This window comes from Yersinia sp. 1652 StPb PI (assembly GCF_041538345.1).
Lineage (GTDB): Bacteria > Pseudomonadota > Gammaproteobacteria > Enterobacterales > Enterobacteriaceae > Yersinia > Yersinia enterocolitica_E.
In genome coordinates this window covers 3569524-3624150 of record NZ_JAULSM010000001.1, presented here as the reverse complement: position 1 = coordinate 3624150, position 54627 = coordinate 3569524, and the positions used below count along the sequence as shown (strand labels likewise).

Genomic DNA, 54627 nt, shown 5'->3' with positions numbered 1-54627 from the left:
AGCTGGTGATATCTCTGGGAATAAACGCAGCTCCTTATCCCGCAGACGGCGTAATTCACGGTATACCGTGACCGGCGCACCACCTATTTGCTGGAACTGGCGAATACGCCAACGAGACGCCCAGGCACTGACGCGCTTTGCTGTTTCCTTCAGTGGTTTTCCACTTTCGTCGTCCAGCTCATCGTCAAGCGCGTAACCGTCGATATTCTTTGATATATATTTGGCGATGTAGCCGGTGGCGCTACCCAGTTCTTTATCAATGGGGACCACATGAAAACGGGCTTTAAGCGCTTCTTGTGATTGCAACTCTTCTGAATCTTCCCAACGGGCATAGGTGCAAAAAATATCACGAGCCGGTTCGATATCAGCAGGCAGCATAAATAGCAGCATATGCCAGTGGGGTGTTTCGTCATGGTGAGGTTCCGCCACTCGAAAACCGAATACCCGGATACCCGCGCGTTTCCACGCTGCACGAACCTGTGACCAGATACGACATAAATACTTCTGTGTTTGCCGTGGACTGGCACCATGCCATTTGTGGTTGCGCTTGCCACTGTTGTGCATGGAATGGAATTTCGACGGCGCTGTTAAGGTGTAGAAATCACCGGCTAAATTCTCTTGTTCCGCGATATCCTCAAACCCGCGCATTCGGGTCATTAATTCGCAACGGCGGATCGCAGGATTGGCTATGCTGCCATCGTATTTATCAACCAGCGAAATCCGGTTTCCGTCTTCATCTTCCAGCTCAAACGCCTGTAAGAATTCACGGTTAGACCTCTTCTGTGCTTGCCATTCCTTGAGGGCGGGATCACTGCAATAGGGTGCTGATTTGGCGTGCACATAACCCGCCGCAATCATCAGGTGTTCACGCCATTGATCATGGATATGCTTCAGACGGCGTAACCACCATGAAGGGGACTCAATACGGGCAGTGGCGCGTAATGCTTCGTCCGCTGTCATCGTTTGGCTTTCGTATAATCCCCAGCCTGGTGCGTTAGTATTTAGCTGACGAGTTAAAAAACCGATATAACCATAGCCGGACACAATTGCGGTTTCAATATCACCATCAGGTAATCCCATTTGATGGTCATATTCGCGGATAAACTCGCCAGTCATGCAATCTGACAGACGATAGGCCAACCGTTTGATCTCTCGCTTACCATAGTAAGGAATACGGCGGAAATCATCGTAGAAAGGGATGAGCACATGGGATCGAATATCAATCTGATATTGCTCTGTTACGCACTCCACACGCGGCAATAGGTACTTTTCAATTGAATTGATTAAGTAGCTATTGGCTCGTTTGGCTCCACTGTTTTGCTTAATGTTCTCCACCCGTAGGGTGTAGTAGCGGCGGATATAGTGAGGCAAAGATTCAAGGCGGCGCATAACACGCCGCGCACGAGGAATGGGTTCATTGATTTGACCAAAGCGTCTGAATAAATCCTCGCTGATTGGCTTCTCACTGGCAGCGGTAGCAATCGCTGGCCGAGGCACGTTCCATGAATAAGCCCCGGTGAACGTTTCAGTGTTACCGGGGTAAGGTTTAGGTGGGGTTGGGGTACTGCGGCCGCATGAATGGTTGGTCATTCATTGTGCCTAAGAGTCGCGATGATTTCCCCGGTACTTTTTCGGCCGTCGGCCTTACAACTGATAGAGCGGGAAGCCGTAATCGAGTGGAGGGTGAAACGGCTATAGAGATCGCGACTGGTAGGGGTATCACTATTGGACGCCACAACGTGACAGCCATTTTCAGCGGCCCTTGCCAGTAGGCGAGCTAAACGGAATTGCTGTTCAGCGCTGAAACCATCGGTGTGATAATGGGTAAAATCAGCAGTGCTGGATACTGGGATATAAGGCGGATCGCAATAAATCACATCACCCGCAACAGCCATTTCCAGTGCTTCGGAAAAATCACAACATAAGAAGGTCGCTTTGTTGGCTTTTTCAGCAAAGAAACGGATCTCGGCTTCGGGGAAATAGGGCGCTTTGTACTTGCCATAGGGGACGTTAAATTGCCCTTGTTGGTTATAGCGACAAATACCATTAAAACAGTGGCGATTTAGGTAAAGGAAGATTGCTGCTCTGGATATATCATCACGGTTTCGTGCATTAAATATTTTGCGGAAAATATAATATTGTTCGTGGGAATTAGCCGTAAGAAACAGTGCGGAAGCCACATTGATTAAGTCGCTCGTTTCTCTTTTAGCGATTTCATAGAAGTTAATCAGATCATCATTGATATCCGTTATCAGATATTCTTCATAATCCGTATTCAGCATGACAGAGCAGGAGCCAGCGAACGGCTCAACCAGCCGTTTACCCGTTGGCAAATGCTGAAGCAAAGTTGGCATAATACGAGCCTTTGAACCGGCCCATTTCAGCGGGGAGCGATTCATAATGCACCCCGATAGTGTTTCTGTTTCTCTTCATGGATTTGCTGGCAAGTCACACAATAAATTACCCCTGGAACACTGATACGCCGTTGCTCTGGAATTTCAGCCTCGCAGGACTCACAGATAAAAGCAGAGGGGGCGGCTGGCTTACTGCGGGCATTGGCGATCTGAGCGGCTAATACCATCTCTTGCCGTTCTTGGGCGATATCGATTAAGTCAGCCATTAGCGTTGTCCCTCAGATACCGCCTTGAGACTTTCAGCAACCTGGCGGATTAACTCAATAGCTTCAATGCTATTAAGGTCACGCTGAGATATATGATCGGAAAGGGCAGTCAATTTTTCTGACAGATTAAGCGCAAAGTCTTTGCGTTCTTCTATTCGGGCATTATTTAAATGTTGATGCATGGCTTCAGTTGAAGCGGATATTGCGGCAAGTCTGCGATTCATCATTTTGTTGTTCCTCGTTTTCAGGCAATAGGAATCCCGGCGCGGTATAAAACGCCTGTGATTTTCTGATAATTAATTACGGGTCTTGATTGATTACAGCATCAGCATCGGGTAGTTCTTTCGGGAATGTGGCGGTTAATTCCGATAGTTCCCTCATCGCCTTAATAACAGCCAACCGATCCGATTTATCCAACTCGTGAAACTTCAATTTATGTTTATCTCTGTGCAGTCCAGCAGTGAAGTAAATCAATCCTCTGTGGCGAAATGACACACCTGACAAAAATGCAGCAACTCTATTCGTTCTCCTTAATGCTTTATTAAGCATTAGCCGGACATTAGCTGTTTGAATGAGGCCGATTTTTATTTGCTCCGCTGTGAGTTCAATTGCTCTTGCAGACTTTTGCATAGCAATACCTCCGGCAAAGATGAGTTAAGCGAATATCCCCATAAGGCGGGCAAACCAGCGACGTGATGCTCTGGGTTTCGCCATATAAGGTGTTCTTAGTCCTGGGATAAACTGCACTTCGCTAGCTTTCGGTTGAAAGTGTCTGCCGTCTGGCGTTTCTAACCAGCCATGTTGGTGACGGTAATGCGTGACTTGTTGACCGTTTACCAATAATGCGGCAAGAGATGGGCACTGTGGGGCTTGAGTCATGACGCATTCCTCATCTGATGCAGTTGATCTACGTAAGCCGTTGCCTGTGCTTGCGCGTCAAACTTGCCGTAAGACTGATCGCCTTGGCTCACCTGATAGCGAGTAATTGGGTTTATTTTGTTACGTTTCAGGCGGGTAATAGAGAATCCACGATAAACGCAGGTATGTTCGCTGACTTTTACCAGTACATTACGTGGGCTATAAACCAATTGGCGCGCAGCAGCAGATAGTTGCAGTTGGCTAATCAATTCATCATCTCCACATAGCGCTCGGCTTTATAACGGGCGTTTAAGTAAATCGCATACAGATTCACTTCACGTTTTGCGCCTTTCTTTTGCTGGATGATAGGTAAACGTCCTGTATCAGCCTGAGTGCGAATTGTGTCCTGATTGATACCTTGGCGCTTTGCATAGTCAGCGATCGACTCGGATAGCTTGTTGCCAAAGGGATAATCAGGCGGCAACTCCCTGATAATTGACGTATTCACACTTTTATTCAGTTTCTTTGGCATAAGTGCTACCCTCTAAGATCACGCAGTTTTAAGTAATTTAAGGTTCATTAAGATGAACCATGCAAAGATAGTTCATTGGAGTGAACCATGTCAAGTGATCTGGGTGAAAAAGTAAAAGCTATCCGTAAGGCGGAAGGGTTAAGCCAAGTTCAATTTTGCGAGGCGACAGGAATATCAATTAGTACCGTTAAGAAATATGAAACTGGTTTGTTAGAACCGGGTGGCGGAACTTTGATGAAAATCACCACACATTCCCAATTCAAGAAATACACGATGTGGTTAATGACAGGGGATGTCGCACCGGAAATAGGCCAGATCTCACCTGATCTCTCCCCTGATGGGCCAGAAAGCACATCAGCGAACCAAAAAGGCCAGAAGGTTGGTTAATTGCCTACAAAATAAAGAATTTTTGGGGTAAAGGCGGGATTTGCTACGAAAGGAACTTCTTTGATGAGTATTAAATCACTTGGCGCAGAAGGCTATATGGTCGATGTGCGGCCACAAGGCCGTGAAGGGAAGCGGATCAGGAAGAAGTTTAAAACCAAGTCCGAGGCGCAGCAGTTTGAACGTTGGGCTATTGCTACTCAAAATGATAAAGATTGGCTGGAAAAGCCAGCAGACAACCGGCTTCTGGCAGAATTGATAGCGCTGTGGTGGAAATACCAAGGCCAAACAATGAAAGCCGGTAAAAGCATATTGCAAAAATTAGAGCGCATTGATGAAGCTATGGGATTTCCCAAAGCATCACAGGTTAACCGCGTCAGCTTTGCTAATTACCGAGCAGCACGTATTGAAAATGGAATAAAACCGGCCACAGTCAATCGCGAACAAGGGGCTTTGTCGTCGCTGTTCACTGTGTTGATTGATAACGGTAACTATCACAACGAACATCCAATTATCGGTATTAATTTGATGCGCATTAATGCGCGTGAGATGGGATTTTTATCCAAAGATGAGATTAGCGCCTTACTTGATTTACTAACAGGTAAAGAACAACTGGCCGTAAAACTATGTCTATCCACCGGTGCAAGGTGGGGCGAGGTTGTTAAACTGACGCAAAATGATGTTATTCAACAACGTGTGACTTTCGTAAATACCAAGAACGGCAAAAACAGAACAGTGCCGATTTCGGCGGAATTATTTAAAGAGCTGAAAGCAAAAGGTAACGGAAAGGTTTTTCCAGATGTTGATTATTTGCTGGTACGGCAGTCTCTTAAAGAGGTTGCCCCCGATTTACCAAAAGGTCAGGCAATCCATGCATTACGACATACCTTTGCCAGCCACTTTATGATGAACGGCGGCAATATTTTGACGCTGCAAAAGATACTCGGTCACTCCAATATTTTACAAACCATGACTTATGCGCATCTTGCACCAGACTACTTGCAGGATGCAGTTAGATTTAATCCTTTAAATGGTTTGGTTTAGACAGATCTTCTTCTGTTAACCAGGCAAGTCCCTTTCCTTCATGCATATCTTCTCTGGATGCAGGAGGAAAACTGATCGATAGCGCGCCACCTTTCAGCATTGAAAATGCACCAATTATGATTTGGAAAAAGAATTTAACCCTATGAAATAAAGGAATATTTTTACCTATGATAAATAATCGCATATATCAAATCCATTTTCGTGTCGATGGCTGGAATTCGAACTCCCTCATCAAGTCATTCACTGATGAGGGAATAGATACGCAACTTACGCTACGCAATTTTTCTACTGGTGGTTATGATTTATTCGATCTATTTCTTGCTCTTACGCCAACAACAATAACGGCGTTTGTCGGTGTACTCATCGCGTTTGTTAAGCGAGGTAAGCAAGTCAGTATTACTTATGATACTGGTCAGGTAAAACATCTTGAAGCTAAAAATTATAAAGTCGAAGAATTAATCAAATTGGTTGATGGCATTAAAAAAGTTGATGTCTCAAATTGATGATCCACAAATTGCCCAAATCACCTACGCGAGAGCAGGTTTCACCACGCAGCGGCACGCATATAAGTGACTGTTTTATATATAAGTGATTGATTTTAAAAAAGAGTTGTAGGCCGCATTAGCGGCCTTTTTGCTATTTAAACTCAACTGAATTTAAGGTGCAGGGAAGGTAAAGCGGGTGTGGATTTCTTCCAATGCATTAAGCACCTCCTGCTCCAGAACGACATTCTGGCTATCAATATTACTTTTCAGTTGTTCCAGTGTGGTTGCACCTAACAAGGTACTGGCCACAAACGGTTGCTGGCGAACGAAAGCCAGCGCCATCTGTGCGGGGTCCAGCCCATGACGTTTTGCCAGTGCCACATATTCCGCTACCGCTAACTCGGATTGTGGCCCGGTATAACGTGTAAAACGGCTGAACAATGTATTCCGTGCGCCGGTAGGTTTTGCGCCATTAAGGTATTTGCCGCTCAGGGTGCCAAAGGCCAGGCTGGAATAAGCCAATAGCTCAATGCCTTCATGTTGGCTTATCTCGGCCAAACCAACTTCAAAGCTGCGGTTAAGCAGGCTGTAGGGGTTCTGTATTGAGACAATACGCGGTAAATCATGTTTTTCTGCCAGTTGCAGATAGCGCATCACCCCCCATGGGGTCTCATTTGATACACCGATATAACGGATTTTCCCTGCCCGCACCTGCTCATTCAGGGCTTCCAGTGTTTCAAGCAAGGTGACCACAGCAGTATGTTCGCTGTAGCGATAATTCAATTTACCAAAACAGTTGGTTTCACGTTGTGGCCAATGTAACTGATAAATATCGAGATAATCAGTATTGAGGCGTCTAAGGCTATCTTCCAACGCGATGCGGATATTTTTCCGGTCCAGTGCCATATTGGGGCGAATCGGTTGATCGCTGCCGCGTGATGGCCCGGAGACTTTGCTGGCTAAAATGATTTTGTCACGCTCACCGCGTGCTTTTATCCAGTTACCAATGTATTGCTCAGTTAACCCTTGGGTTTCTGGCCTTGGGGGCACCGGGTACATTTCTGCGGTATCGATCAAGTTAATACCGGCCGCAACGGCGTAATCCAGTTGCGCATGGGCATCGGCTTCACTATTTTGTTCACCAAATGTCATGGTGCCCAGACCCAGCAGGCTGACTTCTAATGAACTGTGGGGGATACGATGATATTGCATTGCCGACCTTCCTTAATGTCTGAAATTATCAGGCCATACCTTTGGTAGTTGGTATTGCAGCGTCGTTAGCTACGCCCACGCACCCGAATTTTCTATTTGAATAACTGCTTCAGGATGTGTTCGTTTGGCCTTACTGAAACACCAATTTTTTGGGTATAAGTAAAACTTGCCTTATTCGACTATATCGAAGCACCGCAGTTGGGGGAAGCGTGTAAGGGAAAAGTACAGAAAAAAGTGGGAAACGGGGCCGTGAACTGCCCCTGGAAGGTGTTGAACCCGCTATCTTGCAAGTGTACTGCTCAGCCCATCCTTGGGCCTCTCTAGTGCAAGCAGCCTTCTCGCACCTTTAAATCTATTGAGTAGATATTTTTTTATCAGTCGGCTTACTCTTTTTTCCGCGCATCAAATTCAGGGTTTCAACCCCCATTGAGAAGAACATAGCGAAGTAAATGTAGCCTTTTGGAATGTGGATCTGGAAACTTTCTAACATCAGCGTGAAGCCGACCAATATCAGGAAAGAGAGCGCCAGCATTTTGACTGATGGATGGCGATTAACAAACTCACCAATTGGTCTGGCAGCAAACATCATCACCCCGACAGAAATAACCACGGCAGCCATCATAATAAACAGATGATCTGACAGCCCAACTGCTGTTATCACTGAATCCAGACTAAAGATGATATCCAACAGCATAATTTGCACGATAGCCGCAAAGAAAGAGCTGACATTACTGGTGTGTTCAGTATCGCTCCCCTCAATGGTTTCATGAATTTCCTTGCTGGCTTTCCAGATAAGGAATAGTCCCCCTAACAACAGGATCAAGTCCCGCATCGAGACACCGTGGCCTGCCACTGTAAACAGAGGTTCGGTCAGGCGGATAACCCAGGCAATAGAAGCAAGTAATGCGAGACGCATTAACATGGCCCCAGCCAAGCCAATACGGCGGGCTCTGTTTTGTTGCGCTTTAGGTAATTTTGCGACCACCAAAGAGAGGAAAATAATATTGTCTATCCCAAGAACAATCTCCAGGATAGTCAGCGTGCCTAGCGCCAACCAGGCATTTGGATCGGCAACCCATTCAAACATTGCGCCTATACACCTTACGGAAACACAAAAATACAATTATACGCTTTTATTTATTAATCGGAACAGAGTCAAAGTAATTGGTGTTGTAGTAGGGCGTCTAGCGCACCGGTTACAACAAGAAATGACGGGCCAGCATCGGGCCAGTAAAGGTCTTTTTCAGATAAAAACCACGGGGTAGTGTCATGATCGGTTGCCCTTTTTCACCGATGGCTTCAGTTAACGCACGGCTATTGGCGGCCTTCGGGCGCAATTGGAGTACCTCACCGTGGCGAGCGGTGATGGTTTCTACTTTGCCAAGAACGATAAGGTCCATTAACTCTTCCCAGTCACGCCGCAGTAGTTCTTCTTCTTGCGCATTCGGGCTCCATAATAAAGGCGCGCCGACTCTACGTTCCGCGAGCGGGATCTGCCGCTCACCTTCTACGGGTACCCACAATACTCGGGCCAGTTTATGCCGCACATGGCTGCTTTCCCAAGTGATGCCACTGTTGCCGGTCAGGGGGGCGACACAAACAAAGGTGGTCTCCAATGGTTTGCCCTGAGCGCTGATAGGTATGGTTTTCAGCTCAATGCCGATGTCGGCAAAGTCCTGTTCAGGTTTACTGCCAGCACTGGCCCCCAAATAAAACTCCAGCAACATACCAACCCAGCCTTTTACCCGCTTTAAGTCCGCCGGAATAACCCATTGAGCACGCGCTGCCAATTCGCCAAGGGTAAAACCTGACAAAGCTTGAGCACGTTGAAAAAGTTGATGTTCATCAGTGGGTGGTGCTGGTGGCAGTGAATAAACAGACATGGGGATAAACCTGCTAAAGTCGGTTAAAAAACAAGCTGAATTAAAAGTGACGGTAGATGTATTGTTATGCATTGTGGATGGAATGAATAATAGCATGATTTAACGGAAGTTTTCTTTCCTCCCACCGATGAAATACTTTTATTCTGATTATCTTGTGCACCTACTGACAGCGATAATGAACAGGATCTTACACCTATTTATCCACAGATTTATGGGATAACCCCAATAAATCCCGATCACTGGTTCAATTTACAGCCTTGACGACGGCTTTTTTTGCGAGTTTTACTCTTTTTTGCATAACTTTGACGCATTATCTGTGGATAAAAACCACATTGATGGATCTTTAGCCAGCTACAGATCCAAAACGGAGATAGATCACATATTACCGCCGTGGAAACCTGTGGGAAACCTGTTATTTTATTGAAATTAATCATTTATTTTTTTAGATATTTTTGTCGTATTATTCCGTTAAAATGAGTTGTACCTACTTTTCCCTAGAGTTCTACACACCTATATCCACAGAAAAAGTGAATAAAATGTCGTGCGTAGCCCTGGGGGTGTTCATAACTTTGCTTATATCTGTGAGTTATCCCCGAGTTATCAGGTTTAGCTGGCTGATAAGCAGTGGTTTACCGCCTGTTGCTAGTGTGAAACAATCAGAGCATCTTTGAGTTTTAAGCTTATCGAGGTAGTCCGGTGATCGATGATGATGGCTACCGCCCGAACGTGGGTATCGTAATTTGTAATCGGCAGGGAGAAGTGTTGTGGGCCAGGCGTTACGGTCAGCACTCTTGGCAGTTCCCACAAGGGGGGATAAACCCCGGTGAAACACCAGAGCAGGCAATGTATCGCGAACTTTTTGAAGAGGTCGGACTTAACAAAAAGGATGTCCGAATTCTGGCTTCAACCCGTAACTGGTTACGTTACAAATTACCAAAGCGTTTGGTGCGTTGGGATACAAAGCCGGTGTGCATCGGCCAAAAACAACGATGGTTTCTACTACAGTTAATGTGTAATGAAGCCGATATCAACATGCAACGTAGCAGTACCCCGGAGTTTGATGGCTGGCGCTGGGTCAGTTATTGGTATCCGGTGCGTCAGGTGGTCTCTTTTAAACGTGATGTTTATCGTCGTGTGATGAAAGAATTTGCTGCAACCGTAATGCCTGTGCAGGAGGTTATTCCACCACGGGTACCGCCCGCTTATCGCCGTAAAAGAGGTTAAGTTAAGCCGATCATGCTCATGCGTTTGCGAGAAATAGTTGAGAAAGTGGCGATGGCAACCAGCCTGACGGATGCGTTAGAGCTGTTGGTCAATGAAACCTGTCTGGCGATGGACACGGAAGTCTGCTCGATATATCTGGCAGATAATGACCGCCGTTGTTACTACCTGATGGCGACACGGGGTTTGAAAAAGCCCCGTGGTCGCACCATTACGCTGGCTTTTGACGAAGGTATCGTCGGGCTGGTGGGGCGCTTGGCCGAACCCATTAACCTGGCCGATGCTCAGAGTCATCCCAGTTTTAAATATGTACCACAAGTTAAAGAGGATCGCTTCCGGGCGTTTCTCGGGGTACCTATTATTTATCGTCGGCAGTTGTTGGGTGTGTTGGTGGTACAGCAGCGCGAGCATCGCCAGTTTGATGAGAGCGAAGAGTCGTTCATGGTTACGCTGGCCACGCAACTGGCGGGGATCCTCTCCCAATCGCAACTGAATGCGATTTTTGGCCAATATCGTCAAACACGAATCCGCGCGCTGGCGGCGGCTCCTGGCGTGGCAGTGGCAGAAGGTTGGCAGGATACTTCACAACCGTCCCTTGATTTGGTTTATGAGGCCTCAACGCTCGATACTGTTCAGGAGCGTGAACGCCTGACTCAGGCATTGGAAGAGGCTGCGGCAGAATTCCGTCGCTTCAGTAAGCGTTTTGCTGCCAGCTCACAAAAAGAGAGCGCGGCAATTTTCGATCTCTATTCGCATCTGTTAAATGATGCCCGCCTGAAGCGTGAGCTTTTTGCGCAAATTGACGCCGGTTCGGTGGCTGAATGGGCCGTTAAACAAGTGGTTGAACAATTTGCCGCCCAATTTGCCAGCCTGCAAGACACCTATATGCGTGAGCGAGCCAGTGACCTGCGGGCATTAGGTCAGCGCTTGTTGTTCCACCTCGATGATAGCACCTCTGGGGCCAGCCAATGGCCTGAGCGTTTTATCCTGGTTGCCGATGAGTTAACCGCCACTCTATTAGCCGAGGTGCCACAAGATCGTCTGGCGGGGGTGGTGGTGCGTGATGGTGCCGCTAACTCGCATGCCGCGATTTTAGTGCGCGCCATGGGCATCCCAACGGTGATGGGCGCTGATATCCAGCCGGCTTTGCTGAACCAGCGGCTATTGATTGTTGATGGCTACCGTGGTGAGGTGCTGGTTGATCCCGAACCGGTACTGGTCAAAGAGTATCAGCGGCTGGTTACTGAAGAGATTGAGCTCAGCAAGCTGGCTGAAGACGATGTCGAACAACCTGCGGCCCTGAAAAGTGGTGAGCGGATTCAGGTGATGCTGAATGCGGGTCTTAGCCCGGAACATGAACAATTGCTGGGTGGGCGGGTTGATGGTGTTGGTCTATACCGCACTGAAATCCCTTTTATGTTGCAAAGCGGCTTCCCGTCGGAAGAGGAACAAGTTGCGCAATATCAAGGCATGTTACAGCTTTATCCCAACAAACCCGTCACGTTACGTACCTTGGATATCGGTGCCGATAAACAGTTGCCCTACATGCCCATCAGCGAAGAAAACCCATGCCTGGGTTGGCGCGGGATCCGTGTAACGCTCGATCAGCCAGAGATCTTCTTGATCCAGGTTCGAGCGATGCTGCGTGCCAATGCCGGAACCGGTAATTTGGGTATTCTATTGCCAATGATCACCAGCCTGGAAGAAGTCGATGAAGCTAAACGCCTGATCGATCGTGCTGGGCGTGAGGTTCAAGAAGTCTTGGGCTATAAATTGCCACAGCCTAAATTGGGGGTAATGATAGAAGTACCCGCGATGATCTTTATGCTGCCCTACCTCAAGTCGCGAGTAGATTTTATCTCAGTTGGCACCAACGATCTGACCCAATATTTGCTGGCAGTAGATCGCAATAATACTCGCGTTGCATCGTTGTATGACAGCCTGCATCCGGCGATGCTACAGGTGCTTAGCCATATTTTGACGCAGGCGACACAAGCGGGTTTGCAGGTGAGCCTTTGTGGTGAAATGGCGGGTGACCCGATGGGCGCGTTGTTGCTGGTCGGGCTGGGTTATCGCAATCTCAGTATGAACGGTCGCAGTGTGGCACGAATTAAATACCTGCTGCGCAATATCGATTTAACGGATGCAGCAGCATTGGCCGAACGGGTATTGAGCGCCCAAATGACCACTGATGTGCGTCATTTAACAGCAGCGTTTATGGAACGCAGGGGCTTAGGCGGCTTGATCCGCGGCGGGAAGTAAGCGTATCCCGTTGGCCCTTGGCGCTATAGCGTTGTTAGTGTCAGTCACTGGCGACTATTCCAAGGCTTTTTGGTTTGTTTGCGAGTGACATTCACTTTCTGGGGTTGCGCTGTTTACAGAACTTTTCTGTTTGGTGCAGCCCAGACCGGCCTAAGCCTATGCTATTATGCGCAACCTGTAGCCCTAACCGGGCAAGAACATTAATTTTCTCAAAATATGAGACATTTCGTGGTGATAGATGAGCAATAGCTATCTGGCGTTTCCTAAATTTGATCCGGTCATTTTTTCCATTGGCCCCGTTTCCCTTCATTGGTACGGTTTAATGTATCTGGTGGGTTTTGTCTTCGCCATGTGGTTGGCGGTTCGTCGGGCAAATAAACCGGGTAGTGGCTGGACCAAAGAAGAAGTCGAAAACCTGCTGTATGCGGGATTCCTCGGGGTATTTGTCGGTGGTCGTGTCGGTTATGTGCTGTTTTATAACCTGCCGATGTTCCTCGATAATCCACTGTACCTGTTTAAGGTATGGGATGGCGGTATGTCATTCCATGGCGGTTTGATTGGTGTCATCTGCGTGATGTTGTGGTTTGCCCGCCGCACTAAACGCAATTTCTTCCAGGTTGCTGACTTTATTGCTCCCCTTATTCCATTTGGTTTAGGCGCAGGCCGGCTCGGTAATTTTATCAACGGCGAGTTGTGGGGCCGTGTGACTACCGATACCCCGTGGGCGATGTTATTCCCCACCTCTCGTGGCGAAGATATCGCCATCGTTGCTGCTGACCCGGCGAAATGGCAGGCGATATTCAATCAATACGGTGTACTGCCGCGTCATCCTTCGCAACTGTATGAAATGATTCTTGAAGGGGTGGTGTTATTTATCATCCTGAACCTATTTATCCGTAAGCCGCGTCCTATGGGCAGTGTTTCTGGCCTATTCCTGATTGGTTATGGTGCGTTCCGTATTATTGTGGAGTGTTTCCGCCAGCCAGATGCTCAGCTCGGCTTGTTCGATGGCGTGATCAGCATGGGGCAGATACTCTCTGTACCTATGATTCTGGCCGGTATCATTATGATGATTTGGGCGTATCGTCGTCCTGCGCAACAACTTTCGTGAGGTAACATGAAACAGTATCTGGATTTGATGAAAAAAGTGCTGGAAGAAGGCACTCCAAAAGCTGACCGTACCGGTACCGGTACTGTGTCGATTTTCGGGCATCAGATGCGTTTCAATTTACAAGACGGTTTCCCACTGGTAACCACTAAGCGCTGCCATTTGCGCTCCATCATCCATGAGCTGTTATGGTTCCTCAATGGCGATACTAATATTGGCTATTTGAAGGAAAATAATGTCTCAATCTGGGATGAATGGGCTGACGAAAACGGCGACCTTGGCCCGGTTTACGGCAAACAATGGCGGGCTTGGGGGGCTGCAGATGGTCGTAAGATTGACCAACTCAGCAACGTGGTAAAACAGCTTAAGCAGGATCCCGATTCACGCCGTATCATCGTCTCAGCATGGAATGTGGGTGAACTGGAGCAAATGGCACTGGCGCCGTGCCATGCTTTCTTCCAGTTCTACGTGGCAGATGGCAAGCTTTCTTGTCAACTGTATCAGCGTTCTTGTGATGTATTCCTCGGCTTGCCATTTAACATTGCCAGCTATGCTTTACTGGTGCATATGATGGCGCAGCAATGCGATTTGGAAGTGGGTGATTTTGTCTGGACAGGGGGGGATACACACTTGTACAGCAACCATATTGAGCAGACAAATCTGCAATTAAGCCGTGAGCCACGGGCATTGCCGAAACTGATTATCAAACGGAAACCTGACTCTTTGTTTGATTACCGTTTTGAGGATTTTGAAATTGAGGGGTACGATCCTCACCCAGGAATTAAAGCACCGATTGCTATCTAATCTTTAGACCGGAGTCGCAATGGCTCCGGTTTTATACCCGTCACCTTTCAAGTTTCAGGGTGGCTGCTCCTGTTTACTCGGTCCATCCCCATATCCAGCCCTCGCCTCTGCTTGTTGCCTCCCTGCATCTGGAAAGCTATTGGGTATATTTTCGTCAAACCCTTTTCTTTGCTACCAGCATCCTTCCTGCAATAAAAATGCGAGCTGTGCCGCACTCTTTTCTGCATTTATGTCGTCGTAGATAAAATTTTGCGCACCGTTTCCAGCCCTGATAATTCGTCACTCGACCTCAAATTTCAGCCACGTAAACTTACGCCATGGACACCAATATAAGATTAACGAAAACTTACCTGACTCGTAGAAATTATCTTAAAAAACAAAAAGGTATCAGCCTGATTGAATTGCTGCTGGTGATTGTATTAGTGGGTATAACAGCACTTTGGGGGGCGCAAAGTTGGCATCATTACCGGCAGCGGGAACGGCTCGCAGACAGTGCTCGTCAGTTACTCGCCTTCTTAACACACTTACAAGCACAGGCTAATCGTCGCAATGACACAGAATTGCTGTGGATACAGCAGAATGGCCAGGGGTGCCTGGGAAGTGGTGATAAACCTACGGCTCGCTGTTCAGCACTTACCGACGGCGTGTTTATTCCACCTTACCCAGATGTCGCTATTGCGACTTCATTGCAAAAAGAGATGGGCTTCTTTGGTGTGAGGAATACGGCACAGGCAGGAAATATCATGCTCAGTAACCCGGCAGGGTCTATCCGGTTAGTTATTTCCAGTAGAGGGCGCTTAAGACTGTGTAGTGAGGGCCAGCCAATGTCAGGTATTCATATATGCTAATAATGGTCAAAAATATGCCAGCATCGGTCTGTTCTGGGCTGAAACGTATAACAGGTTTTACGCTACCGGAAATGATGTTGGCATTGAGCATTGGTAGTTTGATTATGCTTGGTGCCGCAGAGGTTTTCCCTAAGCTACGCGAACAAATATCAACCTTGCAGCAGCGCTATTATCTGGAGTTGGCACTGAGTCAGGTTATGGTTGTGCTAGAAAAAGATCTGCGGCGTGCAGGATTTTGCCATGGCGAGTGTCAGGGAAAAGCGGTTACAACCCATCATTATCCCGCAGAAGCGACAAATTCGTGTCTGATAGTTGCTTACGATCTCAATCGAAATGGTCGATGGGAAGGGGAGAAACATCAGGAGTCCGAATACTTTGGCTACCGCCTGCGTAAAAAAGCATTAGAGGGCCAACGTGGTGAACTGAATTGCGCTGGCAGTGGGTGGGAAAAGCTGCTTGATCCACAAGAGATAACGATAACCCATTTTTCTATTAGTCGGTTACCTCAGCAAACATCAAATCAGGTTTATCGGGTGCAATTAGCGGGGCAAAAAACAGGTAATCCGGTCATCCATCATCAGCTTACTTATACGATACGCGGGAACAATCTATGAAGCTGAATCATCAACGGGGGACCAGCACATTGGCAGCCGTCGCTACACTTTTCGCTCTTGGTTTATTTCTGCTGTCAGCACTACACCGTCAATTGGATAATATTCAACAGATTACATCTGAAGAACAGCACTATTTACGTGCTTTTAATCAGGCAACATCATCACTGAACTGGGGGATAAGTCAGGATTGGTCATTCAGTTTGCCATGGCGGGCAGGTTCAACATGGTATTGCATTCAGCAGCAATATGGCTTAAAGGCCTGTGTTAAACCAGCATCACTAAGCGGTTTTTTTATTCTCAGAGGGGAGAGTTACCCCCTCGGTTCGCAGCCACCCTTGATGCTTTATCAACGGGTCATGCTGAATATTGGCAAAGGGTATATGGGTCACTATCAACTGGTTAAGGCAGCTCATGGCTGGTTGGATTTCTGTCCTGATAAGGATGCACAGTTTTGCGATTACTAAAATGCTGCAATGGGTGCTTGTTGATGAAACGGAGTGACCAATACCATCCTCGCAACCAACGAGGGTTTAGCCTGCCTGAAGCCTTAATTGCGGCACTGTTTTTCTCTGTCTCGTTACTGGGGTTGTTGCAATACCATCAGGCTCTTTTACAGGGTTTTTCTTCTGTGTGGCAACAGCGTCAGGCATGGTTTCTGCTTCATCAACATATTGATAGTGCAGGGGAGGATAGACCTGATAGGGGATTTATATCGGGAATGAAGCCTAACTGGTTATATCGTCAGTCTATTAGCCGAATTGAAGGGGAATGCACCGAGCTTAATTTCACTCTTGCGGTACGGAAAAACCTGTCAGCAGAGTTAACCCGATGGTTTTGCTCTACGAATGGAAGTGGCTAACGGCATAGTTATCCCCCATAGATGCGACGTTGCTGAGGCGACAAACAAGGGGATCCTGATTGATGAACCGCCGAGGTATACAGATGAGCAACTATATCGGTCTTATAATAGAGATAACCTATTGCGCTCATTCATTATCAAGTTAGAGTATTAAGCCTCAGGATTTACCCACAAGTGATAATAAACTGGTTTAATCACTTATGGCTATTTTCCATAGTGCCTTAAGGGAGTAATCATGTTCACGGTTTATCATTCTAATCAATTAGATTTACTCAAAGCGCTAACGACTGCGCTGATAGAACGAGAGCCGTTGGATAACCCTTTCCAGCAAGAAGTGGTGCTAGTTCAAAGCCCAGGAATGGCACAATGGTTACAAATGCAACTGGCACAACAATTTAGTATTGCAGCTAATATTGAGTTTCCGCTGCCCGCAACCTTTATCTGGGATATGTTTACCCGTGTTTTGCCCGGAATCCCAAAAGAAAGCGCATTTAGCAAAGACGCCATGACATGGAAACTTATGTGGTTGCTGCCAGATTTACTGGAAAGCCCGGTATTTTCTCCCATGAAACGCTATTTAAGTGACGATAATGATAAGCGCAAAATCCATCAACTTGCAGCACGGGTTGCTGACCTTTTCGACCAATATTTAGTATATCGTCCTGAATGGCTTGCCAGTTGGGAACAGGGCCAACTCATTGACAATCTGGACGATGCTCAACTGTGGCAAGCCAAGTTGTGGGTGGAACTGACCAATTATACCCGCCAATTGGAACAGCCCGAATGGCACCGTGCCAACCTCTACCAGCGGTTTATCCGCACCCTGCTTGAAGCGGATGTCTGCCCCGCTGGGTTACCCAAGCGGGTATTTATTTGCGGCATATCGGCATTACCTCCTATCTATTTACAAGCCCTGCAAGCGCTGGGTAAACATATTGATATTCATCTGATGTTTACGAATCCTTGCCGCTATTTTTGGGGCGATATTCAGGATTATGCTTTTTTGGCTAAATTACAAAGCCGCAAACGTAGACATTATCGCGAATCAATTGAAGTCAATCTGTTCCGCCAGCCAGAGCAGGCTGAACAGCTCTTTAATACGAATGGTGAACAAGAACTCAGTAACCCATTATTAGCCTCGTGGGGGCGGCTCGGGCGGGATCATATGTATTTATTATCTCAGGTTGATGATATTCAAGAGGTCCACGCTTTTGTCGATATTGACCCTGATAATCTACTACATGGTATTCAGCACGATATGTTGGAGCTGGAAGACCACGCAATTATTGGCACCACGGCAGAATCCTTAGCGCGTAGCGACCAAAAGCGTCGATTAGATCTCAGTGATCGATCTCTTAGCCTGCATGTTTGCCATAGTCCTCAGCGAGAAGTTGAGGTTTTGCAAGATAACCTATTGAATTTATTCTCAACTAATCCTGAACTTACTCCACGCGATGTCATTGTGATGGTTGCCGATATTGACAGCTATACCCCTTATATTCAGGCCACATTTGGTAATGCGACAGGGAACCGCTATCTGCCGTTTGCGATTTCTGACCGTAAAGCCAGTCAGGCCCATCCGGCGCTACAGGCTTTTATTACCTTACTTGACCTCCCTCAAAGCCGTTTCACCTCTGAGCAAGTGTTGGCGCTGTTGGAGGTCCCTGCTTTAGCCAGTAAGTTTGGTATTACTGAAGATGGCTTGCGCCGCTTACGGCAATGGGTGGGGGAATCGGGTATTCGTTGGGGGCTGGATGATGACAATGTACGGGAACTCTCCTTACCCGCGACGGGTCAGCATACCTGGCACTTTGGTATAACCCGCATGTTGCTGGGTTATGCCATGGATAGCACCGCCGGAGATTGGCAGGGTGTTCTGCCATATGATGAGTCGAGTGGCTTAGCTGCGGAACTCGCTGGGCAATTGGCAGATATGTTGATGCAACTAAGCCAATGGCGGCAGCAATTAAGTGAACCCCGAGCACTCAGCGAATGGTTACCCCTGTGCCGCCAATTATTGGATACCTTCTTTGAACCCGATAATGACACTGAAGCGGTGTTGGTGCTGATTGAACAACAGTGGCAGAAGGTTATCAGCTACGGTATTGCCGCCCAATATCCCGATGTGGTGCCACTTAATCTGTTACGGGATGAACTGGCTTCGCGCTTGGATAATGAGCGCATCAGCCAGCGTTTCCTTGCCGGGCCAATCAACTTCTGTACTCTAATGCCTATGCGCTCGATCCCATTTAAAGTTGTTTGCTTATTGGGGATGAACGATGGCGTTTACCCACGAACGCTGCCGCCGCTGGGATTTGATTTGATGGCAAAGCAGGTTCGCCGTGGTGACCGTAGCCGCCGTGACGATGACCGCTATCTGTTCCTCGAAGCGCTACTTTCGGCTCAGCAACAGCTCTATATCAGCTATATCGGGCGCTCTATCCAGGATAACAGTAAGCGTTATCCATCAGTGCTGGTCAGTGAACTGATTGAATATATCTCACAAAGTTATCATTTACCGGGTGACGAAATGCTCAATGCTGATGAGAGCGCTCAGCGGGTGATTCAGCACTTACTCTGCTGGCATGCGCGGATGCCGTTTGCGGCAGAAAATTTTATTCAGCATAGCGAGTTACAGAGTTACGCTGCTGAATGGCTACCCTCTGCTGAGTCCAAAGGGCGACCGCATCCAGAGTTTAATCAGCCATTATCGCCTGAATCTTTATCTGAAATTACATTGGATGAGTTAATCCGTTTCTATCGCCACCCTGTGAGGGCATTCTTCCAGCTCCGGCTAGGAGTGAATTTTGTTATTGAAGAAACAGAATTGCCTGATGAAGAGCCATTTACTTTAGATAACCTCAACCGCTATCAGTTTAATACTCAGTTACTGAATGCGTTGATAGATGAGGGAGACATCAATAGCGTGTTTACCCGAGCTCGAGCGGCCGGTAGCCTGCCTTATGGATCGTTCGGTGAGCTTTATTGGGAAAGCCAGCAAGAGGAAATGGTGCCATTAGCTGAACAGATTCGTAGCGAGCGCCTTGAGCATCATAGCATTGAGCTAAATATCGAATTGGGTGACATCACCCTTACAGGTTGGATTCATCAGGTTCAGGAAGATGGATTAATTCGTTGGCGTCCCGCGGCATTAACGGCGATAGACGGGCTTTTATTATGGATTGAACATCTGGTCTATTGTGCTGGTGGAGGTGAGGGGCAAAGCCGGATGTATGGTCGTAAAGGAACTGCATGGCGCTATGATTCTTTGGTCCGTGATGAGGCTCATCACTATTTACAACAGTTAATCAGTGGGTATCAGCAAGGAATGTGTGAACCACTGTTATTGCTGAGCAAAAGTGGTTGGGCATGGCTGAGCCAGTGCTTTGAACGCGAGTCAGGTCAGATTTTGTGGGATGAAGAAACACAAACTAAAGCCCGCATGAAACTTTTACAAGTTTGGCAGGGTGATCAGCGAGTTGCAGGTGAAGGTGAGGATAGCTATGTGCAAAGGGTGTTCCGCCTGATGGATAATCCACATCTCGACAAGATATTACATGAAACGGAACGTTATTTATTACCGATTGCCCGCCATAATAAGGCGTGAGAACTGCTGATGGCCAAACCAGGCTTTCATACATATCAATACCAGAAAGTTGGCTGCGGCTTTAAGCGGTAATTTTTAAGGGGTTAGGGGAGAAACGGAATGCATAAACAGTTTGCCCGCATCATGGGTATATTTTTCTTATTAGGTTTGCTGGCACCTCTCAGTTGGGCTGCTGCGCCTGCGTGGCAACCTCTGGCAGAAGCCATTCACAAAAGTGAACATGACCTGCGTAAATATCAGGCAATAAAGTTGCCTAATGGTATGACGGTATTGCTAGTTTCTGATGCGCAAGCACCTAAATCCCTGGCAGCACTGGCGTTGCCTGTCGGATCATTGGAAGATCCCAATAACCAGTTGGGCTTAGCTCATTATCTGGAACACATGTTATTGATGGGTTCTACGCGTTTTCCTGAACCAGGCAGTTTTGCCGAGTTTCTGAAAAAGCATGGCGGTAGCCATAATGCGAGTACGGCTTCTTATCGAACCGCCTTTTATTTTGAAATTGAAAATGATGCATTAGCTCCGGCAGTTGAGCGTTTAGCCGATGCTATTGCACAGCCTTTGTTAGACCCTATCAATGCTGATCGTGAACGTAATGCGGTCAATGCTGAATTGACGATGGCCCGCTCGCGCGATGGGATGCGCATGGCGCAAGTTAATGCTGAAACGCTTAATCCAGCACATCCTAGTGCGCGTTTTTCGGGGGGTAATCTTGATACGCTGAAAGACAAGCCTGATGGCAAATTACATGATGAGCTGCTGAGTTTTTATCATCGTTACTATTCTGCCAATTTGATGGTGGGGGTGCTGTATAGCAATCAGTCTCTGGAGCAGTTGGCACAATTAGCGGCTGATACCTTTGGCCGGATTCCGAATCGGGAGGCAAAAGTTCCTCCAATCACGGTACCTGCTGTAACACCGGACCAAACCGGTATTATTATTCATTATGTTCCAGCCCAACCGCGTAAACAGTTAAAAATAGACTTTCGCATTGAGAACAATAGCGCAGAATTTCGCAGCAAAACAGATACCTATGTTAGCTATTTGATTGGTAATCGCAGTAAAGATACGTTGTCCGACTGGCTACAAAAACAGGGGCTGGCAGATGCTATTAATGCCGGTGCCGACCCAATGGTAGACCGTAATGGTGGGGTGTTCTCTATTTCGGTATCACTTACGGATAAAGGTCTGGCCAAACGTGACGTCGTGGTGGCCGCTATCTTTGATTACATCAAAATGTTGCAAAAAGACGGCATTAAACAGAGCTATTTCGATGAGATAGCCCATGTTTTAAATCTGGATTTCCGTTATCCCTCAATCACGCGTGATATGGATTACATCGAGTGGCTGGTGGATATGATGTTGCGAGTACCTGTCGCACATGTGCTTGATGCGCCCTATCTGGCGGATCATTATGATCCCAAAGCCATTGCTGCCCGGTTGGCTGAAATGACGCCAGAGAATGCGCGGATCTGGTTTGTCAGCCCTGAAGAGCCTCACAATAAAGTGGCCTATTTTGTTGATGCCCCTTATCAGGTCAATAAAATTAGCCCACAAGAGATGAAAGACTGGCAACAACTTGGGGAGAATATCACTCTGAGCCTACCGGCACTTAACCCCTACATCCCAGATGACTTTACGCTGATCAAAGCAGATAAAAATATCATCCGGCCACAGAATGTTGTGGAACAACCGGGGTTACGGGTGTTTTACATGCCAAGTCAGTATTTTGCTGATGAACCGAAAGCCGATATCGCGCTGGCTTTCCGCAATCCTCATGCGTTGGATACCGCCCGCCATCAGGTACTCTTCGCCCTGACTGATTATCTGGCCGGCCTTTCACTGGATGAACTGAGCTATCAGGCTTCGATCGGCGGAATCAGCTTCTCAACCGCCCCTAACAACGGTTTATATGTCAGTGCTAATGGCTTCACACAGCGGATGCCACAATTGCTAACCACGCTGGTTGAAGGTTATTCCAGCTTCACGCCAACAGAAGATCAATTAGTGCAGGCTAAATCTTGGTATCGCGAGCAGTTGGACGTGGCTGAGAAAGGCAAAGCTTATGAACTGGCGATTCAGCCAGCGAAATTGCTGTCTCATGTTCCTTATTCTGAACGCAGCGAACGGCGCAAATTGCTTGATACTATCAGCGTGCAAGATGTGCTGACTTATCGTGATAGCTTGCTGAAGCAATCTGCGCTGGAAGTATTGGCAGTGGGTAATATGACTACCCAGCAAGTTACCGCTCTGGCTGAATCGTTGAGAAAACAATTGGCTTTGACGGGAACCACTTGGTGGACCGGCGAGGATGTTGTTGTTGATAAGGCTCAACTGGCCAATATGGAGCGGCTTGGCAGCAGTTCTGATGCTGCGCTGGCGGCAGTCTATGTTCCAACCGGCTATACGGAAATTGATGGTATGGCGCGTAGTGCTTTGCTGGGGCAAATTGTTCAACCGTGGTTCTATGATCAATTACGAACCGAAGAGCAACTCGGCTATGCGGTATTTGCCTTCCCGATGTCGGTTGGCCGCCAGTGGGGCTTGGGGTTCTTGCTGCAAAGTAACAGCAAGCAACCTGATTACCTTTATCAACGCTATCTTGCTTTCTATCCACAGGCAGAAAAGCGCCTGCGTGAAATGAAACCTGCTGATTTTGAACAATATAAACAAGGGTTAATTAACCAATTACTGCAACGACCACAAACTCTGGATGAAGAGGCTAGTCGTTACAGTAATGATTTCAATCGTAATAATTTTGCGTTTGATAGTCGCGAAAAAATGATTGCTCAGGTGAAGCAACTTAATAGCACTGTATTAGCTGATTTCTTCCAGCAAGCGGTTATTAAACCGCAAGGTCTGGCACTGCTTTCTCAAGTTAAAGGTCAGGGGCAAACGGCTGGCGGATATGCGGTGCTTAAAGGATGGACGACCTATCCGACAACATCTGCCTTGCAGGCTACCCTGCCGCAGAAGGTATTAGCTCCATGACATCAATGACTCCCCAGCGGCTGGAGCCGCTGACGCTCCCCTTATACGGTGAGAGGCTGATTGAAGCCTCTGCCGGTACTGGTAAGACTTTTACCATTGGGGTTCTTTATCTGCGATTGCTGCTTGGTTTGGGAGGGGCGGCAGCATTCAGTCGTCCCCTGACAGTAGAGGAAATCCTGGTGGTGACCTTTACTGAGGCGGCAACTGAAGAGTTGAGGGGGCGAATTCGCGACAATATCCATGGGTTGCGTATTGCTTGCGTACGGGGAGTCAGTGATGACCTAATGCATCAGGCTTTATTAACTGAAATTAGTGATCTGGGCGAGGCGGCAGCACAGTTACTTACTGCTGAGCGTCAGATGGATGAAGCCGCAATTTATACCATTCACGGTTTTTGTCAGAGAATGCTGACGAACAATGCTTTTGAATCTGGCATCTTGTTTGAACAAACATTGGTTCAGGATGAACAGCCCTTACGCAGACAGGCCTGTGCCGATTTTTGGCGGCGTCACTGCTATCCGCTTCCATTGGCTGTTGCACGCGCAGTCAGCCAGGAATGGAGCGGGCCGGAGGCATTGCTCAAAGACCTTGCTGCTTATTTACAAGGTGAAACACCAAAATTTCGGCAAGCACCTGGTGATGATGAAACGATACTCAGTCGGCATCAGCAAATAGTTGTGCAAATTGATACTGTCAAAGCGCAATGGCGTGCGGTGGCTCATGAGTTGGAAGCTTTAATTAGTGCATCTGGCGTTGATAAGCGCAGCTACAGCAGCCGATACTTACCTAACTGGCTAGAAAAGGTCGCTATATGGGCAGAGCAGGAAACCGGTGATTATCAGTTACCTAAAGAGCTGGAAAAGTTTCGCCAATCGATATTATCTGAGAAAACCAAAAAAGGTGCGATCCCCCAACACTCGGTGTTCAGTGCGATAGACCGCATCTTCGAACAACCTTTGACACTAAGAGATTTGATTTTAGCCCGTGCAATTAGCGAGATACGAACTTCCGTCCAGCAGGAGAAACGGCAGCGGGCAGAATTGGGTTTTGATGACTTGCTCAGTAAATTGGATGTGGCATTACAGCAGCCAGGTGGTGAGTTGTTAGCTCAATCTATTCGTACCCGTTATCCAGTTGCAATGATTGATGAGTTTCAGGATACCGATCCTCAGCAATACCGTATTTTCCACACGCTTTATGGTAACCAAGGTGAGTGTGGTTTATTACTGATTGGCGACCCTAAACAGGCTATTTATGCTTTCCGTGGCGCAGATATCTTTACCTATATTCGTGCTCGTTCAGAAGTAAGTGCCCACTACACGTTAGAGACCAATTGGCGTTCCTCTTTCCCGATGGTTCAATCAGTAAACAGGCTTTTTAGTTCGGTTGAGGTTCCTTTTCTGTTTGAACAAATCCCCTTTATCAAGGTGGCGGCGGCTGAAAAAAATAGCTGTCTATCTTTTGAAATTAAAGGGAAAAAACAACCAGCCATCTCTTTTTGGCTGCAACCGGGTGAAGGGGTTGGGGTTAGTGAATACCAGCAATTGATGGCCAGGCAGTGTGCCAGTCAAATCCGTGACTGGCTGGTGGATGGGCAGAATGGGCTGGCGCAATTAGTGACAACGACAGGCTCAAGGCCGGTTCAGGCATCTGATATTACTATTTTGGTTCGTAGCCGGGCAGAGGCTGCGCTGGTTCGAGATGCACTGAGTACCTTAGCTATTCCATCGGTTTACTTATCCAATCGCGACAGTGTTTTTGATACTGCAGAAGCCAAAGATCTATTGTGGTTATTGCAAGCTGCATTGGCCCCTGAGCAGGAAAGAGCCTTACGCAGTGCGATGGCTACCGGGATGCTAGGGTTGGATGCACAGATGCTGGATGCATTGAATCACGATGAACGGGCTTGGGATTCTCTGGTCGATGAATTCGATGGCTATCGCCAACATTGGCAGCGCCGTGGTGTGCTTCCTATGCTGCGGGAAATAATGGCACAGCGCCATTTAGCTGAAAACTTGTTGGCGACCCCTGGTGGGGAGCGTCGGCTGACAGACTTACTGCATTTGGGAGAGTTATTACAAGAGGCCGCATCACAGCTTGATAGTGAGCACGCACTAATCCGTTGGCTGGCACAACAAATAGCACAACCAAATCATCAGTCAGATAATCAACAATTGCGTTTGGAAAGTGATCGCCATTTGGTACAGGTGATTACAATTCATAAATCAAAAGGGTTGGAGTATCCGTTGGTTTGGCTCCCTTTTGTCGGCAATTTCCGTCAGCAGCAGGACGTGCTATATCACGATCGTCATAGCTTTGAGGCTTTGCTTGATCTGAATGCTGATGAAGAGAGCCAGGCTTTGGCGGAAGAAGAGCGGTTGGCAGAAGACTTACGGTTACTCTACGTTGCGCTGACCCGCGCGGTTTATCATTGTAGTATCGGTATTGCGCCGCTGATTAAAGGCGGGCGGAAAAAACAGGGCGAAAGCGACATGCACCTTAGCGCTTTAGGCTATTTGGTTCAACATGGACAAGCTGGCGACGCGCAATATCTGGCGGATAAGTTGGCGGAGCTAACCACATTTTCGGGCGGTGATATTTCGGTCTCACTGGCGGAACGTCCTGACGCTACAGCTTGGCAGCCACGGCCTGAAGTTTTGCCAGAACTCGCCGCGCGCCAGTTTAACCGACAAATGCACGACTTTTGGCGGGTTACCAGTTATTCCGGCCTACAGCAGCATGGTGCCAAATCGCAGGTTCTGAATCTCCCTTTACAGGAGCTATTGCCACGGCTAGATAGCGATGCCGTCGGTGAGCAGGCACTCATCACCGCAGCCGATTTAACGCCCCATACCTTCCCGCGGGGGGCGGCACCGGGGACTTTCCTGCATGATTTACTTGAGCCATTAGATTTTAGCCAACCTATTGAGCCAGACTGGCTGGCGCAGCAACTACAGCAACAGGGCTTTGGTGAACAATGGTCGCCAATGTTGTATCAATGGCTAAGTGACATTATGCACGTCCCCCTTAACGATGCAGGCGTAACTCTGGCAGGATTGACGCCGGAGAGTAAGCAGGCGGAATTACAGTTTTATTTGCCTATCGATACTTTGTTACGCGCTAATCAATTAGATGCCTTAATCAAGCATTATGACCCGCTCTCACGTCAGTGTCCGGTGTTAGATTTTCAGCAAGTCAGAGGGATGCTTAAGGGCTTTATTGACTTGGTTTTCTGCTGGCAGGGTAAGTATTACTTATTAGATTACAAATCTAACTGGCTGGGGGAAGACAGTAGTGCTTATACCGCACAATTGATGGCCCAAGCGATGGCTGAGCATCGTTATGATCTGCAATATCAGCTTTATACCTTGGCTTTACACCGCTATTTACGTCATCGCTTGGGCGATTATGACTATCAACGGGACTTCGGGGGTGTCATTTATCTCTTCTTGCGTGGTGTCGATAAACAACATCCGGGTAACGGTATCTTTAGTTGTCGCCCTGAACAGGAGCTGATTGAAGGAATGGATTGTTTATTCAGTGGCAATGAGGTCGTTCTACTTTCAGGTCATGAAAGTGGTACAGCTCAGGCAGATGAGGATTCATCAAGATGATGGTTCTACTGGACCAAGCGGTTCGTGACCACTTACTACGCCCTCTGGATGTTCAATTTTCTCGCATGATTGCAGGGGATGATGACCCTATGCTGCAATTGGCGGCGGCTATTCTCAGCGCCGAGGCGGGAGCCGGGCATGTGTGCCTGCCATTAAGTTATCTGCAACCAGAACAACTGTTTGGTGGGCGGCAGGCTGGGTTATCTCAAGCATTATGGCTGGCTGCTGGTGCTCCAGAGCTGTCGCGTTGGATACAAGGATTAAATAATTCTCCAGCGGTCAGTGATGGCTCATTACCAACGCCGTTGGTGTTGCAAAATGAACGTTTGTATCTCCAACGGATGTGGCAGTACGAAGGTGATGTGGTGCGGTTTATTGCCAGTGACAATACCGCTTTATTCGTTAATGAGGCCAGGGGGATTAACGAAAGCCTATTAACAGAGACACTGGACCGCCTATTTGGTCGGTCAGACACGGAGATTGACTGGCAAAAGGTGGCCGCCGCAGTAGCCGCTACTCGCCGTATCTCGGTGATTTCTGGTGGGCCGGGAACGGGGAAAACCACCACAGTAGCCAAGCTATTAACTGCGCTGATACAGCTTAGCCAAGGGCAGCTTTTACGTATCCAGCTTGCTGCCCCAACGGGTAAAGCCGCTGCGCGGCTGACTGAGTCATTGGGGAATGCCATCCGCCAACTCACACTTACAGATGCCGAGCGCAAGTTATTCCCAGATCAAGCATCCACTCTGCACCGTTTATTAGGTGCTCAACCAAACAGTCAACGTTTGCGTTATCACCGAGGTAATCCACTAAATCTTGATGTGCTGGTGGTAGATGAAGCGTCTATGGTGGATTTACCCATGATGGCGCGGCTAATTGCCGCTTTGCCCGCTAAAGCTCAAGTCATTTTCCTCGGGGACCGAGATCAGTTAGCTTCGGTTGAGGCCGGGGCGGTATTGGGGGATATTTGTCGCTTTGCTGAGTTGGGTTATAGCAAGGCTCGTGCAGAACAGTTAGCACGGCTGACAGGATGCACATTGGCCGGAAATATACCGATTGGAGCAGTCTCTACGGATACGGTCAATGTGCGTGATAGCTTGTGTTTATTGCGTAAGAGCTATCGGTTTGATGAGAAATCGGGTATCGGGCAGCTCGCTTTAGCGGTTAATGCAGGCAAGTATCGGGATGCATTATCAGTATTAAAGGGGGCCTATTCAGATATTGAACATTTTTCTCTGACGGATTCAGATGACTACCAACGGTTGCTGGAGGATTGCGTTGCGGGCTATCAGCATTACCTCCAATTGGCAGCTACAGGTGCGCATGCTGGGGATGTGCTGGCGGCATTTGGTCGTTATCAATTGTTGTGTGCATTGCGAAGTGGGCCATTTGGCGTCAGTGGCTTGAATGAACGGATTGAGCAGTTGTTGCATCGCAAGAGGTTAATTGAGCGTGCACCTGGTCCATCTGGGCGTTGGTATGCCGGTCGGCCGGTGATGATCGGGCTTAATGACAGTGCGTTAGGTCTTTTTAATGGCGATATTGGTATCGCGTTATATGACGATGAAGGAGAGCTACGGGTGCATTTCCAGTTGCCGGATGGCAACATAAAATCGGTGCAACCCAGCCGTCTTCCCAGCCATGAAACGGCTTATGCCATGACAGTTCATAAGTCGCAAGGATCGGAGTTTGAACATACCGCCCTGGTATTACCGAATACTTTTATGCCGGTATTAACGCGCGAATTGGTTTATACCGCGATCACTCGCGCCCGCCAGCGTTTAACTCTGTATTGTAGCGATACGATATTGGGCAATGCGATATGCACACCGACTCTTCGTCTGAGTGGGTTAGTGGATCGTTTGAATGCATTGACGTGAGTTATACGTTTGCTGCTTGAAGCCACAAGGAACACGTTACGCGGACCATTCCTTGGTCTGGCAAGGGGGGCCGCTGCTTGCGGCCTCCCTGTAACGCTAATTATGTTGGGAATAAATTAAATAAAACCCTGATAAAGCATTTGGTCGCAATATTTATAATCAATACGGCTACAAATCAACCAACAGAATCTTTGAGCGCCGCTGATAGTTATACAGTTCCTGCTTCTGAATCGGTAAAACCTCTACTTCGGCAGGTGTAAAACCGCGTTCTTGGAACCAGTGAATACTGCGGGTGGTGAGTACAAACAGCTTTTTAAGCCCCATCTGCCGCGCTTGATTAGCAACGCGCTTTAATAGCATTTCTCCCCGAGAAGAGCTGCGATAGTCAGGATGTACTGCCACGCAGGCCATCTCACCTATTTGTTCTTCAGGGAACGGATAGAGCGCTGCACAGGCAATCGTCAAATTATCCCGTTCAATAATCGTGAATTTGTCGATTTCCATTTCAAGCTGCTCCCGCGAACGACGCACCAGAATGCCTTGTTGTTCCAGCGGGCGAATCAATTCAAGTATGCCACCAATATCATTGATGGTAGCGCGGCGCACTTGTTCAGCACTCTCCATAACAATCTGTGTACCGATACCATCGCGGGAGAATAGCTCTTGGACTAGCGCTCCATCCTCCTGATAACTCAGTAAATGGCTCCGGCGTACACCGCTACGGCAAGCTTTCACTGCACCACGTAGGAAGCGTACCGTGCCGGAGTTGTAATCACCCTCTTGTTCCAGATCTTCAATCCGTTTTTGAGCATCATTCGGGAACAGCTCTGAAATAATGTCACCTTCACTGTCAGTCACCCCTTGGGATGAACAGAAACCGATCATCTTTTCTGCTTTCAGTTTGATAGCCAACTGGGTGGCAACTTCTTCTGATGTGAGATTAAAGCTCTCGCCGGTCACCGATACAGCAACCGGGCCTAGTAACACGATTGCGCCATTATCTAATTGACGGTGAATTGCCTCTTCATCGATACGACGAATACGCCCGCTATGACAATAATCGACACCATCATCCACACCCAGCGGCTGAGCAATAATGAAGTTGCCACTGACTACATTAATATGCGCGCCTTGTAGCGGGGTATTATTGAGACTCATTGATAGTCTTGCAGTGATATCCAACTGCAATAGGCCGGCTGCTTGTTTCACCATTTCCAGAGTTCGGGCATCTGTTACCCTGGTATGCTTGTGATAAATAGGTTCGTAATGATGCTGTGCCAAATTGCTGTCGATCTGTGGGCGTGCGCCGTATACCACGACCAACCTGATCCCAAGGCTATGCAACAAACCGATATCATTGACGATATTCGCGAAGTTTTCATGCTCAATCGCCTCGCCACCCAACATGACAACGAATGTCTTGCCACGGTGCGCGTTGATATAGGGAACTGAGTGGCGAAATCCCTGGACCAGTTCAGTACTACGTTCCTTCACGGCAGACCCTCTTTGAATTTTTATTCGGTATTTTTGTATTTTTATTCTTTTTTGACCAAGATGGCAAGCACCAAATTACTATCAAATGCATATGTATGGCGTATCTGTATTAATAAATTGAATAACATAAAAATGTTTTTCTAATGACAGCGTGGGATTGATTCGTTAAAGTTTTTGCACATAAATTTTTTTGTGCGCTTTTTATTCATATTTTGGTAGTTACTTTGGAGTTACATGGCAGATTCAAATCATAATCCTGGGCGTCGTCGTCTGTTGCAAGGTGCTGCGAGCGCCTGGATGCTGAGTGTTAGTCGAGTTGGATTTGCTGCTTCCTCACATATTATTGCAGTCCGGGTTTGGCCCTCTTCAACCTATACCCGAGTCACGCTGGAATCCAATACTCCGCTGAAGTATCGTCAGTTCGCTCTTACCAATCCTGATCGTATTGTGGTTGATATTGAAGGGGTACATTTAAATAGCGTCCTGAAACAGATAACTAATCAGGTTCAGTCCGGTGACCCTTATCTGAAGCAAGCCCGAGTAGGGCAGTTTGATAAAAATACCGTCCGTTTGGTTTTGGAGTTGAAGCAAAGCATCAGCCCCCAGCTATTTACTCTAAAACCTTTTGCTGAATTTCGAAATCGTTTAGTGGTGGATTTATATCCCGCTCAGGGCAACAGCTCTGCTGAGGACGATCCATTGTTGGCATTATTGGAAGATTATAATAAAGGCGACGTGGAGCGTAGCTTACCCGCAGAGACACCAAAAGCAGGCAAAGCAGGGCGCGATAGACCGATAGTTATCATGCTGGATCCTGGTCACGGCGGGGAAGACCCTGGTGCTATTGGTAGAAATAAAACCCGTGAAAAAGACATTGTGCTACAAATTGCCCGTCGGTTACGGGCGTTAATTCAAAAAGAAGCCAATATGCGGGTGTTTATGACCCGTAATGAAGATGTTTTTATCCCGTTGAAAGTGCGGGTAGCGAAGGCGCGCAAACTGCGGGCAGATTTATTCATTTCAATTCATGCGGATGCATTTACCAGTCAGGCGGCCAGAGGTTCCTCCGTTTTTGCGCTATCAACCAAGGGCGCAACCAGTACCGCCGCGCGTTTCCTGGCCCAGACACAGAATGAGGCCGACCAGATTGGGGGGGTTAGCAAAAGTGGTGATCGCTATCTGGACCATACCATGATTGATTTACTGCAAACGGCGACTATTAATGACAGCCTGAAGTTTGGTAAAGAAGTGCTGAATCGTATGGGGAAAATTAATACGCTGCATAAGAACCGTGTCGATCAGGCGGGGTTTGCTGTATTGAAAGCACCTGATATTCCTTCAATTTTGGTTGAAACAGCATTTATCAGTAATCTGGAAGAAGAGCGCAAACTACGTACCAGCCGTTTTCAGCAACAAGTCGCAGAATCTATTTTTGCTGGCATCAAAGCCTATTTTGCTAACGGTGGGGCGATGGCCCGACTTTAACGCGTAGGGCATTGTTATTGATTGAGAGATATACCCTAAATAATTCGAGTTGCAGGAAGGTGGCAACTGAGATAATCCCGATGAGTTGACGTTAGTCAATGATTCGGGTGAACGAAAGCAGCCAACACACATGCGGCTTGAAGTATGACGGGTATAAAGCCAGAAACAAAAAAACACCCTTAAGGGTGTCTGATGTTGATATGAAAATGATTAAGAATTGGTTGCGGGGGCCGGATTTGAACCGACGACCTTCGGGTTATGAGCCCGACGAGCTACCAGGCTGCTCCACCCCGCGTCCGTCTTAATACTATTTTCTATCTTACTACTACTTTTATTACTTAATGGTGTAATTGGTTGCGGGGGCCGGATTTGAACCGACGACCTTCGGGTTATGAGCCCGACGAGCTACCAGGCTGCTCCACCCCGCGTCCGTCACTACACTTTTATTTGCTTCTCACTACTATTCTACCTAATTCGTCTTAACTTTCAAGACTATCGAACGACATTTGATACTGCTGGTAGCCAGTATCGGTTGGTTGCGGGGGCCGGATTTGAACCGACGACCTTCGGGTTATGAGCCCGACGAGCTACCAGGCTGCTCCACCCCGCGTCCGATTGAGCGCACTATACTCTGGATGAGATCTGTTGCAAGTAGTTTTGCCACTTAATTAGGGTAAAGAGGTTTTTTCGATTAATTTATCAACTATCTGTTTCCTTTTTCCCCATAACGGGGTCAGGAGGATTTTTTTCCACCTGCTGATTCCTTTATCTATAGGCGTTTGTTATCGTTCGCCAGTAGATAAAATGAGTAAAAGAAGGCGTGAAATGACAAGTCGTTGGGGCAAATACCTACTAAGTGGAATAATGATTGCTGTTCTGGCGGGGTGCCAATCGCGGCCAACCGATCGTGGGCAGCAATATAAGGATGGGCGTCTGGAGCAATCACTGGAACTGGTGAATGAACCAAATGCAACAGGTAAGCCAGTTAACGCAAAAGATTATTCTGATCAGGTGAAAGTGATTAACCAATCTTCACCGGGTCTCTATAACCGCAATAGTAATACATTCAATGCGGTCGAAAACTGGATGTTGGCAGGGGCCGATACCAGCAAGCTAAGTTTATTTGGTTTGAATGCCTATCAGATGGAGGGGGTCGATAATTTCGGTAACGTACAGTTTACTGGCTACTACACTCCGGTGCTTCAGGCCCGTTATACGCCACAAGGTGAATTCCGCCACCCACTTTATCGGATGCCTGCTAAAGGAAAGCGTCGTTTACCCGATCGCGCTGCTATCTATGCAGGTGCATTGGATAACCGTAGTTTAGTTATCGCATACACCAATTCGCTGGTAGATAACTTTATGATGGAAGTGCAGGGCAGCGGCTATGTTGATTATGGCGATGGGCGACCACTGACCTTCTTCGGTTATGCAGGTAAAAATGGCCATGCTTACCGCAGTATTGGCAAAGTGCTGATTGATCGTGGCGAAGTCGCTAAAGCAGATATGTCGATGCAAGCCATCCGCCACTGGGCTGAAACCCATAGTGAAGCTGAGGTCAGAGAGCTTTTAGAGCAGAATCCGTCCTTTGTGTTCTTTAAACCAGAAATGTACGCGCCGGTGAAAGGGGCCAGTGCGGTTCCATTGATTGCCAAAGCGTCAGTTGCATCTGATCGTTCCTTGATTCCGCCAGGCACCACATTACTAGCTGAAGTGCCTTTGCTGGATAATCAGGGGAAATTCACCGGTCAATATCAGATGCGCCTGATGGTGGCATTGGATGTTGGTGGTGCGATTAAAGGTCAGCACTTTGATATCTATCAGGGGATTGGCCATGAAGCTGGGCAGGCCGCTGGGTTCTACAATCATTATGGTCGGGTTTGGGTACTGAAAAATGCCCAAAGCAGCGGACCGCTATTTACCGCTTATCAAGGTGGCAAAACAGTCGCGCCAGCGGGTAATGGTTCATCATTACTGGTGAATAATCAGGGTCAGTAAGCTTTCTTATTACCTGCAATTGCCGGTATACGGTCGGTTTCACTCTTTATCAGGCGGCCAATTGGCCGCTTTTGTCTTCATATCATCGATATTATTAACGTCATTTCGAAGCAATTAAGGTAACACATTGATGAACACAGCCTTTTCCGAAGCTTACCAACAGCGGTTTGGTGGCATAGCGCGTCTATATGGTCAGCAGGCGCTGGAACTGTTTTCGCAGGCGCATGTCTGTGTCATTGGTATTGGCGGTGTCGGCTCATGGGCAGCGGAAGCGCTGGCGCGCACGGGTATCGGCGCGATTACGTTGATTGATATGGATGATGTTTGCGTAACCAATACTAATCGTCAGATCCATGCCTTACGGCACAATGTTGGGCAAGCTAAAACCGAAGTGATGGCGGAACGTATTCTGGCTATCAATCCTGAATGCCGCGTGACGTGTATTGATGATTTTATTACTGCGGATAATGTCGCGGAGCTTTTAAATAACAATTTTAGCTATGTCATTGATGCAATTGATAGTGTACGGCCTAAGGCGGCACTACTCTCTTATTGTCGCCGCTATAAAATCCCAGTAGTCACCACCGGTGGTGCCGGTGGGCAGTTCGATCCAACACGTATTGAGGTAGTAGATCTGGCAAAAACCATTCAGGATCCGCTGGCGGCTAAGCTACGTGAAAGGTTGAAAAATGACTTTAATGTGGTGAAAAATAGCAAAGGTAAACTGGGGATCGACTGTGTTTTTTCCAGCGAACCACTGGTTTATCCCCAGGCTGATGGATCAGTTTGTGCTTCGCGCAGTACAGCGCAAGGCCCCAAAAAAATGGACTGTACTTCAGGTTTTGGCTCGGTAACCATGGTTACTGCGACCTTTGGTTTTGTTGCTGTGTCCCATGCATTGAAAAAAATGATGGCGAAAGCAGCCCGTCAGGTGAAATAGCTCCTACTCTATATATTGGGCGGCGATAGCCTTTACACCTTGCGCCAGCGCCAGTAAACCGCTGGCGCGCGAGGTGCTTAGCTGCTGGCGTAGCCCTAACTGCTCAAACAGCACCAATGGATCTTCTGCTAATACCTGCTGTGGGGTTTTCCCCTCCACCGCAGTTAAAATAACCGCCAGTAATCCACGAACAATACGGCCTTCGCTATCACCATAAAAATGTAAGCTGCCATCCGGCAGGCGTTGATGCCCCAGCCACACTCGATTTTCACATCCAGTTAGCTCCAGTTGATTCTGTTTTAGTGGCTCCGGCAATGACGGAAGCTGTTTTGCCAGCAAAATCAACTGACGATAACGATCTTCCCACTGTTTATGAACGCTGAATATCTCCAGCAGTTTAGCAGCAGTAATATCGTGACCAAAAGGGTGTGGGGCAATCATCATCTTCTCAATTAGACCGGTGGTTATTGGGCGAAATTATTATCTGTTAGTTCTTAATCTTGCAATAGTTCCAGAGCCTTAGCTATTGCGTTACACAATATATCAACATCGTTCGCGGTATTGTACGGTGCGAATGAGGCACGCAGGCTGCCACTTACCCCTAATGCTGCCATGAGTGGTTGTGCGCAATGTTGCCCGGCGCGTAGTGCGATGCCCTGTTCGGCCAATAACGTTACTAAATCGCTATGGTGCACACCATCGAAAGTAAACGCCAATAAACTAGATTGCTGGCAACGGAAGCTGCGAAAACCCGGTAATTTAGCCAGTTTATTCTCTGCCAATGTGGCTAAATTTTGGCTATAGGTTTCTGCTTCTGCCAGATCAATATGTTCGAGCCAACTAAGAACGGCAGAGAAACCAATGACGCCAGCAATATTTGGCGTACCAGCCTCAAAACGGTATGGCACCTCATGGGACGTAAATCCACCGAAGGAAGCATGAGTGAGCATTTTACCGCCACCGTGCCAGGCTGGCATCTCGTCGAGTAATTCAGACTTGCCGTACAGCACGCCTATGCCGGTCGGTCCATAGAGCTTGTGGGCTGAGAAAGCGTAGAAATCAATATCTAGCGCTTGAACGTCTGCCGGGTTATGCACAACACCTTGCGCCCCATCTACCATCACTACGCAGTTATATTGATGGGCAAGTTCGATTGCCTGAGCTAACTCGGGGCTACCACCCGTGACGTTAGACATCTGGCCCAGCGCCAATATGCGTGTTTTATCATTAAGCAATTGCGGTAATTGCTGTAGGTCGGGTAGGTGATCAAGGCCGATGGGTAATTTAACCATTCTGGCCCCTGTCTGCTCTGCAACCATAAGCCAGGGAATTAAATTGGCATGATGTTCAGCTTCACTGACAATAATTTCATCGCCCGTTTGCAGGCGAGGGCGGGCATAGCTTTGTGCTACTAAATTAATGGCTTCGGTAGTGCCTTTGGTCCAAATGATATTTTCTGCTGCGGGTGCATTGATAAAGTCGGCCACTTGTTGGCGGGTTTCCTCAAAACGAACCGTCAATGACAATGCTGATTGATGTTGGCTGCGATGTACTGTTGCGGAGTCCTGCTGATAAAACTGTTGCGTCGACTCAATCATGGCGCGGGGTTTCAGCGCAGTTGCCGCACTGTCCAGATAGGTTATCTCATCACTAATAGCCGGGAATTCCTGACGAAAATCCGTGGGATTAAAAGCTTTCATACTGTTGTTCTCATCCTTTGGGTTACTTCGGAACTGTCTCATTTTGACTCATTTTGTTCATAATTTGCCCGCTAATGGCTCGGTTCACTGGAAATATGTCATAAGTGAGTTATGCTAAATAGTAACGGACATAACCATTTGTCTGGTAATGAAAATGAGTTTTTTAGCATTTTAATCTGCAAGGAGTCACCCATGAAAAAGACAGCTGCCGTAATTTCTGCACTTATGCTCACTTTTACCTTAGCAGCCTGTTCAAGCAACTATGTTATGCATACCAATGATGGTCGCACTATCGTTGCTGATGGTAAACCTAAAGTAGATGATGAAACCGGGATGATAAGCTACACCGATGCCAACGGCACCGAGCAGCAAATTAACCGTTCAGAAGTAAAAGAAATGGCTGAGGGTAAGTAGTTTAACGCGAAGTCACCGTTCAAAAGATGCCTAATACGGCAATCAAACCCTTTGCAACAACTTAAATTTAAGCTCTGACTATGTGCAAGGCAAAGTCGCGTTTAAATTTAAGCGCTGAAAATAGGGTAAAAAAAAGCACCGCTAAAATAGCGGTGCTGCATAAAATCACTATGGACAGACAGGGTAAATGTACAGGAAGTGAAAAAAAACAGTAGCTTAGCTACTATGTCTGGACTACCAGACCATTTGCAAACACAACATCACAACCACAAAGCCAAAAGCATTTCAGTACCTGGATACTAAACCTACTTTTCGTTCCGGCTTGGGAAGTGCCGCCACTATAGGTATTTGCTGGCGCATCATCAACGGACAATTTATAATGTCTCGGATTATAAAAACTAATAAGTAAACAAAGGGTTTCATCTAAGGATGAGCCGTTATAAAAAAGTATCCAATTCATGTCAAAACGATTACCACCCCTGAACGCCTTGCGGGTTTTCGATGCGGCCGCACGCCACTTGAGTTTTACTAAAGCTGCTGATGAATTATTTGTCACGCAAGCGGCTGTTAGTCACCAGATAAAATCCCTGGAGGATTTTCTCGGGCTAAAACTGTTCCGCCGTCGTAACCGCTCGCTGTTACTGACTGAGGAGGGGCAAAGCTACTACCTCGATATTAAAGAGATTTTTACCTCGATCAATGAAGCAACTCGTAAATTGCAGGCGCGTAGCGCGAAAGGCGCGCTCACTGTAAGCCTCCCTCCTAGCTTTGCTATTCAATGGCTGGTCCCTCGTCTATCTGGATTTAATGCGGCTTATCCGGGGATCGATGTCAGGATTCAGGCGGTGGATCGGGAGGAGGACAAACTTGCTGATGACGTTGATGTGGCTATTTTCTATGGTCGGGGTAATTGGACTGGTTTGCGTACTGAGCGTTTGTATGCAGAATTCTTACTTCCTGTTTGTGCGCCTACTTTATTAACGGGTGAGCATGGATTAAAAGTACCGGCAGATCTGGCTAATCATACGTTGTTGCATGATACTTCCCGCCGGGATTGGATGGCCTATACCCGTCAATTGGGTGTTCCTCAAATTAATGTGCAACAAGGTCCGATATTCAGCCATAGTGCTATGGTGGTTCAGGCTGCCGTTCACGGCCAAGGTATTGCGTTAGTGAATAACGTCATGGCTCAGGCAGAGATTGAAGCAGGGCGCTTGGTGTGCCCGTTTAATGATGTTTTGGTGAGTAAAAATGCTTTTTATCTGGTTTGTCATGACAGTCAGGCAGAACTAGGTAAAATAGCCGCCTTTCGTCAGTGGATATTGGCAAGAGCTGCCAGCGAGCAAGAAAAGTTACGCTTTCGCTATGAGAACTGATTAATCACCCTATCTGCGTAGTAATGACAACCCATTCACGATGGTAACCCGCTACGATAAAATGGGCTATTGTCGGGCGATATAACGATATACCCACGTCATTGGAGTCGCAGCTAGCATTTCTGCAATGTCGAGTACGAAGGGTATAACTCTATCTAATTTAAGGTTAATGACGATGAATGGTCGTTTAATGCTGATATTTGCCGCACTGAGCGGTTTTTTCTATGTCGCTTTCGGTGCCTTTGGTGCTCATGTATTGAGCGCCTCACTGGGGCCGAATGAGATGGCCTGGGTTCGTACTGGGCTGGAGTACCAAGGGTTCCATACGCTGGCGATTCTGGCGTTAGCTGTTGCGATGCAACGGCAAGTAAGTATTTGGTTTTACTGGAGTGGTGCCTTGTTAGCGCTCGGAACGCTACTCTTTAGCGGCAGTTTATACTGCCTGGCTCTATCGCACCTGAAACTGTGGGTATATATCACGCCAATCGGCGGCGTATGTTTTCTGGCGGGATGGATTTTGATGTTGATTGGCGCGCTGCGTCTAAGAAAAAGGGCAGAACGCCATGAATAATAAAATTGCTTTATATTGCCGCTCTGGCTTTGAGAAAGAGTGTGCGGCAGAAATTACTGCGAAAGCGGCACAGCTTGAAATCTTTGGTTTCGCTCGAGTAAAAGAAAACAGCGGTTATGTGTTGTTTGAGTGCTATCAGTTGGAAGATGCCGATCGCTTGATTCGTGAAGTGCCTTTTCGTGAGTTGATTTTTGCCCGCCAGATGATGGTGGTGGGTGAGTTATTAAAAGATTTGCCGCCGGAAGACCGTGTTTCACCGATTGTTGGGATGTTAGTCGGTGTTATTGAAAAAGCCGGTGAGTTACGTGTTGAAGTTCCTGATACCAATGAAAGCAAAGAGTTGCTTAAGTTTTGCCGTAAGTTAACGGTACCTTTACGCAGCGCAATGCGGGAACAAAAAATTCTTTCTGCCCGTGAAAATCCTCATCGGCCAGTGGTACACGTGTTCTTTATCGCGTCTGGTTGCTGTTATGTTGGCTACTCTTACAGCAATAATAACTCGCCGTTCTATATGGGTATCCCCCGTCTTAAGTTCCCATCTGACGCACCAAGCCGTTCAACCTTAAAACTGGAAGAAGCTTTTCATGTGTTTATCCCTGCGGATGAATGGGAGGAGCGTTTGGCCAGTGGTATGCATGCAGTTGATCTAGGTGCTTGCCCCGGTGGCTGGACCTACCAATTAGTGCAGCGCAGCATGATGGTTCAGGCTATTGATAATGGTGCGATGGCACAAAGCCTGATGGATACCGGACAGGTAACCCATCATCGCGTCGATGGTTTTAAATATGAGCCAACGCGTAGCAATATCTATTGGTTAGTATGCGATATGGTAGAAAAACCGGCTAAAGTGACGCAACTTATCATCAAGTGGTTGGTAAACGGTTGGTGCCGTGAGGCAATTTTCAACTTGAAATTACCGATGAAAAAACGTTTTGAAATCGTTTTGGAAAATATGGAAATGATGGATGAACAGTTGAAAGAAAACGGTATCAATGCCCATATTCAAGCTAAACAGCTCTATCATGACCGTGAAGAAGTGACGGTGCATGTGCGTCGTATCTGGTCCGGTGTGCCGGGGCGTCGGGATGAACGCCAATAGTCATATATCTTTGGTACTTGCAGCCGCAGTGGTTTAGCGGTGGCTCCAATTACTGGAATATGAGTATCGTGTTATCCGCAAGGGGCCATTTGGCCCCTTAATTTTAAGGTAACCTAAGTTGTTGCAAGTTACCGCTTAATGTCAAATCGGTTTTCAGTGTGGCGATTTGCTTACAGATAAATGCCATATCTTGGTGTTGCTGCAATTTCTTCCGCCATTTCTCCGGCACTGATTCCAGATCTTGATAAAGCGCTTCAAGGTTGCTGGCATGCTGCAATAGCAGTGCGGCAGTTTTGGCACCTATCCCCGCGACGCCCGGAATTTTGCTGCTGCTGATGCCCGCAAGCCCCCAATAGTCAGGCAGTTGGTGTGGCAATACACCAAACTCTTGTTTTACAAATGGCATATCCAGCCAGCGTTTTTGGAAGTAATCGCGAATCTGTACATTTGGCGCTAACAGTTGGCAGTAACCTTTGTCGGTGGAAACGATCGTCACTTGATGGCCGGCTCCACCAATTTTGGTCGCCAAAGTTGCCGCCAGATCATCGGCTTCATTGCCAGGAGAATGCCAGCAAGCGACCCCGAGTGAGCTAAACGCCTCACGGATCTGCGGCATTTCTTGTTGCAGGTTGTCCGGCATCGGTGAGCGGCCAGCTTTGTAATCAGGCAAGCATTGATGACGCCAACTATCGGAACGATCATCCTCATCAAACACGGCCACAGCGTGGGTGGGCTGGCTGTGCTGAATCAGTTGTTGCAACGCATGCTGGCAGGCATTAATGCAAGGTGAACCTTGTACGGCATGGATGCGACGAATCAGATTAAGTGCATCAACGATAAGAAGATGGATTTGCATAGCCTGTCTTATATAGTCATTAAGCCAGATTAATGTCGGGCAGCCACACGACTAAGTGCTGGCGCTGCCCGGTGAGGTATTACTAGTTAAGGCTTAGCTGCAAATTTCGTAGCAAGGGGTATAAGCAGTGCCAGGCAGTTTCATTCGATGCTGTGCAATAAATCCTTGCAGTAAGCTATCCATTTGTTTCATCAATTGTGGATCGCCATGCAATTTATAAGGCCCATAGGCTTCGATGGCATGAATTCCCACTTCTTTTACGTTACCCGCAACGATGCCTGAGAATGCACGGCGTAGTGCCGCAGCCAGTTCTTCAGGTGGCTGGTTATGAGACAGATTGAGATTCGCCATATTTTCATGACTCGGTTCAAACGGATGCTGTAAATCTGGCTTGATACGGATAGACCAGTTGAAGCTATAAGCATCCCCCGTATTACGGCGGTTCTCTTTCACCAGTGGCATCGCTTTTTTCATTTGACGGGCGACTTCAGCCGGGTCATCGATAATTATCTTGTAGTATTTGCGCGCGCCATCACCGAGAGTGTTTATGATGAACTCATCCACCACTCGGAAATAATCCGCGCTCTCTTTTGGTCCGGTTAAGATAAGTGGCAGTACCTGCTCACTGTTCTCTGGATCCATTAATATGCCTAGCAGATAGAGCAACTCTTCCGCTGTTCCTACGCCGCCTGGGAAAATAATGATGCCATGCGCGATGCGGACGAACGCTTCAAGCCGTTTCTCAATATCCGGCATGATAATCAATTCATTGACCAGCGGATTAGGTGGCTCTGCCGCAATGATGGAAGGCTCAGTCATACCAATAAAACGGCCATTTCTGTAACGTTGTTGGGCATGGCCAACGGCGGCACCCTTCATCGGTGCTTCCATCGCTCCTGGCCCACAGCCAGTGCAAATATTTAACTCTCGTAAACCCAGTTGGCTCCCCACTTTACGGGCATACAAGTATTCAGTTTCATTGATTGAATGGCCGCCCCAGCACACAATCATATTGGGGTCTTCATCAAGATGGAGGGCTCGGGCATTACGTAAAATAGAAAAGACCAGATTGGTCAAATGGCTGGAGCTTTCCATATCGAGATGTTGAAAACGCCCAGCGTTAACGATTTGACCATTCACAAACAAAATATCGCGTAACACCGCAAACAGATTTGCCTGTAATGAACGAATAATTTTGCCATCAACAAAAGCATGTTCTGGTGGATTTACCAGTTCGAGTTTTACACCTCGTTCACGGCGCAATACATTGATATCAAAAGTTTCATAGCGCGATAAAAGCTCTTTGCTGTTATCGGTTAGGCTGCCTGAATTGAGAACTGCCAAGGAGCAGTTACGGAATAAACGGTACAGATCACTGCTGGCTGTACGTTTGAGCATATCCACTTCGAGCTGTGATAACAGATCCATTGAGCCGAGTGGGCTGACATGTGTAATCAAAGTTACTCCTTTACACCCCGGAGGGTGGTAGTGTCCGTGTATACCCTTCGTACTTGACGTTGCTGGGTGTTGGCTGCCTACCAGCCACACCAATTACTTTGGGTATATCAGAATGCTGCTTTCTATTTTGCCGTGGAATATCATAGAGATCTTTAAGTATCTATCCCTGATTTCTCTACTGAAAATAGCGTGAAGATACGGTAATTAACCTTAACGTTGTCCCTCGGTTTTTGCCAATACTAACGTGCGTTGTGCTTAAATGTTGCGTACATGTACGCATATATTTATTGCCGGGCCATACGGCCAGTTGATGGAACAAAATCAGTATTGGAGCGCCAAGGGTTGATATCCAGTCCGCCACGGCGGGTATAACGAGCATAGACCGACAGTGTTTCAGGCTGACAAAAACGCATTATGTCGTTGAAGATACGCTCTACACACTGTTCGTGAAATTCATTATGGTGCCGGAAAGAGACCAGATAGCGTAGCAGTGCCTCTCGGTTAATCTGTGGGCCACTGTAGCTGATTTGTACTGATCCCCAATCTGGCTGGTGAGTAATCAGGCAGTTGGATTTGAGCAGATGACTGACCAGGCTCTCTTCTACTCTGTTGCTTGTGGTAGCCCCTTGCAGATAATCGGCGCTAAATTCATAGCTATTGATACGAATATCCTGTTGGTCGAGACATTCCCCCGAGAAATCGGCAATGGGTTGATGTGTTATTTCATTGAGTTGATATAGCGTGACACTGATATCACCTTGAGCGCAGGCCGCCAAATCGCGTTGCAATGTGGCGCGAACACTTTCCCAGTCAGCAAACACGGTTTGGTTAAAACTGTTGAGATAGAGTTTAAAGCTTTTGGATTCAATCAGATTAGTACTATCCGCATTCAGGCTGATTTCACCCACGGCAACTTGTGGCAGGCCATTACTGTTTAGCCAAGACAATTCATAGAGCGTCCAGATATCTGCACCATGAAAGGGCAGGTTATCTGGATATAAACCGAGAGGTTCACGGTTCATGCTGCGTGGCACAGCTTGCAACAAGGTGACGTCATAGTGATCGCGATAAGCGGTTGGTTTGCCCAGCGTCAGTTCCGCCAGAGCCTTATGGTCTTGATATGAAGACATGCTGTTCCCATGATGAGAGAAAGGTACAATAGCTTTAGTTTATCAATTTATGCCGCGTTTAACTGCATTTCTGAGTGGGGGGGGTAGCACTCAGCAATACAGCGCAAGCTGCCGCGATACTGAGAATCGAGAATGGACCAGAATGTTTCAACGGCACTAAATAGCTTTACCCAACGTTATATCAATCTATGGCAGCAGCAGACCGGGCATCTGCCCGCCAGTGAAGAACTTTATGGTGTTCCTTCACCTTGCATCGTGGAAACTCAGGACAGTCAGGTATTTTGGTTGCCACAGCCAGCGGTTGCCGATGCCACATTGGCTAATATTGAACGGGCGTTGGAGATTCAGCTTCACCCGGATATTCATGCGTTTTACACCTGCCAATATGCTGGCGACATGATGGCTGATTTAGGTGATCACCGTTTTACGCTGCTACAAGTGTGGAGCGAAGATGATTTTATCCGTTTACAGGAGAATCTAATTGGTCATCTGGTCACGCAAAAAAGGCTGAAACTCTCGCCAACGCTGTTTTTGGCAACCACAGAGTCAGAGATGACAATGGCTTCATTGTGCAATGTCACAGGTAATGTGGTGTTAGAGCAATTTGGTAGTAGTAAGCGCACCCTGCTGGCATCAACTCTCATGCATTTTCTTGATGCATTGCGTCCAGTATTACCTGAATAAGCAAGTGGTTATTGTTTATTCTGGTCAAGCCGGTGTGCGAGATCTCTCACACCGGCTGTGAGACATCACTTCTATTCTTTAACTGTAAAATTTTTGTGTCAAATTTATCTTCAATAAAATCATTTTGTTATAAACGTTCATTTTTTTATATGTAAAAGTATCAGCATCATTATTCTTACAGTGTCTTGCCACCCTTTGTCGATTAAGCGATCCTTCTAATCGCCGGATAGGATCTGGCGGAGAAGGACGGTATCTGGATGCTACCACTTCAGGATGAAGAACACAGGGACTGCTTAGGACGAGTGAAGGGATGTTTCAGGATGGAACAAAGGACACCTCCAGGATGGAGATTGAGAGCCGGTTCAGGATGAATGGTGGGTTAGGATAACCTCAGGATTAGCATCGGGATGGTGTAGGACACTGCGACGGATTGCTGGTTAGGATAACCACACGGAAAAGTTTTCATGGATTGAGCAGGGAGCATCACTTTTAGCGGGATAGCTATGAAACGAATTGAGGGGTACTGGTAAAACAGTACCCCTTTTTTTATGCTTATTTTGCCCAATAGCCTTCTGTTGTCTATGGCGTGAGTTTGGGCATCGCCTTCTTCAATGGTATGCTTGGCCGCCGTTGGACCAGCCCGGCGAATGGCTGTTTTTTGGTTGAGAGCATAATCATGAGTATAGAAAATCAGGTGCGTCAGAACTTACGGGATATTGAGCTTGCCATGCGAGCAATTGATCTTTGGCAAGTTGTTCCGCCGCCAGCGGCAGCCTTCGAAAGTAATGAGCCTTTCAGTATCGATACCATGGATGCCGAGCAGTGGTTGCAATGGGTACTAATTCCCCGAATGTATGCATTGCTGGAATCGAATAACCCACTTCCGACACGTTTCGCCATTACGCCATACTTTGAAGAGGCATTAAGTGGTGATAGTCGGCCAGATTGCACCATACTGCTGGCACAATTACAGTGTCTCGATGATCTGTTGAATAAAGAAAGTAACTAATGCTGGAAATAATTTACCAAGATGAATATATAGTTGCGGTGAATAAACCCGCCGGTTGGCTGGTTCACCGTAGTTGGTTGGACAGTAATGAAACCGTATTTGTGATGCAAACGGTGCGCGACCAGATTGGCCAGCATGTTTATACCGTCCACCGTCTGGATCGCCCAACATCAGGTGTGCTGCTGATGGCGTTATCCAGTGATGTTGCCCGTGCTCTTTCGGCGCAGTTCGAACAGCACCAGATTCAGAAAACATACCATGCGGTGGTTCGTGGCTATGTGCTGGAAGGTGGTACGGTTGATTACGCGATGAGCGAAGAACTGGATAAAATCGCGGATAAACATTCCAAACAAGATAAAGCACCACAACCGTCAGTTACCCACTATCAGCCTTTGGCTCAAGTGGAAGTTCCTGTTGCTATTGGGCGCTATGACACATCACGCTTCAGTTTATTGGAGCTGAAACCGGAAACAGGGCGTAAGCATCAGTTACGGCGGCATATGGCACATATACGCCATCCAATTATTGGTGATAGTGCCCACGGTGATTTGCGTCAGAATAGAGGTATTGCCCAACACTTTGATTGCTCACGGCTCATGTTGCACGCTAGCCATTTACAATTGAATCATCCAGTCACTGGTGAGGTGCTTTCGCTTACGGCGCGTTGGGATGAATCCTGGCAAGGCTTGATGTCACACTTTGGCTGGTTGGGTATTACCCCTCATCTTGAAAGGGTTGAGTTTCCAGCGACCGAAGGTCAGGATAGTGAATAATTTTTTCTGGTTAAAAGGGAATATCTTTTATGGCTCAGGTCGGGATTTTTGTCGGCACTGTCTACGGTAATGCGTTGTTAGTGGCGGAAGAAGCTGAAAACATACTGAAAGAGCAGGGGCATGAGGTAACACTGTTTGAAGAGGGGACTTTAGAAGCCTGGCAGTATTATCGTCAACATTATGCACTGGTTATCACATCTACCACCGGACAAGGCGACTTCCCTGACAGCATAGCAGCACTGTTCGTCGCTGTTCGTGATCAGGTTGGGTTTCAGCCAGAGCTACGTTATGGCGTCATTGCACTAGGTGACAGCAGTTATGATAATTTCTGCGGCGCAGGGCGCGCATTTGATGAACTGTTGCAAGAGCAGGGGGCGACACGGATTGGTGAACGACTGGATATTGACGCGATGGAACACCCTGAGCCAGAAGTGGTTTCAGCGTTGTGGGTAGAAAAATGGGGCCGCTTGCTTAAGTAACATAGCTTCTGCTCAATGACGTATTGTGGCGTGCAGTGTGCTGCCACAATACGTGTTCAGCTAGATTTAGCGGCCGTTGGTCAGCTTTTCTAAATCTGATTCAATTTCTGAAATCTTATTGGCAACAACGCTTTCTAAATGGCGCAAGTCATCCAGGATTTTGCGTTTCAAATCCACTTCAATCTGATCGCGCTTACACAGTTGATCCAACTCATCAATGACGTAACGGAGGTTAGGATTGATTTCATTGATTTCTTTGTAACCATGTCCAGCGTTATCCGCCACCACAGTTTTGCGTTGGCGTGGATATTTGAATTTCACACTCTTAGCAAAAAACTCGCCTTTATCTTTGCGGAAATAAATTTTCAGAATGTCGTTATTGGCCTCCTGACGCAGGCTATAGCGATCGACATCTTCTGGTTGTGTGATTCCTAAGCTTTTCAGATTGTCATACATAGCGCCACCTTTTTGATTTTATATTCCACAGTTTATGATTATGACGGTAAATTTCGCCAAAGTATGTGATTGCAGGCGATAACTTCACAAAGCAAAAAAATAGCGGGTGATTAGCCCGCTATATTCATCTTAGTCGATGGTGCGTAATAACTCATTAATACCGACTTTTCCACGGGTTTTTGCGTCAACTTTCTTCACGATAACTGCACAGTACAGGCTGTAGCTACCGTCTTTCGAGGGCAGGTTACCGGAAACGACAACAGACCCGGCCGGAACGCGGCCATAGTGAATTTCACCAGTTTCACGATCGTAAATACGGGTGCTTTGCCCAATAAATACGCCCATGGAGATAACGGAACCTTCTTCGACGATAACCCCTTCAACCACTTCTGAACGCGCACCGACAAAGCAGTTATCTTCAATGATGGTTGGGTTGGCTTGCAGTGGCTCAAGCACGCCACCAATGCCAACACCACCGGACAAGTGCACATTCTTACCAATTTGCGCGCAAGAGCCGACAGTTGCCCAGGTATCGACCATGGTGCCTTCATCAACGAAAGCGCCAATATTCACATAAGAAGGCATCAGTACGGTATTACGAGCGATAAATGCGCCTTTACGTACGGTTGCTGGTGGTACGACACGGAAGCCTTCACGTTGGAAGCGCGCTTCATCGTAACCGGCGAATTTCATTGGTACTTTGTCGTAGTAACGCGTTTCTGCGCCTTCCATGACCTGGTTATCATTGATACGGAAAGACAGCAGTACCGCTTTCTTCAGCCATTGATGGGTAACCCACTGGCCGTCAATCTTTTCTGCCACCCGTAGTGCACCGGTATCAAGCAGATCAATCACGTGGTTAATCGCTTCGCGGGTTACGGTATCAACGTTGGCCGGCGTGATATCTGCACGGCGTTCGAAGGCGGTTTCAATAACGTTCTGTAGTTGCTGCATCCTGTTCCCTTCAAAATGGGTTGTAAGAAAAATTAATGACTAAAAAGTTATTTGTATCACAGTTTATCGTTCGGATTGAGGGTATCTGTCAACCGTTGTGCTAATTCGCGGCGGGTTTCAATACTTAAAGCGCGGCGATCTTTGTCTGCTAATACAAATAAATCCTCCACCCGCTCGCCAATAGTTGTGATACGTGCGCTATGCAGCGATAACCCTAAATCTGCAAATATCCCACCTACCCGAGCCAGTAAGCCCGGCTGGTCCAGTGCAATTAACTCCAGATAAGTACGGCGCTCGTTATGGGTTGGCAAGAAATTGGTTTCAGTCGGCACACTGAAATGCCGTAATTTAGGTGATAATCGCCTGACGCGCGGATGTTGATAATTCGGCTGGGTCATCGCTTGTTCTAAGGCATGACTAATGATGGGATGTCTATCTTGAGCCAGTGGGCTGCCATCTGGCTCCAATACGATAAAGGTATCCATCGCCATACCATCGCGGTTGGTGAAAATCTGTGCATCATGAACACTCAGATTGCGGCGATCCAGCTCACCGACCACCGCAGCAAACAGTGATGGGCGGTCAGGGCTCCAGATGAATATTTCGGTTCCCCCCCGTGTTGCCTGACGGCTAACTAACACCAGTGGCTTGGTTGAGTCATGCTCTAATAAGTGGCGGGCATGCCAGACTAATTGATTGGGTGAATGACGCAGGAAATAATCAGCCCGGCAGCGGCTCCAGATGCGGTGCAATGCTTCTTCATCGATATTATCCATCCGCAGCAGCGCCAGAGCTTGTAGCCGGTGGTGACGGACACGTTCGCGCAAATCCGGGCTGTTTTGCATACCACGGCGTAACTGTTTTTCTGTGGCGAAATAAAGTTCGCGTAACAGGCTCTGTTTCCAGCTATTCCACAAATTTTCATTGGTGGCGCAAATATCAGCCACTGTCAGACTGACTAAATAGCGCAAGCGAGTTTCGCTTTGTACTTCGGCGGAGAATTGCTGAATAACCGCAGGGTCCTGAATATCCCGACGCTGAGCTGTCACTGACATCAATAGGTGGCAACGAACTAACCAAGCCACAAGTTGAGCTTCGCGCGAGTTAAGACCGTGCTGCTCGGCAAACTCCAATACATCGTGAGCGCCCAGTATTGAATGATCGCCTCCACGCCCTTTGGCAATATCGTGGAACAGCGCTGCTAGCAACAATAATTCAGGTTGAGGCAGGCGTGGGTAAAGCTCGACGCAGAGAGGATGGCGTGGCCGGGTTTTTTCATCGGCAAAGCTTTCGAGTTTAAGTAACACGCGGATAGTGTGCTCATCTACGGTGTAGGCGTGAAACAGGTCAAACTGCATCTGGCCAACGATACTGCCCCATTGTGGCATATAGGCCCACAGCACGCTGTGGCGATGCATCGGTAATAATGCCCGGGAAACCGCCCCAGGGTGGCGCAAAATAGCCATGAATAGCTTGCGGGCTTCAGGAATGTTACATAAAGGCTGTTTCAGATGCCGCCGGGCATGGCGTAAGCGGCGTACTGTGGTGGAATATATGCCTTTGATATCCTGATTGCGTACCATCAGATAGAACATGCGCATAATAGCTTCAGGCTGCTGGATAAATAAGTTCTCATCACGCAGATCTATTAAATCCCCGCGTAACTGAAATTCATCATCCAGTGGACGTGGTTTTTCATTGGTACCCAGCGCCAATATGGCTTCGTCAAACAGTTGTAGCAGCATGTTGTTCAGTTCGCTGACCCGACGGGTCATACGATAAAAATCTTTCATCATCCGTTCGACCGGTTCATTGCCTTCGCCCTGATATTGCAAAAGCTGAGCCACACTCAGTTGGCGGTCAAACAGCAGGCGGTTATCGTAGCGAGTTAATACCAAATGCAGCGCGAAACGGATGCGCCACAGAAAACTCTGGCTTTCAATCAGCTCATTGCGCTCAGCTTTGGTCAGAAAACCGAAATCAACCATCTCACTTAAGGATGTGGCACCAAAATGGCGGCGGGCTACCCATTGTAGGGTGTGGATATCCCGTAACCCACCAGGGCTACTTTTGATATCAGGCTCCAGGTTATAACTGGTGCCATGGTAGCGTTTATGCCGTTCTTGTTGTTCGGTGATTTTGGCATGGAAAAATTGCGGCGAGGGCCAGAAATTGTCGCTAAAAATGTGCTTTTGCATCTGTAAAAACAGGGCTACATCACCGCAAATCAAACGTGACTCAATCATATTGGTGGCGACAGTGAGGTCGGCTAACCCCTCGAGCAAACACTCTTCCAGTGTGCGCACGCTGTGGCCGACTTCCAGTTTCAGGTCCCATAGCAAAGTGATCAACTGGCCGACGCGTTGCGCATCTTCATCGCTTAGACGCTGCTTGCTGAGAACCAATACATCAATATCTGATAAGGGGTGCAGTTCACCACGGCCATAGCCGCCCACGGCAACCAGCGCGGTTTCAGCCACATCATCAAAACCATAAAATGTCCACAACCGCCGTAACAGGCGGTCAATGTAATCACTGCGCGCAGCAATTAATATCTCGGCACTGATTCCGCCATTGAATGCTTCCGCCTGCCAAAGTTGGAAAGTCTCAAGCCGCTGCTTGAGAATCGGGCAATTAAGGTCACTATCGAGATAAGTACTCGGTGGTGCGGGCTGCTCAGGAATGACCTTCGGTACCGCAGGGGATACAGAGTGCTCGGTGTGATTGTCAGACATATGTTTACCCGATAAATGCGACCTGATAAAAAGACGCAGCCCATAAAAAAGCCGGCGGCTGCCGGCTTGTCATTATTACTCGTGCGTTATGATGTTGGGGATGGTGTCATCCTTTCGCAACGTCATTATTTCGCAGCCGTTATCGGTTACCACAATAGTATGCTCGTACTGTGCCGACAAGCTGCGATCTTTAGTTTTTACCGTCCAGCCATCTTTCATGGTACGAATTCGGTAATCCCCTGCGTTGACCATAGGCTCAATGGTGAAAGCCATACCAGTTTGTAGGATTACGCCACCGTCGTCTGCATCGTAGTGCAGCACTTGTGGTTCTTCATGGAAACCTTCGCCAATACCGTGGCCACAATATTCACGCACCACAGAAAAGTTCTCCGCTTCCACAAATTTTTGGATCTCTTTACCCAGAGTGCGCAGGCGGATACCCGGCTTGACCATTTTGATTGCCAGGTACAGGCTCTCTTGAGTGACGCGGCACAGGCGCTCACCCAAAATGGTCGGTTTGCCGACGATAAACATTTTTGATGTATCGCCATGGAAACCGTCTTTAATAACAGTCACGTCGATATTGACGATGTCACCGTCTTTCAACACTTTCTCATCACTTGGAATGCCGTGACAAATAACTTCATTAATAGAAATACAAACCGATTTAGGAAAGCCGTGGTAACCCAGACAAGCAGAGATAGCCTGCTGATGGTTGGTGATATGATCGTGGCAGATACGATCGAGTTCACCAGTGGTTACCCCCGGTTTTACGTGAGGTTCAATGATCTCCAGCACTTCAGCAGCCAGGCGGCCAGCAACGCGCATTTTTTGAATATCGTCAGGTGTTTTTATTGAGATTGCCATGCAAAAGTGTCCGTAGGGGCTGTGAATACCAACCAGCCGCCGTAATATGAATAAGCAGGTAATAAATATCATATACCCTAAATAACCTGTCGCTAATGGTACCAGCCCTGCAATTAGCTGCCAAACTTTCGTTTGCAGTGACGACACTAAATGCAACAAAAGTTGGTGTGTTGCGGCCGTTTATGGTATAAAGCGCGCCGGCAAACCGCACTATTATGTTGTCGTTTCAGGTCCGATTTCAGGGCATGTCCTGATGGCAGGTAGCTGTTTAGCTGAGTAATACCAATCGCACTCATATGTGTAAATAACACACACGTGTCGACACATACGCCGGGGTGCCCTAAAGTTTTTGATGATTATCAATTTCTTATGGGGTCGGCGTTATGGGGCACGTGGAGGCATAACCCCAACTGATACTATAGAGGTTTTAATCATGGCAACTGTTTCCATGCGCGACATGCTCCAGGCCGGTGTTCACTTCGGTCACCAGACCCGTTACTGGAACCCGAAAATGAAGCCTTTCATCTTCGGCGCACGTAACAAAGTTCACATCATCAACCTGGAAAAGACCGTACCAATGTTCAACGAAGCTTTGGCTGAATTGAAAAAGATCTCTTCCCGTAAAGGTAAGATCTTGTTCGTTGGTACTAAACGCGCAGCAAGCGAAGCGGTAAAAGACGCTGCCAACAACTGCGACCAGTTCTTCGTGAACCATCGCTGGTTGGGCGGGATGCTGACTAACTGGAAAACTGTTCGTCAGTCCATCAAACGTTTGAAAGATTTGGAAATCCAGTCTCAAGACGGCACCTTTGACAAGCTGACCAAAAAAGAAGCGCTGATGCGTACTCGTGAACTGAACAAGCTGGAAAACAGCCTGGGCGGTATCAAAGACATGGGCGGTTTACCAGACGCTCTGTTTGTTGTTGATGCTGATCACGAACACATCGCTATCAAAGAAGCTAACAACCTGGGTATCCCGGTATTCTCTATCGTTGATACTAACTCCGATCCAGATGGCGTTGACTTTATCATCCCAGGTAACGATGACGCGATCCGTGCAGTTAAACTGTACCTGAACGCCGTTGCTACTGCCGTCACTGAAGGTCGTTCTCAAGACTTGGCCGTTCAAGCGGAAGAAAGCTTCGTAGAAGCTGAATAATAAGTCAGGCTCGTTGGAGCCCTTATTAACCAGGTATTGAAATATGTTGGTTAGGGGGCCTTTATAGGCCCCCTTTGCGTATCTAATGTGAGATCTTGTTTTCACAAGAGAACCGAGGAAATTTAAATGGTTGCTATTACCGCTGCTTTGGTAAAAGAACTGCGTGAGCGTACTGCCGCAGGCATGATGGAATGTAAAAAGGCGTTGGTTGAAGCTAACGGCGACATCGAGCTTGCCATCGACAATATGCGTAAATCTGGTCAGGCTAAAGCTGCCAAGAAAGCAGGCCGTATCGCTGCTGAAGGCATCATCCTGGCTCAACTTTCAGCCGACGGTAAGTTCGGTGTGATTCTGGAACTGAACTGCGAAACTGACTTTGTTGCTAAAGATGCTGGCTTCAAAGCATTTGGCGAAGAAGTTATCAACGCAGCTCTGGCTGACAAAATCACTAATATCGACGATCTGAAAGCTAAGTTTGAAGAGCAACGCGCCAATTTGGTAGCTAAAATCGGCGAGAACATCAATATTCGTCGTATTGCTGCTCTGGAAGGCGATGTTCTGGGTACTTATCTGCACGGCGCTCGTATCGGCGTTATGGTTGCAGCAACTGGCGCTGATGAAGAGCTGGTTAAGCACATTGCTATGCACATTGCTGCAAGCAAACCAGAATATGTTAAGCCAGACGATGTTCCTGCTGAAGTTGTTGCTCGCGAGCACCAAATCCAGTTGGACATTGCTATCGAATCCGGCAAACCACGTGAAATTGCTGAGAAGATGGTTGAAGGCCGTATGCGTAAGTTCACCGGCGAAGTTTCTCTGACTGGTCAGAACTTCGTTATGGACCCAAGCAAAACCGTTGGTGATTTGTTGAAAGAGAACAAAGCTGACGTAACAAACTTCATCCGCTTTGAAGTGGGCGAAGGCATTGAGAAAGTTGAGACTGACTTTGCTGCTGAAGTTGCAGCAATGAGCAAACAGTCTTAATGCTAAAAATGGGGCCGCCAATCGGCGGTTCCATTTTATCCACTCGATACCCGTCATACTTCAAATTACAGGTGCGTTGACTGCTTTCGTTCACTTCAGTCACTTACTTATGTAAGCTTCTGAGGATTCGCTCAGTCGTCGTCTTCCTGCAACTCGAATTATTTAGGGTATAAGCTTAGTCCTGTCAGTTTTCAGCGCACGGTATTGCTTTGAACATTTGACGGTCAAGTTCCCAATATTTATTACTGCTGCTTAGGACAGAACACCATGGCAACCAATGCAAAACCCGTATATCAGCGTATCCTGCTTAAGCTTAGCGGCGAAGCCCTGCAAGGCGCGGAAGGTTTTGGTATCGACGCAAGCGTTTTGGATCGCATGGCTCAAGAAGTGAAAGAGCTGGTCGAATTGGGCATTCAGGTCGGTGTGGTCATTGGCGGTGGTAACCTATTCCGCGGTGCCGGTTTGGCACAAGCTGGGATGAACCGCGTAGTGGGCGACCACATGGGAATGCTGGCTACCGTAATGAACGGCCTGGCAATGCGAGATGCACTGCACCGTGCCTATGTGAACGCCCGCCTGATGTCTGCTATTCCACTTAATGGTGTGTGTGATAATTACAGTTGGGCTGAAGCTATCAGCTTGCTGCGTCATAACCGTGTGGTGATTTTTGCCGCAGGTACAGGTAACCCTTTCTTCACCACCGATTCCGCGGCCTGTCTGCGCGGTATCGAGATCGAAGCTGATGTGGTGCTGAAAGCGACGAAAGTTGATGGAGTTTACTCCGCAGATCCGGTTAAAAACCCTGACGCAACACTGTTTGAGCAGCTAACCTATCAGGATGTTCTGGAGCGCGAGCTAAAAGTTATGGATCTGGCGGCCTTCACTTTGGCCCGTGATCATAACTTGCCAATTCGTGTTTTCAATATGAACAAACCTGGCGCTCTGCGTCGCGTGGTGATGGGTGAGAATGAAGGGACGTTGATCACTAAAGAAGTGACAGCGATCGCTAAATAAGCGGCAGCCTGTATTGTCAGGGGCATGCGGCTTTCAGATATGCCCCCAATGCCTGCAACTGTTGGTTTGTATATTCACCGGCTATACTCATGCTATGGCCTGCCAAGTAACCAGTTTCCAAGGGTTCACAACGTGATTAACGAAATTAGAAAAGATACTGAAGTGC

Annotated in this window: 52 protein-coding genes and 3 tRNA genes (1 of these 55 only partly in view); 30 read left to right on the top strand and 25 right to left on the bottom strand. The window is 47.6% G+C overall.

What is annotated here, in order from left to right:
- The 8 genes from Q2T71_RS16565 to Q2T71_RS16530 all read right to left on the bottom strand — a co-directional run.
- A partial coding sequence (locus tag Q2T71_RS16565) for a replication endonuclease (RefSeq protein ID WP_372559801.1) occupies positions 1-1590 on the bottom strand: 1590 nt, incomplete at its 3' end.
- Positions 1587-2399 (bottom strand): Dam family site-specific DNA-(adenine-N6)-methyltransferase, encoded by an 813-nt coding sequence (locus Q2T71_RS16560; RefSeq protein ID WP_372559800.1) that lies wholly within the window; start codon positions 2397-2399, stop codon positions 1587-1589. The genes Q2T71_RS16560 and Q2T71_RS16565, both read right to left, overlap by 4 nt.
- A complete protein-coding gene (locus tag Q2T71_RS16555) occupies positions 2396-2620 on the bottom strand; it encodes a TraR/DksA family transcriptional regulator (protein ID WP_372559799.1) in 225 nt (74 codons plus the stop codon). Before Q2T71_RS16555 ends, Q2T71_RS16560 begins: the two co-directional genes overlap by 4 nt.
- Positions 2620-2847: a DUF2732 family protein gene (locus Q2T71_RS16550; RefSeq protein WP_372559798.1), complete on the bottom strand. Its 228-nt coding sequence runs from the start codon at positions 2845-2847 to the stop codon at positions 2620-2622. Before Q2T71_RS16550 ends, Q2T71_RS16555 begins: the two co-directional genes overlap by 1 nt.
- 73 nt (positions 2848-2920) lie before the next feature.
- Positions 2921-3250, bottom strand: a complete 330-nt coding sequence (locus Q2T71_RS16545) for a DUF5347 family protein (protein WP_219654835.1) — start codon at positions 3248-3250, stop codon at positions 2921-2923.
- 24 nt (positions 3251-3274) lie between these two features.
- Entirely contained in the window at positions 3275-3499 is a 225-nt protein-coding gene (locus Q2T71_RS16540) for a phage filamentation protein Fil family protein (RefSeq protein ID WP_372559797.1), read from the bottom strand.
- The gene (locus Q2T71_RS16535; protein WP_326497659.1) at positions 3496-3747 is read right to left on the bottom strand and encodes a hypothetical protein; all 252 of its coding nucleotides are present in this window, start codon (positions 3745-3747) and stop codon (positions 3496-3498) included. The genes Q2T71_RS16540 and Q2T71_RS16535 overlap by 4 nt, the downstream gene beginning before the upstream one ends.
- Complete coding sequence (locus tag Q2T71_RS16530; RefSeq protein WP_050881575.1) at positions 3744-4010, bottom strand: hypothetical protein; 267 nt, start codon at positions 4008-4010, stop codon at positions 3744-3746. The genes Q2T71_RS16535 and Q2T71_RS16530 overlap by 4 nt, the downstream gene beginning before the upstream one ends.
- Before the next feature lie 87 nt (positions 4011-4097).
- On the opposite strand from Q2T71_RS16530, the gene Q2T71_RS16525 reads away from it, so the two are divergent.
- Positions 4098-4397 (top strand): helix-turn-helix domain-containing protein, encoded by a 300-nt coding sequence (locus Q2T71_RS16525; RefSeq protein ID WP_372559796.1) that lies wholly within the window; start codon positions 4098-4100, stop codon positions 4395-4397.
- Positions 4398-4460: 63 nt separating this feature from the next.
- Positions 4461-5438, top strand: coding sequence for a tyrosine-type recombinase/integrase (locus tag Q2T71_RS16520; protein ID WP_372559795.1), 978 nt, complete (start codon positions 4461-4463; stop codon positions 5436-5438).
- Here the strand turns inward: Q2T71_RS16520 and Q2T71_RS16515 are convergent.
- A complete protein-coding gene (locus tag Q2T71_RS16515) occupies positions 5413-5622 on the bottom strand; it encodes a hypothetical protein (protein WP_372559794.1) in 210 nt (69 codons plus the stop codon). The two genes, Q2T71_RS16520 and Q2T71_RS16515, sit on opposite strands and share 26 nt — an antisense overlap.
- Between Q2T71_RS16515 and Q2T71_RS16510 the strand changes: the two genes are divergently transcribed.
- Positions 5606-5941 (top strand): hypothetical protein, encoded by a 336-nt coding sequence (locus tag Q2T71_RS16510; RefSeq protein ID WP_372559793.1) that lies wholly within the window; start codon positions 5606-5608, stop codon positions 5939-5941. The two genes, Q2T71_RS16515 and Q2T71_RS16510, sit on opposite strands and share 17 nt — an antisense overlap.
- A 153-nt stretch (positions 5942-6094) precedes the next feature.
- Here the strand turns inward: Q2T71_RS16510 and Q2T71_RS16505 are convergent, their stop codons facing one another.
- From Q2T71_RS16505 to mutH, 3 genes are all read right to left on the bottom strand, one after another.
- Complete coding sequence (locus Q2T71_RS16505; protein ID WP_372559792.1) at positions 6095-7135, bottom strand: NADP(H)-dependent aldo-keto reductase; 1041 nt, start codon at positions 7133-7135, stop codon at positions 6095-6097.
- Positions 7136-7487: 352 nt separating this feature from the next.
- The gene (locus tag Q2T71_RS16500; RefSeq protein ID WP_372559791.1) at positions 7488-8222 is read right to left on the bottom strand and encodes a TerC family protein; all 735 of its coding nucleotides are present in this window, start codon (positions 8220-8222) and stop codon (positions 7488-7490) included.
- A gap of 109 nt (positions 8223-8331) precedes the next feature.
- A complete protein-coding gene (gene mutH, locus Q2T71_RS16495) occupies positions 8332-9018 on the bottom strand; it encodes a DNA mismatch repair endonuclease MutH (RefSeq protein ID WP_050073625.1) in 687 nt (228 codons plus the stop codon).
- A gap of 696 nt (positions 9019-9714) precedes the next feature.
- On the opposite strand from mutH, the gene rppH reads away from it, so the two are divergent.
- The 12 genes from rppH (at position 9715) to recD (ending at position 28826) form a co-directional block, all read left to right on the top strand.
- The gene (gene rppH, locus Q2T71_RS16490) at positions 9715-10242 is read left to right on the top strand and encodes an RNA pyrophosphohydrolase (protein ID WP_083162862.1); all 528 of its coding nucleotides are present in this window, start codon (positions 9715-9717) and stop codon (positions 10240-10242) included.
- Between the two features lie 12 nt (positions 10243-10254).
- Positions 10255-12501 (top strand): phosphoenolpyruvate--protein phosphotransferase, encoded by a 2247-nt coding sequence (ptsP, locus tag Q2T71_RS16485; protein WP_372559790.1) that lies wholly within the window; start codon positions 10255-10257, stop codon positions 12499-12501.
- Positions 12502-12739: 238 nt separating this feature from the next.
- Positions 12740-13612 carry a prolipoprotein diacylglyceryl transferase gene (lgt, locus tag Q2T71_RS16480; RefSeq protein WP_083162866.1) on the top strand — a complete coding sequence of 291 codons (873 nt, stop codon included), beginning with the start codon at positions 12740-12742 and terminating at the stop codon, positions 13610-13612.
- Between the two features lie 6 nt (positions 13613-13618).
- Positions 13619-14413, top strand: coding sequence for a thymidylate synthase (thyA, locus tag Q2T71_RS16475; protein ID WP_083162868.1), 795 nt, complete (start codon positions 13619-13621; stop codon positions 14411-14413).
- Positions 14414-14730: 317 nt separating this feature from the next.
- Positions 14731-15261, top strand: coding sequence for a prepilin peptidase-dependent protein (locus tag Q2T71_RS16470; protein WP_372559789.1), 531 nt, complete (start codon positions 14731-14733; stop codon positions 15259-15261).
- The gene (locus tag Q2T71_RS16465) at positions 15255-15875 is read left to right on the top strand and encodes a prepilin peptidase-dependent protein (RefSeq protein WP_372559788.1); all 621 of its coding nucleotides are present in this window, start codon (positions 15255-15257) and stop codon (positions 15873-15875) included. The genes Q2T71_RS16470 and Q2T71_RS16465 overlap by 7 nt, the downstream gene beginning before the upstream one ends.
- Positions 15872-16339, top strand: a complete 468-nt coding sequence (locus Q2T71_RS16460; RefSeq protein WP_372559787.1) for a YgdB family protein — start codon at positions 15872-15874, stop codon at positions 16337-16339. The genes Q2T71_RS16465 and Q2T71_RS16460 overlap by 4 nt, the downstream gene beginning before the upstream one ends.
- Before the next feature lie 23 nt (positions 16340-16362).
- Positions 16363-16734, top strand: a complete 372-nt coding sequence (locus tag Q2T71_RS16455) for a prepilin-type N-terminal cleavage/methylation domain-containing protein (RefSeq protein WP_372559786.1) — start codon at positions 16363-16365, stop codon at positions 16732-16734.
- A 235-nt stretch (positions 16735-16969) separates the two neighbouring features.
- Positions 16970-20341, top strand: a complete 3372-nt coding sequence (gene recC, locus Q2T71_RS16450; protein WP_372559785.1) for an exodeoxyribonuclease V subunit gamma — start codon at positions 16970-16972, stop codon at positions 20339-20341.
- Positions 20342-20440: 99 nt separating this feature from the next.
- Complete coding sequence (gene ptrA / locus Q2T71_RS16445; RefSeq protein WP_372559784.1) at positions 20441-23332, top strand: pitrilysin; 2892 nt, start codon at positions 20441-20443, stop codon at positions 23330-23332.
- Complete coding sequence (gene recB / locus Q2T71_RS16440) at positions 23329-26946, top strand: exodeoxyribonuclease V subunit beta (RefSeq protein WP_372559945.1); 3618 nt, start codon at positions 23329-23331, stop codon at positions 26944-26946. Before ptrA ends, recB begins: the two co-directional genes overlap by 4 nt.
- The gene (gene recD, locus Q2T71_RS16435) at positions 26943-28826 is read left to right on the top strand and encodes an exodeoxyribonuclease V subunit alpha (protein ID WP_372559783.1); all 1884 of its coding nucleotides are present in this window, start codon (positions 26943-26945) and stop codon (positions 28824-28826) included. Before recB ends, recD begins: the two co-directional genes overlap by 4 nt.
- Before the next feature lie 168 nt (positions 28827-28994).
- Here the strand turns inward: recD and argA are convergent, their stop codons facing one another.
- On the bottom strand, positions 28995-30320 hold the full coding sequence (gene argA / locus Q2T71_RS16430) for an amino-acid N-acetyltransferase (RefSeq protein WP_372559782.1): 1326 nt from the start codon (positions 30318-30320) through the stop codon (positions 28995-28997).
- Between the two features lie 234 nt (positions 30321-30554).
- On the opposite strand from argA, the gene amiC reads away from it, so the two are divergent.
- Positions 30555-31805, top strand: coding sequence for an N-acetylmuramoyl-L-alanine amidase AmiC (gene amiC / locus Q2T71_RS16425; protein WP_372559781.1), 1251 nt, complete (start codon positions 30555-30557; stop codon positions 31803-31805).
- A gap of 218 nt (positions 31806-32023) precedes the next feature.
- On the opposite strand, the gene Q2T71_RS16420 is transcribed toward amiC, so the two are convergent.
- The 3 genes from Q2T71_RS16420 to Q2T71_RS16410 form a co-directional block, all read right to left on the bottom strand.
- Positions 32024-32100 (bottom strand) — tRNA-Met (locus tag Q2T71_RS16420).
- Between the two features lie 56 nt (positions 32101-32156).
- A tRNA-Met gene (locus Q2T71_RS16415) sits at positions 32157-32233 on the bottom strand.
- A gap of 105 nt (positions 32234-32338) precedes the next feature.
- Positions 32339-32415: transfer RNA gene (locus Q2T71_RS16410), tRNA-Met, on the bottom strand.
- Between the two features lie 215 nt (positions 32416-32630).
- Here Q2T71_RS16410 and mltA point away from each other — a divergent pair.
- Entirely contained in the window at positions 32631-33803 is a 1173-nt protein-coding gene (gene mltA, locus Q2T71_RS16405) for a murein transglycosylase A (protein ID WP_372559780.1), read from the top strand.
- A gap of 130 nt (positions 33804-33933) precedes the next feature.
- Positions 33934-34743: a tRNA cyclic N6-threonylcarbamoyladenosine(37) synthase TcdA gene (tcdA, locus tag Q2T71_RS16400; protein WP_372559779.1), complete on the top strand. Its 810-nt coding sequence runs from the start codon at positions 33934-33936 to the stop codon at positions 34741-34743.
- A 3-nt stretch (positions 34744-34746) separates the two neighbouring features.
- Here tcdA and csdE read toward each other — a convergent pair whose 3' ends face one another.
- A complete protein-coding gene (csdE, locus tag Q2T71_RS16395) occupies positions 34747-35187 on the bottom strand; it encodes a cysteine desulfurase sulfur acceptor subunit CsdE (protein ID WP_372559778.1) in 441 nt (146 codons plus the stop codon).
- 50 nt (positions 35188-35237) lie between these two features.
- Positions 35238-36443 carry a cysteine desulfurase CsdA gene (gene csdA / locus Q2T71_RS16390; RefSeq protein WP_372559777.1) on the bottom strand — a complete coding sequence of 402 codons (1206 nt, stop codon included), beginning with the start codon at positions 36441-36443 and terminating at the stop codon, positions 35238-35240.
- A 192-nt stretch (positions 36444-36635) separates the two neighbouring features.
- Between csdA and Q2T71_RS16385 the strand changes: the two genes are divergently transcribed.
- The 4 genes from Q2T71_RS16385 to rlmM all read left to right on the top strand — a co-directional run bounded on the left by Q2T71_RS16385 (position 36636) and on the right by rlmM (position 39903).
- Positions 36636-36857: a YgdI/YgdR family lipoprotein gene (locus Q2T71_RS16385; protein ID WP_005166349.1), complete on the top strand. Its 222-nt coding sequence runs from the start codon at positions 36636-36638 to the stop codon at positions 36855-36857.
- 458 nt (positions 36858-37315) lie between these two features.
- Positions 37316-38233, top strand: a complete 918-nt coding sequence (locus tag Q2T71_RS16380; protein WP_083162896.1) for a transcriptional regulator GcvA — start codon at positions 37316-37318, stop codon at positions 38231-38233.
- A 175-nt stretch (positions 38234-38408) separates the two neighbouring features.
- On the top strand, positions 38409-38804 hold the full coding sequence (locus Q2T71_RS16375; RefSeq protein ID WP_083162898.1) for a DUF423 domain-containing protein: 396 nt from the start codon (positions 38409-38411) through the stop codon (positions 38802-38804).
- A complete protein-coding gene (gene rlmM / locus Q2T71_RS16370) occupies positions 38797-39903 on the top strand; it encodes a 23S rRNA (cytidine(2498)-2'-O)-methyltransferase RlmM (protein WP_083162900.1) in 1107 nt (368 codons plus the stop codon). Before Q2T71_RS16375 ends, rlmM begins: the two co-directional genes overlap by 8 nt.
- Positions 39904-40006: 103 nt before the next feature.
- Here rlmM and xni read toward each other — a convergent pair whose 3' ends face one another.
- From xni to queF, 3 genes are all read right to left on the bottom strand, one after another.
- A complete protein-coding gene (xni, locus tag Q2T71_RS16365) occupies positions 40007-40759 on the bottom strand; it encodes a flap endonuclease Xni (protein ID WP_372559776.1) in 753 nt (250 codons plus the stop codon).
- A gap of 93 nt (positions 40760-40852) precedes the next feature.
- Complete coding sequence (gene ppnN / locus Q2T71_RS16360; protein ID WP_372559775.1) at positions 40853-42217, bottom strand: nucleotide 5'-monophosphate nucleosidase PpnN; 1365 nt, start codon at positions 42215-42217, stop codon at positions 40853-40855.
- A gap of 284 nt (positions 42218-42501) precedes the next feature.
- A complete protein-coding gene (queF, locus tag Q2T71_RS16355) occupies positions 42502-43347 on the bottom strand; it encodes an NADPH-dependent 7-cyano-7-deazaguanine reductase QueF (RefSeq protein WP_372559774.1) in 846 nt (281 codons plus the stop codon).
- A 132-nt stretch (positions 43348-43479) separates the two neighbouring features.
- Here queF and syd point away from each other — a divergent pair, with 132 nt between their 5' ends.
- The 4 genes from syd to Q2T71_RS16335 all read left to right on the top strand — a co-directional run bounded on the left by syd (position 43480) and on the right by Q2T71_RS16335 (position 46292).
- Entirely contained in the window at positions 43480-44031 is a 552-nt protein-coding gene (syd, locus tag Q2T71_RS16350) for a SecY-interacting protein (RefSeq protein WP_372559773.1), read from the top strand.
- A 676-nt stretch (positions 44032-44707) separates the two neighbouring features.
- A complete protein-coding gene (locus tag Q2T71_RS16345; protein ID WP_083164106.1) occupies positions 44708-45040 on the top strand; it encodes a YqcC family protein in 333 nt (110 codons plus the stop codon).
- Positions 45040-45813, top strand: coding sequence for a tRNA pseudouridine(65) synthase TruC (gene truC / locus Q2T71_RS16340; RefSeq protein WP_372559772.1), 774 nt, complete (start codon positions 45040-45042; stop codon positions 45811-45813). The genes Q2T71_RS16345 and truC overlap by 1 nt, the downstream gene beginning before the upstream one ends.
- A gap of 29 nt (positions 45814-45842) precedes the next feature.
- Positions 45843-46292, top strand: coding sequence for a flavodoxin (locus tag Q2T71_RS16335; RefSeq protein ID WP_083162913.1), 450 nt, complete (start codon positions 45843-45845; stop codon positions 46290-46292).
- Positions 46293-46358: 66 nt separating this feature from the next.
- Here Q2T71_RS16335 and Q2T71_RS16330 read toward each other — a convergent pair whose 3' ends face one another.
- The 4 genes from Q2T71_RS16330 to map all read right to left on the bottom strand — a co-directional run bounded on the left by Q2T71_RS16330 (position 46359) and on the right by map (position 51304).
- Positions 46359-46748, bottom strand: coding sequence for a DUF3461 family protein (locus Q2T71_RS16330; protein ID WP_004706707.1), 390 nt, complete (start codon positions 46746-46748; stop codon positions 46359-46361).
- Positions 46749-46877: 129 nt separating this feature from the next.
- Entirely contained in the window at positions 46878-47702 is an 825-nt protein-coding gene (gene dapD, locus Q2T71_RS16325) for a 2,3,4,5-tetrahydropyridine-2,6-dicarboxylate N-succinyltransferase (RefSeq protein WP_004391708.1), read from the bottom strand.
- 56 nt (positions 47703-47758) lie between these two features.
- The gene (glnD, locus tag Q2T71_RS16320; RefSeq protein WP_372559771.1) at positions 47759-50437 is read right to left on the bottom strand and encodes a bifunctional uridylyltransferase/uridylyl-removing protein GlnD; all 2679 of its coding nucleotides are present in this window, start codon (positions 50435-50437) and stop codon (positions 47759-47761) included.
- Between the two features lie 75 nt (positions 50438-50512).
- Positions 50513-51304 (bottom strand): type I methionyl aminopeptidase, encoded by a 792-nt coding sequence (gene map / locus Q2T71_RS16315; RefSeq protein ID WP_372559770.1) that lies wholly within the window; start codon positions 51302-51304, stop codon positions 50513-50515.
- Positions 51305-51737: 433 nt separating this feature from the next.
- Here map and rpsB point away from each other — a divergent pair, with 433 nt between their 5' ends.
- The 4 genes from rpsB to frr form a co-directional block, all read left to right on the top strand.
- Positions 51738-52463: a 30S ribosomal protein S2 gene (gene rpsB, locus Q2T71_RS16310; protein WP_083164108.1), complete on the top strand. Its 726-nt coding sequence runs from the start codon at positions 51738-51740 to the stop codon at positions 52461-52463.
- Positions 52464-52589: 126 nt separating this feature from the next.
- Positions 52590-53447 (top strand): translation elongation factor Ts, encoded by an 858-nt coding sequence (gene tsf / locus Q2T71_RS16305; protein ID WP_372559769.1) that lies wholly within the window; start codon positions 52590-52592, stop codon positions 53445-53447.
- A gap of 267 nt (positions 53448-53714) precedes the next feature.
- Positions 53715-54461: a UMP kinase gene (pyrH, locus tag Q2T71_RS16300; protein WP_083162919.1), complete on the top strand. Its 747-nt coding sequence runs from the start codon at positions 53715-53717 to the stop codon at positions 54459-54461.
- Positions 54462-54593: 132 nt separating this feature from the next.
- On the top strand, positions 54594-54627 hold the 5' end (the start) of the coding sequence (frr, locus tag Q2T71_RS16295; protein ID WP_083162921.1) for a ribosome recycling factor. It continues 524 nt past the right edge of the window; 34 of the gene's 558 nt are visible here — the first part of the coding sequence; the start codon lies at positions 54594-54596; the stop codon falls past the right edge of the window.

Coding starts and splice junctions, on each gene's coding strand:
- Q2T71_RS16500 (WP_372559791.1), bottom strand. CDS start 8,222: ATGTTTGAATGGGTTGCCGATCCAAATGCCTGGTTGGCGCTAGGCACG.
- syd (WP_372559773.1), top strand. CDS start 43,480: ATGGACCAGAATGTTTCAACGGCACTAAATAGCTTTACCCAACGTTAT.
- Q2T71_RS16375 (WP_083162898.1), top strand. CDS start 38,409: ATGAATGGTCGTTTAATGCTGATATTTGCCGCACTGAGCGGTTTTTTC.
- ptsP (WP_372559790.1), top strand. CDS start 10,255: ATGCTCATGCGTTTGCGAGAAATAGTTGAGAAAGTGGCGATGGCAACC.
- Q2T71_RS16335 (WP_083162913.1), top strand. CDS start 45,843: ATGGCTCAGGTCGGGATTTTTGTCGGCACTGTCTACGGTAATGCGTTG.
- lgt (WP_083162866.1), top strand. CDS start 12,740: ATGAGCAATAGCTATCTGGCGTTTCCTAAATTTGATCCGGTCATTTTT.
- Q2T71_RS16380 (WP_083162896.1), top strand. CDS start 37,316: ATGTCAAAACGATTACCACCCCTGAACGCCTTGCGGGTTTTCGATGCG.
- pyrH (WP_083162919.1), top strand. CDS start 53,715: ATGGCAACCAATGCAAAACCCGTATATCAGCGTATCCTGCTTAAGCTT.
- Q2T71_RS16545 (WP_219654835.1), bottom strand. CDS start 3,250: ATGCAAAAGTCTGCAAGAGCAATTGAACTCACAGCGGAGCAAATAAAA.
- Q2T71_RS16525 (WP_372559796.1), top strand. CDS start 4,098: ATGTCAAGTGATCTGGGTGAAAAAGTAAAAGCTATCCGTAAGGCGGAA.
- Q2T71_RS16505 (WP_372559792.1), bottom strand. CDS start 7,135: ATGCAATATCATCGTATCCCCCACAGTTCATTAGAAGTCAGCCTGCTG.
- map (WP_372559770.1), bottom strand. CDS start 51,304: ATGGCAATCTCAATAAAAACACCTGACGATATTCAAAAAATGCGCGTT.
- recB (WP_372559945.1), top strand. CDS start 23,329: ATGACATCAATGACTCCCCAGCGGCTGGAGCCGCTGACGCTCCCCTTA.
- ptrA (WP_372559784.1), top strand. CDS start 20,441: ATGCATAAACAGTTTGCCCGCATCATGGGTATATTTTTCTTATTAGGT.
- Q2T71_RS16555 (WP_372559799.1), bottom strand. CDS start 2,620: ATGGCTGACTTAATCGATATCGCCCAAGAACGGCAAGAGATGGTATTA.
- thyA (WP_083162868.1), top strand. CDS start 13,619: ATGAAACAGTATCTGGATTTGATGAAAAAAGTGCTGGAAGAAGGCACT.
- dapD (WP_004391708.1), bottom strand. CDS start 47,702: ATGCAGCAACTACAGAACGTTATTGAAACCGCCTTCGAACGCCGTGCA.
- mltA (WP_372559780.1), top strand. CDS start 32,631: ATGACAAGTCGTTGGGGCAAATACCTACTAAGTGGAATAATGATTGCT.
- xni (WP_372559776.1), bottom strand. CDS start 40,759: ATGCAAATCCATCTTCTTATCGTTGATGCACTTAATCTGATTCGTCGC.
- Q2T71_RS16520 (WP_372559795.1), top strand. CDS start 4,461: ATGAGTATTAAATCACTTGGCGCAGAAGGCTATATGGTCGATGTGCGG.
- Q2T71_RS16345 (WP_083164106.1), top strand. CDS start 44,708: ATGAGTATAGAAAATCAGGTGCGTCAGAACTTACGGGATATTGAGCTT.
- Q2T71_RS16540 (WP_372559797.1), bottom strand. CDS start 3,499: ATGACTCAAGCCCCACAGTGCCCATCTCTTGCCGCATTATTGGTAAAC.
- recC (WP_372559785.1), top strand. CDS start 16,970: ATGTTCACGGTTTATCATTCTAATCAATTAGATTTACTCAAAGCGCTA.
- Q2T71_RS16330 (WP_004706707.1), bottom strand. CDS start 46,748: ATGTATGACAATCTGAAAAGCTTAGGAATCACACAACCAGAAGATGTC.
- Q2T71_RS16510 (WP_372559793.1), top strand. CDS start 5,606: ATGATAAATAATCGCATATATCAAATCCATTTTCGTGTCGATGGCTGG.
- tcdA (WP_372559779.1), top strand. CDS start 33,934: ATGAACACAGCCTTTTCCGAAGCTTACCAACAGCGGTTTGGTGGCATA.
- truC (WP_372559772.1), top strand. CDS start 45,040: ATGCTGGAAATAATTTACCAAGATGAATATATAGTTGCGGTGAATAAA.
- rlmM (WP_083162900.1), top strand. CDS start 38,797: ATGAATAATAAAATTGCTTTATATTGCCGCTCTGGCTTTGAGAAAGAG.
- queF (WP_372559774.1), bottom strand. CDS start 43,347: ATGTCTTCATATCAAGACCATAAGGCTCTGGCGGAACTGACGCTGGGC.
- rpsB (WP_083164108.1), top strand. CDS start 51,738: ATGGCAACTGTTTCCATGCGCGACATGCTCCAGGCCGGTGTTCACTTC.
- Q2T71_RS16530 (WP_050881575.1), bottom strand. CDS start 4,010: ATGCCAAAGAAACTGAATAAAAGTGTGAATACGTCAATTATCAGGGAG.
- Q2T71_RS16460 (WP_372559787.1), top strand. CDS start 15,872: ATGAAGCTGAATCATCAACGGGGGACCAGCACATTGGCAGCCGTCGCT.
- Q2T71_RS16470 (WP_372559789.1), top strand. CDS start 14,731: ATGGACACCAATATAAGATTAACGAAAACTTACCTGACTCGTAGAAAT.
- recD (WP_372559783.1), top strand. CDS start 26,943: ATGATGGTTCTACTGGACCAAGCGGTTCGTGACCACTTACTACGCCCT.
- glnD (WP_372559771.1), bottom strand. CDS start 50,437: ATGTCTGACAATCACACCGAGCACTCTGTATCCCCTGCGGTACCGAAG.
- csdE (WP_372559778.1), bottom strand. CDS start 35,187: ATGATGATTGCCCCACACCCTTTTGGTCACGATATTACTGCTGCTAAA.
- Q2T71_RS16465 (WP_372559788.1), top strand. CDS start 15,255: ATGCTAATAATGGTCAAAAATATGCCAGCATCGGTCTGTTCTGGGCTG.
- mutH (WP_050073625.1), bottom strand. CDS start 9,018: ATGTCTGTTTATTCACTGCCACCAGCACCACCCACTGATGAACATCAA.
- amiC (WP_372559781.1), top strand. CDS start 30,555: ATGGCAGATTCAAATCATAATCCTGGGCGTCGTCGTCTGTTGCAAGGT.
- Q2T71_RS16385 (WP_005166349.1), top strand. CDS start 36,636: ATGAAAAAGACAGCTGCCGTAATTTCTGCACTTATGCTCACTTTTACC.
- csdA (WP_372559777.1), bottom strand. CDS start 36,443: ATGAAAGCTTTTAATCCCACGGATTTTCGTCAGGAATTCCCGGCTATT.
- Q2T71_RS16560 (WP_372559800.1), bottom strand. CDS start 2,399: ATGAATCGCTCCCCGCTGAAATGGGCCGGTTCAAAGGCTCGTATTATG.
- tsf (WP_372559769.1), top strand. CDS start 52,590: ATGGTTGCTATTACCGCTGCTTTGGTAAAAGAACTGCGTGAGCGTACT.
- Q2T71_RS16550 (WP_372559798.1), bottom strand. CDS start 2,847: ATGATGAATCGCAGACTTGCCGCAATATCCGCTTCAACTGAAGCCATG.
- Q2T71_RS16455 (WP_372559786.1), top strand. CDS start 16,363: ATGAAACGGAGTGACCAATACCATCCTCGCAACCAACGAGGGTTTAGC.
- Q2T71_RS16515 (WP_372559794.1), bottom strand. CDS start 5,622: ATGCGATTATTTATCATAGGTAAAAATATTCCTTTATTTCATAGGGTT.